Annotated in this window: 57 protein-coding genes and 2 tRNA genes (2 of these 59 cut by a window edge); 25 read left to right on the plus strand and 34 right to left on the minus strand. The window is 62.3% G+C overall.

Annotated features, from left to right (window positions below; translation table 11 throughout):
- The 7 genes from BVG79_RS02770 to secG form a co-directional block, all read right to left on the minus strand.
- A protein-coding gene (locus BVG79_RS02770; RefSeq protein ID WP_085785535.1) for an ABC transporter permease crosses the window boundary here: on the minus strand, nt 1-571 show its 5' portion. The gene continues 236 nt to the left of window position 1, outside the view; only the first 571 of its 807 coding nucleotides appear in the window; the start codon lies at nt 569-571; its stop codon lies beyond the left edge, outside the window.
- Nucleotides 568-1452, minus strand: coding sequence for an ABC transporter permease (locus BVG79_RS02775; RefSeq protein WP_085785536.1), 885 nt, complete (start codon nt 1450-1452; stop codon nt 568-570). The genes BVG79_RS02770 and BVG79_RS02775 overlap by 4 nt, the downstream gene beginning before the upstream one ends.
- 60 nt (nt 1453-1512) lie before the next feature.
- Entirely contained in the window at nt 1513-2241 is a 729-nt protein-coding gene (locus BVG79_RS02780; RefSeq protein ID WP_085785537.1) for a transporter substrate-binding domain-containing protein, read from the minus strand.
- A gap of 4 nt (nt 2242-2245) precedes the next feature.
- Nucleotides 2246-3043 (minus strand): ABC transporter ATP-binding protein, encoded by a 798-nt coding sequence (locus BVG79_RS02785; RefSeq protein ID WP_085785538.1) that lies wholly within the window; start codon nt 3041-3043, stop codon nt 2246-2248.
- 117 nt (nt 3044-3160) lie between these two features.
- The gene (rlmJ, locus tag BVG79_RS02790; RefSeq protein WP_085785539.1) at nt 3161-3937 is read right to left on the minus strand and encodes a 23S rRNA (adenine(2030)-N(6))-methyltransferase RlmJ; all 777 of its coding nucleotides are present in this window, start codon (nt 3935-3937) and stop codon (nt 3161-3163) included.
- Nucleotides 3937-5580 (minus strand): CTP synthase, encoded by a 1644-nt coding sequence (locus tag BVG79_RS02795; protein ID WP_085785540.1) that lies wholly within the window; start codon nt 5578-5580, stop codon nt 3937-3939. The genes rlmJ and BVG79_RS02795 overlap by 1 nt, the downstream gene beginning before the upstream one ends.
- Nucleotides 5581-5762: 182 nt before the next feature.
- Entirely contained in the window at nt 5763-6131 is a 369-nt protein-coding gene (gene secG / locus BVG79_RS02800; protein ID WP_085785541.1) for a preprotein translocase subunit SecG, read from the minus strand.
- Between the two features lie 211 nt (nt 6132-6342).
- Between secG and BVG79_RS02805 the strand changes: the two genes are divergently transcribed.
- The gene (locus BVG79_RS02805) at nt 6343-7635 is read left to right on the plus strand and encodes an adenylosuccinate synthase (protein ID WP_085785542.1); all 1293 of its coding nucleotides are present in this window, start codon (nt 6343-6345) and stop codon (nt 7633-7635) included.
- 21 nt (nt 7636-7656) lie between these two features.
- Here BVG79_RS02805 and BVG79_RS02810 read toward each other — a convergent pair whose 3' ends face one another.
- Complete coding sequence (locus BVG79_RS02810) at nt 7657-7860, minus strand: hypothetical protein (RefSeq protein ID WP_085785543.1); 204 nt, start codon at nt 7858-7860, stop codon at nt 7657-7659.
- Nucleotides 7861-8045: 185 nt separating this feature from the next.
- Between BVG79_RS02810 and BVG79_RS02815 the strand changes: the two genes are divergently transcribed.
- On the plus strand, nt 8046-8663 hold the full coding sequence (locus BVG79_RS02815; RefSeq protein ID WP_236951398.1) for a thiamine pyrophosphokinase: 618 nt from the start codon (nt 8046-8048) through the stop codon (nt 8661-8663).
- Here the strand turns inward: BVG79_RS02815 and purD are convergent.
- Complete coding sequence (gene purD / locus BVG79_RS02820; protein WP_085785545.1) at nt 8660-9913, minus strand: phosphoribosylamine--glycine ligase; 1254 nt, start codon at nt 9911-9913, stop codon at nt 8660-8662. The genes BVG79_RS02815 and purD overlap by 4 nt on opposite strands.
- Before the next feature lie 76 nt (nt 9914-9989).
- On the opposite strand from purD, the gene xseA reads away from it, so the two are divergent.
- The gene (gene xseA / locus BVG79_RS02825; protein ID WP_085785546.1) at nt 9990-11333 is read left to right on the plus strand and encodes an exodeoxyribonuclease VII large subunit; all 1344 of its coding nucleotides are present in this window, start codon (nt 9990-9992) and stop codon (nt 11331-11333) included.
- Here the strand turns inward: xseA and tldD are convergent, their stop codons facing one another.
- Nucleotides 11334-12755, minus strand: a complete 1422-nt coding sequence (tldD, locus tag BVG79_RS02830; RefSeq protein WP_085787208.1) for a metalloprotease TldD — start codon at nt 12753-12755, stop codon at nt 11334-11336.
- Nucleotides 12756-12974: 219 nt separating this feature from the next.
- Between tldD and coxB the strand changes: the two genes are divergently transcribed.
- The 10 genes from coxB (at nt 12975) to BVG79_RS02880 (ending at nt 22072) form a co-directional block, all read left to right on the plus strand.
- Complete coding sequence (gene coxB / locus BVG79_RS02835) at nt 12975-13841, plus strand: cytochrome c oxidase subunit II (RefSeq protein WP_085785547.1); 867 nt, start codon at nt 12975-12977, stop codon at nt 13839-13841.
- 126 nt (nt 13842-13967) lie between these two features.
- The gene (locus BVG79_RS02840; RefSeq protein WP_085785548.1) at nt 13968-14933 is read left to right on the plus strand and encodes a heme o synthase; all 966 of its coding nucleotides are present in this window, start codon (nt 13968-13970) and stop codon (nt 14931-14933) included.
- Entirely contained in the window at nt 14933-15142 is a 210-nt protein-coding gene (locus BVG79_RS02845; protein WP_085785549.1) for a hypothetical protein, read from the plus strand. Before BVG79_RS02840 ends, BVG79_RS02845 begins: the two co-directional genes overlap by 1 nt.
- Nucleotides 15139-15759 carry a cytochrome c oxidase assembly protein gene (locus BVG79_RS02850; RefSeq protein WP_085785550.1) on the plus strand — a complete coding sequence of 207 codons (621 nt, stop codon included), beginning with the start codon at nt 15139-15141 and terminating at the stop codon, nt 15757-15759. Before BVG79_RS02845 ends, BVG79_RS02850 begins: the two co-directional genes overlap by 4 nt.
- 25 nt (nt 15760-15784) lie before the next feature.
- Entirely contained in the window at nt 15785-16654 is an 870-nt protein-coding gene (locus BVG79_RS02855) for a cytochrome c oxidase subunit 3 (RefSeq protein ID WP_085785551.1), read from the plus strand.
- 94 nt (nt 16655-16748) lie between these two features.
- Complete coding sequence (locus BVG79_RS02860) at nt 16749-17426, plus strand: SURF1 family protein (protein ID WP_085785552.1); 678 nt, start codon at nt 16749-16751, stop codon at nt 17424-17426.
- Between the two features lies 1 nt (nt 17427).
- Nucleotides 17428-18816, plus strand: coding sequence for a threonine synthase (gene thrC, locus BVG79_RS02865; RefSeq protein ID WP_085785553.1), 1389 nt, complete (start codon nt 17428-17430; stop codon nt 18814-18816).
- Nucleotides 18813-20075: a M16 family metallopeptidase gene (locus tag BVG79_RS02870; protein ID WP_085785554.1), complete on the plus strand. Its 1263-nt coding sequence runs from the start codon at nt 18813-18815 to the stop codon at nt 20073-20075. The genes thrC and BVG79_RS02870 overlap by 4 nt, the downstream gene beginning before the upstream one ends.
- 1 nt (nt 20076) lies before the next feature.
- Nucleotides 20077-20667: a GNAT family N-acetyltransferase gene (locus BVG79_RS02875; protein ID WP_085785555.1), complete on the plus strand. Its 591-nt coding sequence runs from the start codon at nt 20077-20079 to the stop codon at nt 20665-20667.
- Entirely contained in the window at nt 20657-22072 is a 1416-nt protein-coding gene (locus BVG79_RS02880; RefSeq protein WP_085785556.1) for an FAD-binding oxidoreductase, read from the plus strand. The genes BVG79_RS02875 and BVG79_RS02880 overlap by 11 nt, the downstream gene beginning before the upstream one ends.
- Here the strand turns inward: BVG79_RS02880 and BVG79_RS02885 are convergent.
- The 3 genes from BVG79_RS02885 to BVG79_RS02895 form a co-directional block, all read right to left on the minus strand.
- Nucleotides 22069-22599 (minus strand): adenine phosphoribosyltransferase, encoded by a 531-nt coding sequence (locus BVG79_RS02885; protein ID WP_085787209.1) that lies wholly within the window; start codon nt 22597-22599, stop codon nt 22069-22071. The genes BVG79_RS02880 and BVG79_RS02885 overlap by 4 nt on opposite strands.
- Before the next feature lie 20 nt (nt 22600-22619).
- Nucleotides 22620-23483 (minus strand): S-methyl-5'-thioadenosine phosphorylase, encoded by an 864-nt coding sequence (locus tag BVG79_RS02890; RefSeq protein WP_085785557.1) that lies wholly within the window; start codon nt 23481-23483, stop codon nt 22620-22622.
- 108 nt (nt 23484-23591) lie between these two features.
- Complete coding sequence (locus BVG79_RS02895) at nt 23592-23798, minus strand: cold-shock protein (protein ID WP_085785558.1); 207 nt, start codon at nt 23796-23798, stop codon at nt 23592-23594.
- Nucleotides 23799-23987: 189 nt separating this feature from the next.
- Here BVG79_RS02895 and BVG79_RS02900 point away from each other — a divergent pair, with 189 nt between their 5' ends.
- Nucleotides 23988-24314 (plus strand): arsenate reductase family protein, encoded by a 327-nt coding sequence (locus tag BVG79_RS02900; RefSeq protein WP_085785559.1) that lies wholly within the window; start codon nt 23988-23990, stop codon nt 24312-24314.
- A 31-nt stretch (nt 24315-24345) separates the two neighbouring features.
- Here the strand turns inward: BVG79_RS02900 and thrS are convergent, their stop codons facing one another.
- Nucleotides 24346-26292 carry a threonine--tRNA ligase gene (gene thrS / locus BVG79_RS02905; RefSeq protein ID WP_085785560.1) on the minus strand — a complete coding sequence of 649 codons (1947 nt, stop codon included), beginning with the start codon at nt 26290-26292 and terminating at the stop codon, nt 24346-24348.
- A 153-nt stretch (nt 26293-26445) separates the two neighbouring features.
- On the opposite strand from thrS, the gene BVG79_RS02910 reads away from it, so the two are divergent.
- The 4 genes from BVG79_RS02910 to BVG79_RS02925 all read left to right on the plus strand — a co-directional run bounded on the left by BVG79_RS02910 (nt 26446) and on the right by BVG79_RS02925 (nt 30962).
- Nucleotides 26446-27183, plus strand: coding sequence for an alpha/beta hydrolase (locus BVG79_RS02910; RefSeq protein ID WP_085785561.1), 738 nt, complete (start codon nt 26446-26448; stop codon nt 27181-27183).
- A complete protein-coding gene (locus BVG79_RS02915) occupies nt 27183-29363 on the plus strand; it encodes a primosomal protein N' (protein ID WP_085785562.1) in 2181 nt (726 codons plus the stop codon). Before BVG79_RS02910 ends, BVG79_RS02915 begins: the two co-directional genes overlap by 1 nt.
- Nucleotides 29364-29435: 72 nt before the next feature.
- Nucleotides 29436-30083: a peptide-methionine (S)-S-oxide reductase MsrA gene (msrA, locus tag BVG79_RS02920; protein WP_085785563.1), complete on the plus strand. Its 648-nt coding sequence runs from the start codon at nt 29436-29438 to the stop codon at nt 30081-30083.
- Nucleotides 30084-30098: 15 nt separating this feature from the next.
- Complete coding sequence (locus tag BVG79_RS02925) at nt 30099-30962, plus strand: 50S ribosomal protein L11 methyltransferase (RefSeq protein ID WP_085785564.1); 864 nt, start codon at nt 30099-30101, stop codon at nt 30960-30962.
- Between the two features lie 32 nt (nt 30963-30994).
- Here the strand turns inward: BVG79_RS02925 and rodA are convergent, their stop codons facing one another.
- From rodA to BVG79_RS03005, 16 genes are all read right to left on the minus strand, one after another.
- A complete protein-coding gene (gene rodA, locus BVG79_RS02930) occupies nt 30995-32134 on the minus strand; it encodes a rod shape-determining protein RodA (RefSeq protein WP_085785565.1) in 1140 nt (379 codons plus the stop codon).
- On the minus strand, nt 32131-34071 hold the full coding sequence (mrdA, locus tag BVG79_RS02935) for a penicillin-binding protein 2 (protein ID WP_085785566.1): 1941 nt from the start codon (nt 34069-34071) through the stop codon (nt 32131-32133). The genes rodA and mrdA overlap by 4 nt, the downstream gene beginning before the upstream one ends.
- Before the next feature lie 20 nt (nt 34072-34091).
- A complete protein-coding gene (locus BVG79_RS02940) occupies nt 34092-34634 on the minus strand; it encodes a hypothetical protein (protein WP_085785567.1) in 543 nt (180 codons plus the stop codon).
- Nucleotides 34627-35574 carry a rod shape-determining protein MreC gene (gene mreC, locus BVG79_RS02945; protein ID WP_085785568.1) on the minus strand — a complete coding sequence of 316 codons (948 nt, stop codon included), beginning with the start codon at nt 35572-35574 and terminating at the stop codon, nt 34627-34629. The genes BVG79_RS02940 and mreC overlap by 8 nt, the downstream gene beginning before the upstream one ends.
- Nucleotides 35575-35605: 31 nt before the next feature.
- Complete coding sequence (locus tag BVG79_RS02950) at nt 35606-36646, minus strand: rod shape-determining protein (RefSeq protein WP_085785569.1); 1041 nt, start codon at nt 36644-36646, stop codon at nt 35606-35608.
- Nucleotides 36647-36894: 248 nt separating this feature from the next.
- Nucleotides 36895-37866, minus strand: coding sequence for an Lnb N-terminal periplasmic domain-containing protein (locus BVG79_RS02955; protein ID WP_085785570.1), 972 nt, complete (start codon nt 37864-37866; stop codon nt 36895-36897).
- A complete protein-coding gene (locus BVG79_RS02960; protein ID WP_085785571.1) occupies nt 37863-38951 on the minus strand; it encodes an alpha/beta hydrolase in 1089 nt (362 codons plus the stop codon). The genes BVG79_RS02955 and BVG79_RS02960 overlap by 4 nt, the downstream gene beginning before the upstream one ends.
- A gap of 140 nt (nt 38952-39091) precedes the next feature.
- Nucleotides 39092-39165 (minus strand) — tRNA-Cys (locus tag BVG79_RS02965).
- Between the two features lie 82 nt (nt 39166-39247).
- The gene (locus tag BVG79_RS02970; protein WP_085785572.1) at nt 39248-39706 is read right to left on the minus strand and encodes a DUF4394 domain-containing protein; all 459 of its coding nucleotides are present in this window, start codon (nt 39704-39706) and stop codon (nt 39248-39250) included.
- 211 nt (nt 39707-39917) lie between these two features.
- Entirely contained in the window at nt 39918-40403 is a 486-nt protein-coding gene (locus tag BVG79_RS02975; protein ID WP_085785573.1) for a sigma factor, read from the minus strand.
- Between the two features lie 60 nt (nt 40404-40463).
- Nucleotides 40464-41486: an ABC transporter ATP-binding protein gene (locus tag BVG79_RS02980; protein ID WP_085785574.1), complete on the minus strand. Its 1023-nt coding sequence runs from the start codon at nt 41484-41486 to the stop codon at nt 40464-40466.
- Nucleotides 41483-42217, minus strand: a complete 735-nt coding sequence (locus BVG79_RS02985) for a glycerophosphodiester phosphodiesterase family protein (protein WP_085787210.1) — start codon at nt 42215-42217, stop codon at nt 41483-41485. The genes BVG79_RS02980 and BVG79_RS02985 overlap by 4 nt, the downstream gene beginning before the upstream one ends.
- Nucleotides 42218-42234: 17 nt before the next feature.
- The gene (locus BVG79_RS02990) at nt 42235-43041 is read right to left on the minus strand and encodes a carbohydrate ABC transporter permease (RefSeq protein WP_085785575.1); all 807 of its coding nucleotides are present in this window, start codon (nt 43039-43041) and stop codon (nt 42235-42237) included.
- A complete protein-coding gene (locus BVG79_RS02995) occupies nt 43031-43900 on the minus strand; it encodes a carbohydrate ABC transporter permease (RefSeq protein ID WP_085785576.1) in 870 nt (289 codons plus the stop codon). Before BVG79_RS02995 ends, BVG79_RS02990 begins: the two co-directional genes overlap by 11 nt.
- Before the next feature lie 65 nt (nt 43901-43965).
- On the minus strand, nt 43966-45225 hold the full coding sequence (locus BVG79_RS03000; RefSeq protein ID WP_085785577.1) for an ABC transporter substrate-binding protein: 1260 nt from the start codon (nt 45223-45225) through the stop codon (nt 43966-43968).
- Nucleotides 45226-45442: 217 nt separating this feature from the next.
- Nucleotides 45443-45518: transfer RNA gene (locus BVG79_RS03005), tRNA-Thr, on the minus strand.
- 112 nt (nt 45519-45630) lie between these two features.
- Between BVG79_RS03005 and BVG79_RS03010 the strand changes: the two genes are divergently transcribed.
- A complete protein-coding gene (locus BVG79_RS03010; RefSeq protein WP_085785578.1) occupies nt 45631-46509 on the plus strand; it encodes a hypothetical protein in 879 nt (292 codons plus the stop codon).
- Here BVG79_RS03010 and BVG79_RS03015 read toward each other — a convergent pair.
- Nucleotides 46506-46814: a DUF6476 family protein gene (locus BVG79_RS03015; RefSeq protein ID WP_085785579.1), complete on the minus strand. Its 309-nt coding sequence runs from the start codon at nt 46812-46814 to the stop codon at nt 46506-46508. The two genes, BVG79_RS03010 and BVG79_RS03015, sit on opposite strands and share 4 nt — an antisense overlap.
- On the opposite strand from BVG79_RS03015, the gene BVG79_RS03020 reads away from it, so the two are divergent.
- Nucleotides 46813-47832 (plus strand): RluA family pseudouridine synthase, encoded by a 1020-nt coding sequence (locus BVG79_RS03020; RefSeq protein ID WP_085785580.1) that lies wholly within the window; start codon nt 46813-46815, stop codon nt 47830-47832. The two genes, BVG79_RS03015 and BVG79_RS03020, sit on opposite strands and share 2 nt — an antisense overlap.
- A 178-nt stretch (nt 47833-48010) precedes the next feature.
- Nucleotides 48011-48907, plus strand: coding sequence for an RNA polymerase sigma factor RpoH (gene rpoH / locus BVG79_RS03025; protein ID WP_085785581.1), 897 nt, complete (start codon nt 48011-48013; stop codon nt 48905-48907).
- A 30-nt stretch (nt 48908-48937) separates the two neighbouring features.
- Here the strand turns inward: rpoH and coaA are convergent, their stop codons facing one another.
- The 3 genes from coaA to BVG79_RS03040 all read right to left on the minus strand — a co-directional run bounded on the left by coaA (nt 48938) and on the right by BVG79_RS03040 (nt 52095).
- Entirely contained in the window at nt 48938-49846 is a 909-nt protein-coding gene (coaA, locus tag BVG79_RS03030; protein WP_236951400.1) for a type I pantothenate kinase, read from the minus strand.
- 63 nt (nt 49847-49909) lie between these two features.
- On the minus strand, nt 49910-51733 hold the full coding sequence (locus BVG79_RS03035) for a M3 family oligoendopeptidase (RefSeq protein ID WP_085785583.1): 1824 nt from the start codon (nt 51731-51733) through the stop codon (nt 49910-49912).
- Nucleotides 51734-51804: 71 nt separating this feature from the next.
- Entirely contained in the window at nt 51805-52095 is a 291-nt protein-coding gene (locus BVG79_RS03040; RefSeq protein WP_085785584.1) for an SCP2 sterol-binding domain-containing protein, read from the minus strand.
- 133 nt (nt 52096-52228) lie between these two features.
- Between BVG79_RS03040 and BVG79_RS03045 the strand changes: the two genes are divergently transcribed.
- From BVG79_RS03045 to fdxA, 4 genes are all read left to right on the plus strand, one after another.
- Complete coding sequence (locus BVG79_RS03045) at nt 52229-52765, plus strand: tetratricopeptide repeat protein (protein ID WP_236951401.1); 537 nt, start codon at nt 52229-52231, stop codon at nt 52763-52765.
- 30 nt (nt 52766-52795) lie between these two features.
- Nucleotides 52796-55636 (plus strand): helicase-related protein, encoded by a 2841-nt coding sequence (locus BVG79_RS03050; protein WP_085785586.1) that lies wholly within the window; start codon nt 52796-52798, stop codon nt 55634-55636.
- Nucleotides 55633-55947: an RNA-binding S4 domain-containing protein gene (locus BVG79_RS03055; RefSeq protein ID WP_085785587.1), complete on the plus strand. Its 315-nt coding sequence runs from the start codon at nt 55633-55635 to the stop codon at nt 55945-55947. Before BVG79_RS03050 ends, BVG79_RS03055 begins: the two co-directional genes overlap by 4 nt.
- A gap of 151 nt (nt 55948-56098) precedes the next feature.
- Nucleotides 56099-56124, plus strand: partial view of a ferredoxin FdxA gene (gene fdxA, locus BVG79_RS03060; RefSeq protein WP_085785588.1) — the start only. It continues 310 nt past the right edge of the window; only the first 26 of its 336 coding nucleotides appear in the window; it begins with the start codon at nt 56099-56101; its stop codon lies off the right edge, out of view.

Here is a 56124-nt window from a genome sequence, read left to right on the forward strand (position 1 = left end):
CAAGCACCGTGGCATGGAACAAAAAGATCGCTTCGTTCGTGTAGGACGGCCATGCAAGGCGCAGCATGTTTGGCAGGGTGATGTTGCGAAACTTGGCCCAGCCGGTGAAGCCATAGGCGTCTGCCGCCTCCATCTCGCCGCGCGGGATTGCGCGCAGTGCGCCAAGGAAGATTTCGGCCGAATAGGCGGCCGTGTTCAGGAACAGCACCACCAGCGCGCCGTATACGGCGGATGTCAGGAACCCCAGCGCTGGTATCCATCCCTTCAGCGACAGGAACAGGAAGTAGGCGAAGAAGAATTGGATGAACAGCGGCGAGCCGCGAAAGATGAAGACCAGCCAATCGGCAGGTTTGCGCAGCCACGGATTGGCCTGCGTCTTGGCAACCGCCAGCAAGATGGCGAACAGGAACCCGAAGATGACCGCGATCGTGCCGAAATAGACGTTCCAGATCATGCCCGACCCGATCAGAACGACCTGATCGCAAAAGTTGATGTCTGCGCTGGGCAATGCGCGCGGCCCGACGCCGATGCTGCGCAGGCCATAGGTTGTCAGCGTGTCCCAGCAGCTCATGCGGCGGCCTTTCGTAGGGCTTCGCCGCCCGTGGTGGCCTGCCCGCGGTTCAGGCGGCGTTGCAGGCGGTCAAATCCGATTTCGGACAAGCGGGTCAGGCCCAGATAGAACACCAGCAAGAACAGGAAGTACCACATCCGCCAGTCGCCGTGGGGGTAGGCGGTGAACTGCGGCGGGCGCGATGCGCCCAGCTCGCGCGCCCAGTAGACGACGTCTTGAATGCCCAGCAGGAATAGCAGCGGTGTCGCCTTGACCAGAACCATCCACAGGTTCGACAGGCCCGGAAGCGCATAAAGCCACATCTGCGGCATGATGATCCGCCGGAAGGTTTGCCCGCGCGACATGCCATAACTTTCGGCGGCCTCGATCTGCCCACGCGGAACGGTTCTCATCGCGCCGAACAGGATGTTGGCGGCGAATGCGCCGAAAACGATGGAAAAGGTCAGCACAGCCAGCAAAAAGCCATAGGTGTCGTGCACCCATGCAGGCGCGCTGGCTTGCGGCAGCTTGGCTGCGGCGCAGACGACAAAATCGTTGCCCTGCCGGATGGGCTGGTCCCAGTCGGGGCATTTGATCTTGTGGCGGATGTATTCGAACCCTTGGTCCAACGCGATCACGAAGAACATGAAGAAAGCGATGTCAGGCACACCGCGCACGATGGCGATATAGCCTTTGCCGAACCAACGCAGCGGCGCCACGCGCGACCGGGCTGCCATCGCTCCGCCGAAACCGAAGCACAGCGCAACCGTGGCGGTGATTGCCAGCAGCGCAATGACGGTGCCGAAGGATGCATAGAAAGCCAAATGACGCGCATTGGTCAGATAGCACAACATCCAAGCTGGCCCGCCAAGGGTGGCGGGATCTGCGCAGAAATTTCCCATGCCGCTCTTTCGTTGGTGTCGTGCTGCACCGGCGATGATTGCCGGTGCAGCAGTCGTGTTTTAGAACTGCTCGGCTTCGTCGCCGAACCACTTGGTCATCAGCGCGTTGATCGTGCCGTCAGCCTTCATCGATTCGATCGCGGTGTTGAAAGTGGTTTGCAGCGCGGTGTCGGATTGGCGCAGGCCGACACCGATCCCGCCGCCGATCTGCACGGCATCCACAGCGACCAGTGCGCCGCCCGAGGCCTCGATCGCGGGCTTCAGCGAATCGCCATCGGCCAGAACCGCGTCGGTTTCGCCGCTGACAGCGGCAGCCAGCGCGTCGTCAAAGGTGGGGAATTCGACCAGCGTGGCACCGCTGGCGGCGACGTAGTCGGCCTGAATGGTGCCAGCCTGCGCCGAAATCACGGCCGAGGTCAGGTCCACATCGCCGTTCGGCGACGCGTAGATCGAGCTTTGAACCGGCACGTATTCGTCCGAGAAAGCGATGACTTGCTTACGCTCGTCCGTGATCGACATGCCGGCCATGATCGCGTCGTAGTTGCCCGAGACGAGGTTCGGGATGATCGAATCCCAGTCGTTCTGCACCCATTCGCAGGTCAGCTCGGCGCGCTTGCACAGCTCGTTGCCCAGCTCGATCTCGTAACCGTCCAGCTGGTTGGAATCGTTGACGAAGTTATAGGGTGCATAGGCGCCCTCGGTGCCGATGCGGACGATGTCTTGGGCCATTGCGCCGTGGGCCAGCAGCCCCAGCGACAGAATTGCGGTGGAACGCAGCAGGATCTTCATGGGGTCACTCCTTGTGGGTAAAGAAAGTGTCGGCTTGGCTGGCCGACAGGAATTGTTGCAGGCGCTGGCTTTTGGGGGCACCGAAAAGGGCTTGCGGCGTGCCTTCTTCCTCGATCACCCCTTGGTGGAGGAAAATCACATGATCGCTGATATCGGCGGCCATACGCATGTCGTGGGTCACGATGATCATGGTGCGCCCCTCGGCGGCCAGATCTTTGATGACCTTGATGACTTCCTGTTCCAGTTCGGGGTCGAGGGCGCTGGTCGGCTCGTCGAATAGCAGGGCCTGCGGCTCCATACACAGGGCGCGGGCGATGGCGGCGCGCTGTTGCTGGCCGCCCGAAAGTTGCGATGGCCACGCATCGGCCTTGTCGCCGATCCCGACTTTGGCCAGATAGGCACGGGCTTTCGCCTCGACCTCGGCACGGTCGCGCTTTTGTACGACCAGCGGGGCCTCCATCACGTTTTGCAGGACGGTCAGATGGGCCCACAGGTTGAATTGCTGGAAGACCATCGAGAGGTTCGTGCGGATCTGGCGCACTTGCGTGGCGCTGGCGGGGCGGCGATCAGGGCCGCTGCCTGCCCACAGCACAGGATTGCCATCAAACAGGATTTCGCCTTCTTGGCTGTCTTCCAGCAGGTTGCAGCATCGCAGCAGCGTCGACTTGCCCGAGCCGGACGACCCGATCAGCGAAACGACATGGCCTTTGGGGGCCGTGATGTCGACACCCCGCAACACCTCCAGCTCGCCGTAGGATTTGTGCAGGTTGTGGATCGCGATAACGGGAACATTGGCTGTCACTAGTGGCTCGGAGCAGTTTTACCTTTCGGTCAGGTTGGCGGTTTTTGGGCGTCGATGCAATGTTTTCGCGCCAATTTTCGGCGCTTCGCAACGTCATTGCCCAAAGGCGCAGCAAATCTACAGCGTCTTGTACAGCGCGCCAAGGCGGTCCAATTCGGGTTGCAAGCCGAAGGGCGTGTTGATTATGAACAGACCCGAGCCAACCATCCGGTGCCCGTCGCGGGCAGGGGGGAAGTGCACTTCGTGGCGGGTTGCATCGGGGAAATCGCGCACAAGCGCGTCCAGCATGGGGGTATGTGGCCCGTCCGTCAGGATCGGATACCACAGCATAATGATGCCGACCGGCCACTTACGGGCGATCGCGGCGATCTTGCCGGGGATGGCCGCATAGTCGCTGCGCAATTCGTAGCTGGGGTCAATCAGCAGCAGGCCGCGGCGCGGGTCGGGCGGGGTCAGCGACAGCGCCATTTCCAGACCGTCCATCTGGTGAATGCGCGCGCCAAAGGGCGAGATCGCGTTTTGCAGCGCCACGTTTTCGCGCGGGTGCAGGTCGGCCAGATGCAGCGTATCCAGATCGCGCAGGATTTGCGCGGCGATCAGCGGTGATCCGGGGTAGGCGCGGGGGCCGTGGTCCCTACGCGTCGCGGCGATGGCGCGAGCGTAGGGATGATCGGGGGCGAACCAATGCGCCACTTTGTCGATGCCCTGCGCCGCCTCGCCGGTTTTCAGCGCCTCGGGGGCATCAAGCAGGTAGAGGCCCCGACCCGCATGGCTTTCCATGTAGGTCAGGGGTTTGTTCTTCTGCGTCAGATAGTCCAGCGCCACGGCAAGGGCCGCGTGCTTTTGCACGTCGGCCAAATTCCCGGCGTGATAGATGTGCTGGTACGAAAGCATCAGACCAGACGCGAGTTTTCCAGCGCGGCTTTAATAAAGCCGGAAAACAGCGGGTGCGGGGCGAAGGGTTTCGACTTCAGTTCAGGGTGGTATTGCACGCCGATGAACCACGGGTGGTCTTTCCATTCCACCGTTTCGGGCAGGCGGCCGTCGGGCGACATTCCTGCAAAGTCCAGACCGCAGGCTTCCAGTTGGTCCTTGTAACGGGTGTCAACTTCGTAGCGGTGGCGGTGGCGTTCCTCGATCTCGGTCGTGCCGTAGATTTCGGCGATCTTCGACCCAGCCTTCAGCGTGGCGTTATAGGCGCCAAGGCGCATGGTGCCGCCCTTGTCGTCGTTACGCTTACGCTCGATCACGTGGTTGCCTTGGATCCACTCTTTCAAGTGGTAGACGACAGGCTCGAAGCGCTGGCTGCCGGCCTCGTCGTCGAATTCCTCGGAACCGGCGCTGTTGATGCCGGCGACGTTGCGGGCGCCTTCAATGACGGCCATCTGCATGCCAAGGCAGATGCCAAGGTAGGGCACCTTGTGCTCGCGCGCGAATTGGGCGGCGCGGATCTTACCTTCGGTGCCGCGTTCGCCAAAGCCACCGGGCACCAGAATTGCGTCATAGGCATCCAAGGTCTTGGCAGGGTTGTCGTTTTCCAGCAGCTCGGCGTCGACCCAGTTGATGCGGACCTTGGTCCGGTTGGCCATGCCGCCGTGGGTCAAAGCCTCGGAAATCGACTTATAGGCGTCTTCCAGGCGGGTGTATTTGCCGACGATGGCAATGTTCACTTCGCCCTCGGGGTTGGTCATGCGGTCCATCACGTCTTCCCAAACCGCCATGTTGGGCTTGGGCGCGGGTTCGATGCCGAATGCCGACAGAACAGCGTCATCAAGGCCCGCAGCGTGATAGGCCAGCGGGGCTTCGTAAATCGACTTCAGGTCATAGGCGGGGATCACGGCGTCCTTGCGGACGTTGCAGAACAGGGCGATCTTCTCGCGCTCTTTTTCCGGGATCGGCTGTTCGCTGCGGCAGACCAGCACGTCGGGCGCAAGGCCGATGGACTGCAGTTCCTTGACCGAGTGCTGCGTCGGCTTCGTCTTCAATTCGCCCGAAGCGGCCAGATAGGGCAGCAGGGTCAGGTGCATCAGAATGCATTCGCCGCGCGGGCGTTCGTGAATGAACTGGCGGATCGCCTCGAAGAAGGGCAGGCCCTCGATGTCGCCGACAGTCCCGCCGATCTCGCACAGCATGAAGTCGACCTCGTCATCGCCGATCGAGAGGAAGTCTTTGATTTCATTCGTCACGTGCGGCACGACCTGAATGGTCTTGCCCAAGTAATCGCCGCGACGCTCTTTCTCGAGCACGTTGGAATAGATACGCCCCGAGGAGATCGAATCGGTCGTGCGCGCGGCAACACCGGTGAAGCGTTCGTAATGCCCCAGATCAAGGTCGGTCTCGGCGCCATCGTCGGTGACAAACACTTCACCGTGTTCAAAGGGCGACATCGTGCCGGGGTCGACGTTCAGATAGGGGTCAAGCTTGCGCAGGCGCACCGAAAAGCCGCGGGCCTGCAGCAGTGCACCCAGCGCCGCCGAGGCAAGCCCCTTGCCCAGCGAGGAGACCACACCGCCCGTAATGAAAATATAGCGCGCCATCTGTGGAAGCCCCCGTGTTTGCCAGATCATAGTGCATAGAATCATTCGGCCAGCGCACCGAAATGCGCTTACCACGGGATTTAACTATAGCCGAAATTGGCCGGCTTTTGCAACCCGCTGACCGCAAAATAATGTAGGAAGCGGCAAGACCGCTTCCATAAGTTGTGGATGGATGTGACGGCTTAGTTGCCGCTGGGCAGCAGCGAATCTGCCTCGGGCGAAGTTGCCGAGGGGGGCAGAAGGCTGGGCGCGCCCGTCGACTGCGATGCGCCGGGCGGCAGCAGCGAGTCGAGGTTGTCCATCAGCGAGCTGCCCGAGTTGCCCGAAGCGGCCAGAACGGTCAAAACCAGCGAGGTAACGATGAAGCCGCCTGCCAGCCACCATGTAGCCTTTGCCAGTGCGGTTGCAGCCGAACGACCGGTGGTCGGCATGGCGTTACCGCCGCCGCTGCTACCCAGGCCGATGCCGCCGCCTTCGGAACGCTGCAGCAGAACCACGCCGATCAGTGCCAAAGCCAAGATCAGGTGAACGATGGTAACGACTGTTTCCATTGGATGGTGGTCCTACTTCTGCGATGCGGGCCTGTCTAATGGCAACCGCTCCGCGCTGCAACCCCCGTCGGGCGCTAGAACCGGCATTGATGGCTGTGGTTCGTGCCTTTACCTTAGGCCAATTCGCCCCGAAAGGTAAAAAGAGGTTTCCCCTTGGCCGGTCAATGGCTATAGGGTGCGCGGTATTTTTGCCGGACGAGGAGTTCAGGGCATGGCAAACGTGGTCGTCGTCGGCGCCCAATGGGGCGATGAAGGCAAGGGAAAGATCGTTGACTGGCTGTCAGAGCGGGCAGATGTCATCGCGCGCTTTCAGGGCGGGCACAATGCTGGCCATACGCTGGTTATCGGTGGGCAGGTCTACAAGCTAAGCTTGCTGCCCTCGGGCATCGTGCGCGGCGGCAAGCTGAGCGTGATCGGCAACGGCGTGGTTCTGGACCCGTGGCACCTGCAAAACGAAATTGCAAAGCTGCAGGGCCAGGGCGTCGAGATCACGCCCGAGAACTTGATGATCGCCGAGAACACATCGCTGATTCTGCCGCTGCATGGCGAGCTGGACCGTGCCCGCGAAGGTGCTGTCGGTGTCGCCAAGATCGGCACCACCGGTCGCGGCATCGGGCCTGCATATGAAGATAAAGTCGGCCGCCGCGCGATCCGCGTTGCCGATCTGGCCGACAAGGCCACGCTGGAAACCCGTATCGACCGCCTGCTGGCCCACCATGATGCGCTGCGCAAAGGGTTGGGGCTGGAGCCTGTCGACCGTGTCGCGCTGCTGGCGCAACTGCTCGAAATCGCGCCGACCGTTCTGCCTTTTGCCGCCCCCGTGTGGAAAGTGCTGAACGACGCCCGCCGCAGCGGCAAGCGTATCTTGTTCGAAGGCGCCCAAGGCGCGCTGCTGGACGTCGATTTCGGCACCTACCCGTTTGTGACCTCGTCGAACACTTTGGCGGGTCAGGCGGCGACGGGCGTCGGCCTTGGCCCGACCGCGATCGATTTCGTGCTGGGCATCGTCAAAGCCTACACCACCCGCGTCGGCGAAGGCCCGTTCCCGGCCGAGCTGGAGGACGAAGACGGCCAGCGTTTGGGCGAGCGGGGCCATGAATTCGGCACCGTCACCGGCCGCAAGCGCCGTTGCGGTTGGTTCGATGCGGTGCTGGTGCGCCAAACCTGCGCGACCTCGGGCGTGTCGGGTATCTCGCTGACCAAGCTGGACGTGCTGGACGGTTTCAAGACGCTGAAGATTTGCGTTGGTTATGAACTGGACGGCGAAGTGATCGACTATCTGCCGACCGCTGCCGACCAACAGGCCCGCTGCAAACCCGTCTACGAGGAAATGGACGGCTGGTCGGAAACCACGGCCGGCGCGCGCAGCTGGGCTGAACTGCCGGCCCAAGCCATCAAATACGTGCGCCGTATCGAAGAACTGATCCAGTGCCCCGTCGCACTGCTGTCGACCTCGCCCGAGCGGGACGACACCATTCTGGTCACCGATCCCTTCGCGGATTGATCGACCCTTACAAGGCCGGGGTTACTCGGCCTTGTCCGCCTGCGCAGTTGCGTCGACGCGCTGTTCGGGGGACAGGCGCAGCGGCATCAATGGCCCGTCATCGGGGCGGGTGCCCGCCTTCAACGACGTGATGACCGCCGCGACGATGGTTTCGGGGGCGTCGTAGCCCTCGACAGATACGGTCAGATCCCCATAAGCGATAGTCACGATCTGGCGTGTGGTCATACTGTCCTCTGTTCCTCGCGCGCCTGCGCCGCCTTATCATTGAAGGTGCCGGGTGATCCAAGGCGGTTTGCAGATTTCCTTTCGCGGCGCGGGTTGTCACAATCCGGCCAATCGCAGGGTTCGGCAATACGTTAGCTTAGAAGGGGCGCAGACTGAAACCTATTCCTTTCGACAATCCGCTACTGTTGGTCGGCCCCGTGCCGTGCGCGGCCAGCGTGGTGCAGGCCGCGCGCGATTTTACGGCTGCGCTTGTCGCGGTTGATGGCGGTGCCGATGCCTGTTTGCGAATGGGTCTGACCCCCGACGCGGTCGTGGGCGACCTTGATTCGCTGAGTGATAACGCTGCGGCGCGTTTTACGGGCCGCCTGCACCGGATCGAGGAACAGATCACCACCGATTTCGAGAAAGCCCTGCGCTGGACCGAGGCCCCCTTGCGGCTGGCGGTCGGTTTTTGGGGCGGGCGCGCCGATCACACGCTGGCGGTGCTCGGGGCACTGGGCGGAAATCCTGCGCAGCGCTGCATCGTTCTGACGGATGAAAGCATCATCTTCCACTGCCCGCCGACGCTGGATTTTGATCTGCCGGCAGGCACGCCGGTTTCGCTGTTTCCGCTGGCCGTGATGGGGTGCGATAGCACGGGGCTGGTGTGGCCCACGGCGGGGCTGGTATTCGATTCGCTGGGTCGCACGGGGGTGTCGAACAGCGCGGCGGGGGGGCGCATTACGCTGCGCCCCGCGCGGGCCGGGATGTTGGTCATCCTGCCGCTGTCTTGCTTGCCCGCCGCTGTCCGCGCGCTTCGCTAAAGCGCGCGCCAGCCGATGTCGCGGCGGCAGAATCCCTCGGGCCAATCGATAGCGTCGATCATGTGATAAGCCGCGATTTGCGCAACTTTCAGGCTGCTGCCGCGCGCGGTTGCGGCCAAAACACGGCCCCCGTTGGCCAGAATACCGCCATCGGCCCCCAGCGTGGTGCCCGCATGAAAGACCTTGTGGTCGGGGTCGTCGGGCAGGGTCGCAAGCCCGCGAATCGCGGTGCCTTTCACATAATCCCCGGGGTAGCCCTGCGCGGCCATGACAACGCTGATCGCGTGGTCGTCCGCCCAACTTAGCTGCACGTTCTGCAACTGCCCTGTGGCGCAGGCCAGCAAGGCATCCAGAATCTGCGGCCCAAGGCGCATCATCAGCGCCTGACATTCGGGGTCGCCGAAGCGGACGTTGTATTCCACCAAACGGGCGCGCCCGTCTTTGATCATCAGCCCCGCAAAAAGCACCCCTTGAAAGGGGGCGCCGCGACGCGCCATTTCCGCCATCGTCGGGCGGATGATCTCGTCCATCACCTGTCGTTCGATTGCGGGGGTGAAGACGGGGGCGGGCGAATAGGCGCCCATACCGCCGGTGTTCGGGCCTTTGTCGCCGTCAAACACCCGCTTGTGGTCTTGGGCCGAACCTACGGGCAGGGCAGTGTGGCCATCGAACAGAACGAAGAAGCTGGCTTCTTCGCCGTCCATGAATTCTTCGATGACGACCTCGGCCCCGTTTTCCGCGAACAGGGATTCGATGGCCTCATGCGCCTCGGTCGCCGTCATAGCGACGGTAACGCCCTTGCCTGCGGCCAAACCGTCGGCCTTGATGACAATCGGCGCGCCCTCGCGGTCGACATGGGCATGCGCCTCGGCGGCGGTATCAAACCGCGCCCATGCGGCGGTCGGGGCGCCTGCGGCGTCGCAGACTTCCTTGGTGAACCCCTTGGAGGCCTCGAGCATCGCCGCAGCTTGGCTGGGGCCGAAGGTCAAAATGCCCGCAGCGCGCAGCGCATCGGACACGCCGGCGGCCAGCGGGGCCTCGGGGCCGATGATGACGAAGTCGACCGCGTTAGCCTGCGCCAGCGCCACAACGGCGGTGGGGTTCAGCGGATCGACGGGCTGGCATTCGGTGTCTTGCGCGATGCCTGCGTTGCCGGGGGCGACGATCAGCCCGCTGCATGCCGCGTTTTGTTTGACCGCCCAAGCCAGCGCATGTTCGCGCCCGCCCGACCCGAGGATAAGAATCTTCACGTCAGCCCCCTTTGCCTGCCTGCCTTGGGGTCTTAAAGTCGCCCCGACACCGAGGCAAGACGACAAAGGACGCGCGATGGATCTGTTCGAGGATGACACACCCCAAGGAAACGCGCCTGAATTCAGCGTCTCGGAGCTGTCGGGCGCGGTAAAGCGCATGGTCGAGGGCGAATTTTCGCACGTGCGGGTGCGGGGCGAGTTGGGGCGAATCTCGCGCCCTGCGTCGGGCCACATCTATCTGGACCTGAAGGACGACAAGTCGGTTCTGGCCGCCGTTGTCTGGAAAGGACAGGCCTCGCGCCTGTCGGCCCGCCCCGAGGAGGGGTTGGAAGTCATCGCCACCGGCCGCCTGACAACTTTCCCCGGGCAGTCGAAATACCAGATGATCATCGAAGACATCGCCCCCGCCGGTGCCGGTGCCCTGATGGCCCGGCTAGAGAAGCTGAAGGCGCAGCTGGGCGAGGAAGGCCTGTTCGACCCCGCCCGCAAAAAACCGATTCCCTTCCTGCCCGAGGTGATCGGCGTGGTCACATCGCCATCGGGGGCGGTGATCCGCGATATTTTGCACCGCTTGCGCGACCGTTTTCCGCGCAAGGTCATCGTCTGGCCAGTCGCAGTGCAGGGCCAAGCTGCCGCAGGCGAGGTGGCGCGGGCGATTGCGGGTTTCAACACATGGACACCGGGCGGCGCGATGCCCCGCCCCGATTTGCTGATCGTCGCACGTGGTGGCGGTTCGGTCGAAGATCTGTGGGCGTTCAACGAAGAGGTTGTCGTCCGCGCGGCGGCGGCCTCGCAGATCCCGCTGATTTCCGCTGTGGGGCATGAAACCGACACGACGCTGATCGATTACGCCGCCGACCGCCGCGCGCCGACCCCGACCGCCGCTGCCGAAATGGCTGTGCCGGTGCGAATGGATTTGTTGAGCCAGTTGCAAAGCCTTGAGGCGCGGCAAGCCCGCGCGATCACGCTGGCGATGACGCGGCGCGGCCAGCGCCTGACCGACCTGTCGCGCGCCTTACCGCGCCCCGATGCGATTGTCGCCGCGCAGGCCCAACGCCTTGATTTTGTCTCGCAGCGACTGGATGCCGCGTTGCAGAACGGTGTCGAGGCGCGGGCCGCCAAGCTGCGCGGCATGGCGCTGACCCCCAGCGTGCTGCGCGCGCGCATCAACAGTGATTCCCGCACCATCGCGACGCTGGATACTCGCGCGACTGCGGCTGCTGCCCGCTTGCTGGCGCAAAAACAACAGGCGGTCGAAAACCTCGACCGCCTACGCGAAACTTTGGGGTATGAGGCCACGTTGAAGCGCGGCTTTGCCGTGGTGCGGGCCGACGGCCACGTCGCGACCAGCACCAAGGCATTGGAAGCGGCCAAGACGGTCGAGGTCGAACTCGCCGATGGCCGCGTCACGCTGCGCTGATTATTTGCCAGCGCCCCCCACGGTCAGCCCGCCAATCAACAGGCTGGGCTGGCCGACGCCCACAGGCACCCATTGGCCCTCTTTGCCGCAGTTGCCGATGCCGGGGTCTAGCTGCAGGTCGTTGCCGATGCCGCGAATGTGCTGCAGGGCCGTTGCACCATCGCCGATCAGCGTTGCGCCTTTCACAGGCTCGCCGATAACGCCATTGCGGACACGGTAGGCCTCGGTACACGAGAAGACGAATTTGCCGCTGGTAATGTCGACTTGCCCGCCGCCAAACCCGACGGCGTAGATGCCGTCTTTCAGTTCAGCCACAAGCGAGGCCGGATCCGCGTTTCCGGCCAGCATATAGGTGTTGGTCATGCGGGGCATGGGCGTGTGGGCAAAGCTTTCGCGCCGCCCGTTACCGGTGGGCTTTACGCCCATCAGACGCGCGTTTTGACGATCTTGCATGTAACCGACCAGAATACCGTCTTCGATCAGCACGTTTTTCCCCGAAGGCGTGCCTTCGTCATCAAAGGTGATCGACCCGCGCCGGTCGGGAATCGTGCCGTCATCCAGCACCGTCACGCCTGGGGCAGCGATGCGCTGCCCCATCAGCCCTGCGAAGGCCGAGGCGCCCTTGCGGTTAAAGTCGCCCTCCAGCCCGTGGCCAATGGCCTCGTGCAGCAAGATGCCGGGCCAGCCCGGCCCCAGAACCACATCCATCACCCCGGCAGGGGCAGGGACGGCGTCCAGATTCACCGTCGCGATCCGCAGCGCCTCGCGGGCGGCGTTTTGCCAGTGGGCCGGCTCCATCAGCCCGTCGAGGCCAAAGCGGCCGCCTGCGCCGGTGCTGCCGGTTTCGCGCCGCCCATCCCGTTCGATGGTGATCGAGATGTTCATCCGCGAGAGGGGGCGGAAGTCGGTGTATTCGCCGCCTTCGGGGCGCAGGATGACAACCTGTTGCAGGCCCGCCGAAACGCTGGCCGAGACTTGCACGACGCGCGGGTCGAGCGCGCGGGCGAAAGCGTCGATCTGCCGCAGCATTTCCACCTTCGCGGGGAAGGTCGCCGATTCCAGCGGGTCGGCGTCGGTATAAAGCAGCCGGTTGGTGTGGGCAGGGGCCTCGGCCAAAGTGCCGCCGCCTGCGCCAACAGCCAGGCGTGCGGTCGCGACAGCGCGTTTTACCGCGGCTTCGGAAATCTCGGTCGAGTGGGAATAGCCCGTGGTCTCGCCGCGCACGGCGCGCAGACCAAAACCTTCGCCCGCGTCGTAACTTGCTGTTTTCAGGGTGCCGTCATCAATCGCCAGCGCCTCGGAATGGCGCCGTTCCAGAAACAACTCGCCATCATCGGCCCCCGCAACAGCGTCACGCAGCTGCGCTAGCGCAACATCGCGGTCGAGCGACTCATCAAAAGGGCGGAAAGTGGTATTGTTCATCGTCATGCCTTGTTCTGATTGTCGCACCCCGATCAGATAAAGCCTGCCGCCGTAGAAAAACAGGGATGGCGGGACGAATTCGCACTTTGCGTGTCAAGGGATGCTCGCTTTCGCTTGCCCTATCGCGAGGTTTGTGTGAAAGACACAAAAAAAGGATGAGCGAAAGCTGGCCCTTTCCCGGGGCGGTGGCGCGCAATTTGCACGAGACAAGGGATAGAGATGAATATCGCAAAAACCTTTGGAAAACTGTGGTTGGGCGGCATTACCGCTGCGGCTGGTACGCTGACCGCAGCTGCGGCCTTCGCACAGAACATGTCGGACGAGGTTCTGCCCACCGACCTACCGGTGATTGGCCGTCCAATTCCCAACGGTATCGCGCTGCAACCCGCAGCGACCGAACTGGCCCATGATATCCACTTCCTGGATAACATGCTGCTGGTTATCATTTTCGGCATCAGCATTTTCGTTCTGGCGCTGCTGGCGATCATTGTGTTCCGCTTCAATGAAAAGCGTAACCCGAAGGCTTCGCAGTTCACCCACAACACCCCGCTGGAAATCGTTTGGACCATCGTTCCGATCGTGATCCTGGTGTTCATCGGTGCGTTCTCGCTGCCGGTTCTGTTCAAGCAGCAAGAATTCCCCGAAGGTGACGTTGTCATCAACATCGAGGGTCGTAGCTGGTACTGGAACTACACCTACCCGAACGACAACATCATGCTCGACGGCTACATGCTGGACGCAAGCGATCTGGAATACTACGGCTACACCGAAGACGACTACCTGCTGGCGACCGATACTGCCATGGTCATCCCGTCGGGCCGCAAGATCCTGCTGCAAATCACTGGCGGCGACGTCATCCACTCGTGGACGATCCCTGCCTTTGGCGTGAAGCAAGATGCGATCCCCGGCCGTATTGGTCTGGCGTGGTTCGAGGTCGAGCCCGGCATGGAAGGCATCTACTTCGGTCAGTGTTCGGAACTGTGCGGCAAAGACCACGCCTACATGCCGATCACCGTCAAAGTTGTGACCCCGGAAGTTTACGACGAGTGGCTGCAAGAAGCTGCTGACGAATTCCCGGCTTACTAATCCGGTAGCCCACCCGGGCCTGCCACTGTACACATCCCGGCCAGCGATGGCCGGGATAATTTACAAATCCGGACCCGTTCTGGATTTTAGCGGATGTGGCGATCTGCTAAAGCAAGAGGAAGCGCCATGACTGATAGCAGCATCCAACCAGACGTCGGCGTAAAAACTGGCGAGGCAGGGTTCGGCGATTACTTCGCTCTGCTCAAGCCGCGTGTCATGCCGCTCTCGATCTTTACTGCGTTTGTGGGCATGGTGGTGGCCCCGGGCGGGGTTCATCCCTTCATCGGTTTTGTCGCGGTTCTTTGCATCGCTGTTGGCGCTGGTGCTGCCGGTGCGTTGAACATGTGGTGGGATTCCGACATCGACGCCATCATGCGTCGAACGCGTAACCGCCCGATCCCCGCAGGCCGCGTCCAGCGTGGCGAGGCTTTGGGTCTTGGGCTGACGCTTGCCTCGTTCGCCGTCGTGATGCTGTATCTGGCGACTAACTGGGTCGCGGCTGCGCTACTGGCATTTACCATTTTCTTCTACGTTGTGATCTATTCGATCTGGATCAAACGTCGCACCCCCCAGAATATCGTCATCGGCGGCGCCGCAGGGGCTTTCCCGCCCATGGTCGGCTGGGCCGTGGTGACGGGTGGCGTGTCACTGGAAAGCATGCTGCTGTTCATGCTGATCTTCATGTGGACGCCGCCGCACTTCTGGGCGCTCGATCTGTTCGTCAAGGGTGACTACGCCAACGCGCGTGTGCCGATGATGACTGCGACACGGGGCCAACGCGCGACGCGCAACCACATTCTGGCCTATGCCATCCTGCTGGTGCCGTTCGCTTTGGCCGTCGCATTCACGTCTATCGGTGGCCCCGCATACCTACTGGTCTCGCTGTGGCTGAACGTCCGCTTTGTGCTCGCCGCCCGCACTGTCTGGCTACGGAACGAGGCCGACTCGGTCGCCGACAACTACGCTGGCGAGCGTAAACTTTTCCGCCTTTCGCTAAGCTATCTTTTCCTCCATTTCGGTGTCCTCCTCCTCGAGGCGGTGCTGCGGGGATTCGGTATCGACAGCTGGGCTTTTGTTATAGGGTGGTTCTGATGGCCATTCGCGTAGAACATGAATTGCACCAACGCCGGAAGGGTCGGAACTACGGCCTGTTCGGGGTGCTTTTTGCCTTTGTCATCATCGTCTTCGGGTTGACCATCGTAAAGGTCAGCACGCTGGACGACATCAGCCAGTTTGAGGCCTACGATCACGTCGCAAGACCCCAGATCGTGCCCGGCCAAATTACCGGAGGTGCGCAGTGAAAAAGCTGAAAGATCTTTCCCCCGTCACGCGGACAGCCTTGTCGGCTGGTGGTGTGGTCATCCTAATGGGCTCGTTGGCTTGGGCGGCAGTGCCGTTCTACAACTGGTTCTGTTCGGTCACGGGATACGGCGGAACGACGATGCTATCGGACAAAGAATCCGATGTTGTGCTGGATCGCGAAATTTTGGTGCGTTTCACAGCCGCTGTCGCCGACGACATGCCGTGGCGCTTCCGTCCGGTCGAAACCGAAATGCGCATGCGCATCGGCGAGACAGGCCTTGCTTTCTACGAGGCGACGAACCTTGCGGACCATCCGGTCGCGGGGCAGGCAGCTTACAACGTCGCCCCCTATTCGGCGGGCGAGTTCTTCGACAAGATTGAATGCTTCTGCTTTACCCAGCAGGTCCTGCAGCCAGGCGAGACGGTTTTGATGCCGGTCAGCTTCTACGTCGACCCCGAAATAGTGAATCACCGCGAGGCGAAGTTCGTCAACGCGATTACCTTGAACTACACTTTCTATGAAAACGCCGTTCCTGCGGATTTCTTGCAAGCTGGTCTTGCATCACAGGGCGGTGAACCTTTGACAAGCGGCGCTCCTGCCGCCATACAGAACTGAAAGAAAATCCCGAGGGACTCCGCCGATGGCAAGCGTCAAAAATCACGATTACCAAATTCTTCCCCCCTCGATTTGGCCGCTTGCGACGGCCGTTTCGCTCTTTACCATGCTGTTCAGCGCAGCGCATTGGTTTGAAAGCATGCGTGCAAACGCCACGCTTTCGGCTGGTGCTGGTCATACCTTCATGATCGTCGCTTTTGTCGGCTTTGCCGTGCTGATCTTCTCGCTCTACTCGTGGTGGGCCAGCATCAGCCGCGAAGCTAACGCAGGCGAGCATACCCCGGTCGTCCGTATCGGCGTGCGCTATTCGTTCATGCTGTTCATCACTTCGGAAGTGATGGTTTTCGGTGCGTTTTTCTGGGCATTCTTCAAATACGCGCTGCACCCGATGGCGGCTGACGGCAGCTTCCCGCTGAACTACGGCGTTTGGCCGCCCGAAGGCGTCAGCACGCTGAACCCGTGGCACCTGCCGCTGGTCAACACGATCCTGCTGGTCACCTCGGGCGCGTTCTGTACATGGGCACACCACGCCATCGTGCATAACGAGCGTCGCAAGGCCGCCATTGGTCTGGCTGTCGCGATCGGCCTCGGCTGGATCTTCACGATGTGCCAAGCCTATGAATACTATGAAATCGTCCACGGCGGTGAATTCAGCTTCTCGGGCAACGTTTACGGCGCCGTCTTCTTCATGGCGACCGGCCTGCACGGCGCGCACGTCCTGATCGGCTCGATCTTCCTGTTGGTCTGCTTGATCCGCCTGCTGCGCGGCGCTTTCACGCCCAAGCAACACCTCGGGTTCGAAATGGCCGCTTGGTACTGGCACTTCGTTGACGTCGTCTGGCTGTTCCTGTTCGTCGCCGTCTACATCTGGGGTGCTGGCGGTAGCGCACACTGATCCTTTAGCTGCGCCCTTGGCGCAGCTTCAGCTTTAGGTTAAGGCGAACGCGCGGGCTCTGGCCTGCGCGTTTTCTCATGAAACGGGGTGGCATGTGGGCTCGTTCTCGCGCAAGTTTTGGTTCTCGCTGATCTTCGGGCTTGGCGGTTTTTCGATCCTGATCGGCCTTGGCGTTTGGCAGATGGAGCGCTTGATTTGGAAAGAGGCGATCCTTGACGAAATCGGCGCGCGCATCGCAGCCCCCCCCGTGGCGCTGCCCGAAAATCCCGACCCCAGCACAGACACGCGGCTGTCTGTCCATGTCGAGGGGGAACTGCCCGGCCAGCAGCTTTTCGTTTTCGCACCGCTGGATGGCGCGGGCTATCGCATCATCGCGGTGATGGTGACCGATGACCAACGTCGTATCATGGTCGATCTGGGATTCGTTCCGCAGGATAGGAAAACCGCGCCCTACGTGGCCGATGAAGTCACCGTGACAGGTAATGTGCACTGGCCGGTCGAGGTTGACGGCTTCACCCCCGCGCCCGAAGGGGATGTGTGGTACGCGCGCGATGTGCCCGCGATGGCCGAGGCACTGAAAACCGAGCCCGTTCTGGTGATCGCCCGCAGCGTATCGCCCGCACTGCCGCCGATTCCCGCGCCGATTACTGTCGAAGGTATTGCAAACAACCACTTCGGCTATGCTATGACTTGGTTCACGCTGGCGATTATCTGGGTCGTCATGACAGGTGGTTTCATCTGGCGCGGCGTACATACTGTGAAGAAGGACTGATATGCGCTACATCTCGACCCGCGGGGCGGCACCTGTTCTGACTTTCGAACAGGCGATGATGACCGGCCTTGCCCGCGACGGCGGGCTCTATATCCCCGAAACCGTTCCGACCTTCACAGCGGATGAAATTGCAGACTTCGCGGGCCTCAGCTACGAGGAAGTCGCCCTGCGCGTGCTGACGCCATTCGTCGGCGATAGCTTCGCACCTGATGAGCTGCGCGCGCTGATCGAAGCTGCCTACGCTAACTTCAACCACGTCGCGCGCGCCCCGCTTTCCCAATTGGCACCGAACCACTTCTTGCTGGAACTGTTCCACGGCCCGACACTGGCGTTCAAAGATTTCGCCATGCAGGTAATCGGCCAGCTGATGCAGGCCGCCTTGGCCCGTTCGGGTCAGCGGATCACGATTGTCGGCGCGACATCGGGCGATACTGGTTCTGCTGCGATCGAGGCGTTTCGCGGTTTGGCGAACGTCGATGTCTTCATCCTATTCCCGCACGGTCGCGTGTCGGAAGTGCAGCGCCGCCAGATGACGACGCCCGCAGAAAGCAACGTGCGCGCCATCGCGCTGGACGGCGATTTCGACGATTGCCAAGCGCGCCTGAAGGATATGTTCAACGATTTCGAATTCCGCGACGCTGTCAGTCTGGCGGGGGTCAACTCTATCAACTGGGCGCGGGTGCTGTCGCAAGTCGTTTATTACTTCACCGCCGCCGTCAGCCTTGGCGGCCCCCTGCGGCCCGTCAGCTTTACCGTGCCGACCGGCAATTTCGGCGATATTTTTGCCGGTTACATTGCGCGCAAAATGGGCTTGCCGATTGAGAAGTTGGTCATCGCGACCAACCAGAACGACATTCTGCACCGCACCCTGCAAACAGGCGCGCATATGAAGAACGGCGTGGCACCGTCGATCAGCCCGTCGATGGATATTCAGGTGTCGTCGAACTTCGAACGGCTGCTTTACGATGCCTATGGCCGCGACCCGAAGGTTGTGACCGATCAGATGCAGGCGTTGCAGCTTGATGGCGGCTTCACCGTCGGGCAGGGCGCGCTGGCGTTTTTGCGCGACGGTTTCGCCTCGGGCCGCGCGTCCGAAGACGAGACACTGGCCGAAATTGCGCGCACACTGGCCGAGACTGGCGAGCTGATTTGCCCGCATACCGCCGTTGCAGTGAAGGTTGCGCGTGACTATCTCTCTGGCGTGCCGATGATCACACTGGCCACCGCGCATCCCGCCAAATTCCCCGACGCTGTCGAACGCGCCACCGGCATCCGCCCCGCGCTGCCGCCCCATTTGGCCGACCTGTTCGACCGTCCCGAACGCCAGACCCGCTTGCCCAACGATCTTGCGGCGCTGGAAACCTTTATCAAGGAGCAACTGAACCCTTGACCGTTCAGATTCATACCCTGTCCAACGGCTTTCGCATCGCAACCGAGGTGATGCCCGGACTGCAATCGGCGACCATCGGCATTTGGGTAAATGCAGGCGGCCGTCACGAGGCTGAAGCCGAAAATGGCATCGCGCACTTCTTGGAACACATGGCGTTCAAGGGCACGAAAACCCGCAGCGCGCTGCAAATCGCCGAGGCGATCGAGGACGTGGGCGGCTATATCAACGCCTACACCTCGCGCGAGACGACGGCCTATTACGCCCGCGTCCTGTCGGGCGACGTGCCCTTGGCGATGGATATCGTTTCCGACATTTTGCTGAACCCGACCTTCGACCTGAACGAGATCGAGGTCGAGCGCGGCGTGATCTTGCAGGAAATCGGGCAGGCGTTTGATACGCCGGACGATATCATTTTCGACTGGCTGCAAGAGGTTTGCTATCAGGATCAGGCCATTGGCCGTAGCATTCTGGGCCCAGCCGAACGCGTGTCCAGCTTCCAGCAAGACGACCTGCGCCGCTTTGTGAACGCGCATTACACGCCCGACCAGATGATCCTCTGCGCGGCGGGCGGCGTCGATCACGACCAGATCGTGCGGCAGGCCGAAACGCTGTTCGGGCACATGACCAAACGCGGCAGCCTGTCGGGGATTGAACCCGCGCGCTTTACCATTGGCGAGCGGCGCGAGATTCGCGCGCTGGAACAAGTGCACTTCGCCCTCGCCATCGAAGGGCCGGGCGTGCGCGACAGCGACATCTACACCGCGCAACTGTGGTCCAGCGCGCTGGGTGGCGGTATGTCCTCGCGGCTGTTTCAGGAGATCCGTGAAAAGCGCGGGTTGTGCTACACGATCTTCGCGCAGACCGGCGCATCGGAAGATACCGGCGCCACCACGATTTACGCCGGCACCTCGGCCGAGCAGATCGCCGATCTTTCCCGCCTGACCATGGTCGAGCTGGGCCGTGCGGCCAGTGATCTGTCGCAGGCCGAGCTGGACCGAGCACGAGCCCAGATGAAAGCTGGCCTGTTGATGGGGCAAGAAAGCTCGTCGAACAGGGCCGAGCGTTTGGCACGTATGCTGGCGCTGTGGGGCCGCGTGCCCGATCTGTCGGAAGCCGTCGCCAAAATCGACGCAGTGACCCTGCCGCAGTTGCGCGGCTTTGCTGCCAACATGGCGGACGCGCGCATGTCGCTGGCACTGTATGGACCCGCGGATGCAGCGCCCGATCTGGCGGCGCTGAAGGCGCAACTGGCGGCGTGACATGATCCTGTTCCGGCGCTCACCCTTGGTGCAAATCGAGACCGAGCGTCTGATCTTGCGCCCGCCGGAGCAGGACGATTTCATCGCGTGGCGCGACCTGCGCCGTGCGTCTATCGACTTCCTACAACCGTGGGAGCCATCCTGGGCCCATGACCACCTGACCCTACGGGCCTTCACCAATCGCGTCTACTGGTCTCGGCGGGCGATCAAACAGGAACAGGCGATCCCTGTCATGCTGTTTCGCAAGGCCGACGGGGTGTTGCTGGGCGGTGTGACGTTGGACAATATCCGGCGGGGGCCTGCGCAAACGGCGACGACGGGCTACTGGATGGGCGCGCCCTACGCGCGCCACGGCTACATGCGCGAGGCGTTGAACGGCATCGTCGCCTACGCCTTCAATACGATGGATCTGTCGCGGATCGAGGCGGGCTGTTTGCCCGAAAACACACCGTCGCGGCGGCTGCTGGAAACATGCGGTTATAAATACGAGGGCGTGGCCCAAAGCTATCTGCAGATCAGCGGGCGTTGGCGCAACCACGTCCTCTATGCGAATCTGCGCAGCGACAGGCGGGGGAAAACAGATGTCGGTTGAACTGAACGACGCGGACGAATCTTTCATCACCGGCCTGCGGGATATCCTGCCCGCAGCCGCGTTTTTGGAGGCGAGCGACACCTTTCTAACCGAGCCGCGCGGGCGCTATAAGGGCAAAGGCGTGGTGGTTGCGCCGGACACGACCGAACAGGTCGCAGCGCTGGTCAAGGCATGCTACGACGCGCGTGTCGGGATCGTGCCGCACGGCGGGGGCACGGGGCTGGTCGGCGCGCAGGTGCTGACCGAGGGCCGCATTCCCGTGATCCTGTCGCTGTCGCGTATGACGAAAGTGCGGGAAATCTACCCCGAAGAAGGCGTGATGATTGCAGATGCAGGTGCCGTTCTGGCCGATCTGCAACAAGCCGCGCGCGATGCGGGCAAGATGTTCGCCCTGTCGCTGGGGTCCGAGGGGACGGCGCGCATCGGCGGGTTGCTGTCCACCAATGCGGGCGGCCTGAACGTGCTGCGCTATGGCACGGCGCGCGCGCAATGCCTGGGATTGGAGGTCGTCACCCCCGAGGGCGAGATCTGGCACGGGCTGACGCGCTTGCACAAAGATAATACCGGCTACGACCTGCGCGATATATTCATCGGGGCCGAAGGCACGCTGGGCGTGATCACCGGCGCCGCGCTGAAGCTGGCCACGATTCCCGCCGTCGAGGCCACGGCGCTGCTGGCTGTCGAAAGTCCTGCTGCTGCGCTATCGCTGCTGTCGCTGTCGCGCGATATCGTGGGCGAGGGTGTTTCGGGGTTCGAACTCATGTCGCGCGTCGGTTTCGAATTCCTAATGGAGACTGGCCTTCTGCAAGCCTCACCCTTGCAGCCCTTGCCCGATTGGCAGGTTCTGCTGCGTATTGGTTTGCCCGCGGGGGCGGACGTCGAAGCGGTGCTGGAACACATCTTTACCGCCGCCAGCGAACGCGGGTTGGTGTACGACGGTCTGATCGCCACCACTTTGGCCGAGGCCGAGCGGCTGTGGACGATCCGCGAGACGATCCCCGAGGGGAATCGCCTGATCGGGTCGGTCGCCTCGCACGACATTTCGCTGCCGCTGTCGCGCATTCCGGATTTCATCCCCGAAGCCGCGCGGCGCATCCATGACGTCGCCCCGCTACGGATCAACTGTTTCGGGCATCTTGGCGACGGCAACTTGCACTACAACGCCTTCCCGCGGGCGGGCGAAAACCGCGCGATCTACGAGGGGATCCGTAGCCAGATTTCCCGCATCGTGCATGATCTGGCCGTTGAAATGGGCGGATCGTTTAGCGCCGAACACGGCGTTGGCCGCTTGAAGGTTGGCGATGTGGAGCGTTATTCCGACCCGGTTCGACTGAACATGATGCGCCGGATCAAGGCGGTGCTTGACCCGAACGGCATCATGAACCCGGGTGCGATGCTGCGTTAGTGGCCGTCAAAAGTGCACAGGGCATGCACCGTCATGCCCATATTTTCCAATAGCTTGCGCCCGCCCAGATCGGGCAGGTCGATCACGAAGGAACAGGCGACAACCTCGCCTTGCAGGCGCTGGATCAGCTTAATGCCGGCCTCGGCGGTGCCTCCGGTGGCGATCAGGTCGTCGATCAGCAGCACACGCTCGCCGGGGGCGATGGCGTCTTCGTGGACTTCAACAGTGGCGGTGCCATATTCCAGCGCATAGTCCTGCTCGATCGTTTTCCACGGCAGCTTGCCTTTTTTGCGGATGGGCACGAACCCGACGCCCAGTTGGTGCGCTACCGCCCCGCCCAAGATGAACCCGCGCGCCTCTAGCCCCGCGACTTTGTCGATGCGCTGCCCCGTGAACGGGTGCAGCATCTGGTCGACGGCCATGCGAAACCCGCGCGGGTCGCCGAACAGGGTCGTCACATCGCGGAACAAAATGCCTGCGTGCGGGAAGTCGGGGATGGTGCGGATGTAGTCTTGAACCGTTTTCAACAGGGTCACCTTTGGTCTAGTCACAAGATGCGGCCTGCGACTGCGTCCAGTTTGGCCAGCAGTGCAGGGTCGCGTTTATCGGGGGCGGTCATGATGGCGTTGTCCAGCGCGCGGTCGCAGCCGCAAGGGCAGGAGCCCGCAGGGCCAAGCGCCGCAGGCAGCGCGCCAACCAGTGCCTTTCCCCCCGCAGAATTCGCGCCGAGGGTGGCGATAACGGCGGCGACATCCACGCTGTCGTGGTCGGGATGCCAGCTGTCATAATCGGTCACCATCGCGACGGTAGCGTAGCACATTTCGGCCTCGCGGGCCAACTTTGCCTCGGGCATGGCAGTCATGCCGACGACGCTACAGCCCCAGTTTTTGTACAGCAGGCTTTCGGCGTGGGTGGAAAACTGCGGCCCCTCCATCGCCAGATAGGTGCCGCCTCGGTGCAGCGTCAGGCCGGCTGCCGCGCCAGCGGCCGCAACAGCATCGCCCAGACGCGTGCAGGTGGGGTGGCCAAAGCCTACATGCGCCACGCACCCCGTGCCGAAGAACGACTTTTCCCGCGCAAATGTACGGTCGATGAACTGGTCGACGATCACGAAGTGCCCGGGGGCCAGCGCTTGCCGGAACGACCCGACGGCGGAAATCGAAACTACATCCGTCACGCCCAGCCGCTTTAGCGCGTCGATATTGGCGCGATAGGGGATAGCACTGGGGCTGTGGACGTGGCCGCGACCGTGGCGGGGCAAGAAAACAATGCGGGTTTCGCCGATATGGCCCGTCAGCAGCGCATCTGACGGGGCGCCCCATGGCGTTTCGACCTGTTCCCAGCGCGCCCCTGTTAGGCCCGCGATGTCATAAAGACCCGAGCCGCCGATAATTCCCAGAGTGCGCTGCATCTATTCCGCCTTGCTGTGTCTGCCGCAGAATGTCCCCGCGACAGTCGTGATGCAAGCGCACGTGAGCACTTTGTACAATAGCTGTTTGCGCCGTGGCGTCGTGGTGTTTCAGTCCGCCTTCAGGTTCCCTGCCATTTCGCGCCCGTCGCGCCCTTCGATCAGGTCAAATGTTACTTTCTGATCGTCGCTCAAACCGGTCAAACCTGCTTGCTCGACTGCCGAGATATGCACGAAAATATCTTTGCCGCCGCCGTCGGGGGCGATAAAACCGTAGCCTTTGGTGGCGTTGAACCATTTAACGGTGCCATTGGGCATCGCGTCTCTCCCCTTACATTCGAACCCGCTTATGCGGCCTTACTGTGGCTGATGGCGCAGATTTCGGCGGAAAGCTGCCAGCCGTGACTTGTCCAGCTTTGGGCTTTCAGCGAAAAAATCAAACATGAACCGCGCGCGACAGCACGAAATAGCGCGCAGGTCCGCGATTTGCACAACGAGAGGGCAGTAATGAAATTCATCGGTTTGTCGACATGCGATACCGCACGCAAAGCGCGGGTGGCGCTGGAAGGCGCGGGAATCACACTAGAGGTCACGGACGTGCGCAAAGATGGCCTGCGCGACGATGACATCGCCGCCATTGTGGCCGCGCATGGCGACAAGGCGATTAACCGCGCCTCGACCACATGGCGCGGCCTGAGCGAGGCCGAGCGCGCCCGCCCGGCTGCCGAACTGCTGCGCGACCACCCCACACTGATGAAGCGCCCCGCGATTTTCAAAGATGGTCAATGGTATCTGGGCTGGAAGCCGGACGTTCAGGCGGCAGTCCTGAAATGAAAAAGGGGGGCCGAAGCCCCCCTTTTTTGCTTTAGCGCAGATCCGGCGGCAGGGCCGCTGCTTCGGTTTCTGCGATGATCTCGTCCAGCGTCATTGTGGCGGTCTGCGTCTCGCCCAGACGGCGTACGGTTACGGTCCGCTCCTCGACCTCGCGGGCACCGATGGCCAAGATCAACGGCACTTTGCCCAAGCTGTGCTCGCGCACTTTGTAGTTGATCTTCTCGTTGCGGGTGTCGGCTTCGGCGCGCACGCCGGCCTCGGCCAATTTGGCGACAACTTCGGCCACGTAATCATCAGCGTCCGATACGATCGAGGCGACAACGACTTGGCGCGGGGCCAGCCAGAACGGCAGCTTACCCGCGAAGTTTTCGATCAGGATACCCACGAACCGCTCGAACGAGCCGAGGCAGGCACGGTGCAGCATGATCGGGCGGTGCTTCGCGCCGTCTTGGCCGATGTAGTTGGCGTCCAGACGCTCGGGCAGGTTGGGGTCGACTTGCAACGTGCCGCACTGCCAGTCACGGCCGATGGCGTCGGTCAGCACGAATTCCAGCTTGGGGCCATAGAAGGCGCCTTCGCCTTCCTGCACCTCGAAATCGTAACCGGCTTTGCGGCAGGCGTTGCCCAAGCTTTGTTCGGCGTGATCCCAGCTTTCCTCGGAGCCGATCCGCTTTTCGGGGCGGGTCGACAGCTTTACGCGCCAGCTGTCAAAGCCCAGATCCGCATAGACGCTGGCCAGAAATTCGATGAATTTCTTGGTCTCGGATTCGATCTGGTCTTCCATGCAGAAGATGTGGCCATCGTCTTGCGTAAACCCGCGCACGCGCATGATGCCGTGCAGCGCCCCCGAGGGTTCGTACCGCGCGCAAGACCCGAATTCGGCCATCCGCAGCGGCAGTTCTCGGTAGGATCGCAGGCCGTGGTTAAAGATCTGCACGTGGCACGGGCAGTTCATCGGCTTCAGCGCGTTGACGACTTTTTCCTTGGCGCCTTCCTCGTCCACTTCCACGATGAACATATTCTCGCGGTAGTTTTCCCAGTGGCCCGACTTTTCCCACAGCAGGCGGTTGACGACTTGCGGGGTGTTCACTTCGACATAGCCGTCTTTGCGCTGGCGGCGGCGCATGTAGTCTTGCAGTGCAGTGTAGATCGTCCATCCGTTCGGGTGCCAGAAGACTTGGCCGGGGGCCTCCTCTTGCATGTGGAACAGGTCCATCTCCTTGCCCAGCTTGCGGTGGTCGCGCTTGGCGGCTTCCTCCAGCCGGTGCAGGTAAGCCTTCAAATCCTCGCGGTTCAAGAAGGCCGCGCCGTAGATGCGCTGCAACTGCGCACGGTTCGAATCGCCGCGCCAGTAAGCGCCGGCAATCGACATCAGCTTGAACCCGTCGGCGGGAACTTGGCCGGTGTTTTGCAGGTGCGGGCCGCGGCACAGGTCTTGCCAATAGCCGTGCCAGTACATCCGCAGCGGCTCGTTCCCCGGAATGGCTTCGATCAGCTCGACCTTATAGGGCTCGCCGCGGTCTTGGTAATAGGCGATGGCGCGCGCGCGATCCCAGACCTCGGTTTTCACCGGATCACGGGCGTTGATGATCTCTTTCATCTTCTTTTCGATCAGCCCCAGATCGTCGGGGGTGAACGGCTCGGCGCGGTCAAAGTCGTAGTACCAGCCGTTTTCGATGACGGGACCGATGGTCACTTGCGTGTCGGGCCACAGCTCTTGCACGGCGCGGGCCATGATGTGGGCCAGATCGTGGCGCACCAGTTCCAGCGCGGGAGCTTCGTCCTTCAGGGTATTGAGGGCGATCGTCGCATCGGCCGTGATCGGCCATTGCAGATCCCAATGCTTGCCGTCGACATAGGCCGAGACGGCCTTTTTCGCCAGCGAGGTCGAGATGCTGGCCGCAACTTCGGCAGGCGTGACGCCTGCGTCATATTCACGGCTGTTGCCATCGGGGAATGTCAGGGAAATCTTGGCCATTAGCCTAGCTCCTCGTCGGTTTGGCGCCCACAGAACGCCCGGTTGCGGGTTATGTTACGGGCGGCTTTGTGATCCTGTGGCGCGGCGGCGTCAAGTCTTGTCTTTGGGGGGCGAAGGGGCCACTTTCACACCAACATCAGAGGGGGCCATGCCATGATCGAACGTTTCATCACACCCGAAGGGCGCGACATTGCGTTTGAGCATCTGCGGGGGCAGGGGCCGACGGTCATGTTCTGCGGCGGCTACCGTTCGGATATGGAAGGGAACAAGGCGCTGGCCCTGCGCGAATGGGCGCAGGCGCGGGGCCTTGGCTTCATGCGGTTCGACTATTCCGGCCACGGTATTTCGGGCGGGGAATTTACCGACGGCTGCATTGGCGATTGGGCGGCGGATGCGCGCGCGGTGCTGGCGCGTATCGATGGGCCGGTCGTCTTGGTGGGCTCGTCCATGGGCGGGTGGATCTCGCTGCTGCTGGCACGCGCCTTTCCCGAACGGTTGGCCGGTCTGGTCACTATTGCAGCAGCGCCCGATTTTACCGAAGATCTGGTCTGGGCCAGCCTGAACGATGCGCAAAAGCAAGAAATGCAGACTCATGGCCGCATCTTGCAGCCGTCCGAATATGGCGCGCCTTACCCCTACACGCTGAAACTGGTCGAGGATGGCCGCAGCAATCTGGTTCTGCGCACCCCGTTGCATCTGCCGTTCCCCGTGCGCCTGTTGCAAGGCACCGCCGATGTCGACGTGCCGCCGCAGGTTGCCTATCGCCTGCTGGATCACGTCACGGGCGAGGATATTCGCCTGACGCTGGTCAAGGGGGCAGACCACCGCTTCTCGACCCCTGCTTGCCTGCGCATCATCGAAACTGCCGTGGCCGAGGTTGCCGCCCTGTGATGCAACCCGACTTCTCCGAAGGCGCGCTGGTATCGGTTCTAACGACCCAGCCCATCGACCGCATGCTGGATTACCGCGCCCCCGAAGGCGGTTGCGATCTGGGTGCGTTGGTCGAGGTGCCTTTGGGGCCGCGTAAAGTGTTGGGCGTGGTCTGGGGGGCGGGGCAGGGCAACTACGACCTTGCCAAGGTGCGCGCCATCACGCGCCTGCACGATGCGCCCCCCCTGCGGGATGAGATGCGGCGGTTCTTGGAAAAGGTAGCTGATTACACGCTGTCGCCGCTGCACCAAATGCTGCGGATGACCGTGCGCGCCCCGCAATTGGACGAGGCGACGCGGCTGATTTACCGCGCGACCGGCCAAACGCCCGACCGCATGACCCCTGCACGGCAGGCCGTGCTGTCGGTGATGGCCGATTTCAGCGGGTTGGCGTTTACATTGGGCGAGTTGGCCGAGGCTGCTGGCGTGACGCCTTCGGTCATCAAGGGGATGGTCAAGGCCGGGGCCTTGGCCGAGGAAGTCGCCCCGCGCGATTTGCCGTTTCCCCGTCTTGATCCCGCCCATCCCAGCAAGACCTTGACCGAGGATCAGGCCGACGCGGCTGCCAAGCTGCGCCAATCCGTCGCCAGCGGCCAATATGGCACCACGCTGCTGAAGGGGGTGACAGGCTCGGGCAAGACCGAGGTCTATCTGGAGGCCGTCGCCGAGGCCCTCCGCCAAGGCCGCCAAGCCTTGGTGCTGCTGCCCGAAATCGCTCTGTCTGGCGAATTTCTGCGGCGTGTCGAGGAACGCTTTGGGGCCCGCCCCGCCGAATGGCATTCGGGCATCACGATGACCGAGCGGCGCCGTGTCTGGAAGATGATCGGCACAGGTGACGCGCAAGTGGTGGTTGGCGCGCGCTCGGCGCTGTTTTTACCGTTCCAAGACCTCGGGTTGGTCGTAGTGGACGAGGAGCACGACGGGTCTTACAAGCAGGGTGACGGGGTGCTGTATAACGCCCGCGATATGGCGGTGCTGCGCGCCAGCCTGAACGGGGGACATGTTGTGCTGGCCTCGGCCACGCCCAGTTTGGAAACATGGGCGAATGCCGATAGCGGCAAATACGCCCGCATCGACCTGCATTCCCGCTTTGGCGTCGCCGTGATGCCCGACATGCACGCCATCGATATGCGGGCCGAAAAGCTGGCTGGGGGGCATTGGATATCGCCCACCCTGCAAGGCGCGGTGCTGCAGCGGCTGCAGCGGGGCGAACAGTCGTTGCTGTTTCTGAACCGGCGCGGCTTTGCGCCCGTCACCCTGTGCCGCGCCTGCGGCCAGCAGGTCGCCTGCGAGGAATGCGACGCCCGCATGGTCGAACACCGCTTCCTGAACCGCTTGGTCTGTCACCAATGCGGCGCGCAGCGCCCCGTGCCGGATGCCTGCCCCTCGTGCGGGGTCGAGGGCAAGATGGTGCCCGTCGGCCCCGGGGTCGAGCGGTTAGAGGAAGAAGCCAAGCGCACCTTCCCCGAGGCGCGTGTCGTCGTGCTGTCATCCGACCTGTTTGGCACCGCCCGCGCGCTGAAGGAAAGAATTGCCGAGATCGCCGATGGCGGGGCCGACATCATCATTGGCACCCAGATCGTCGCCAAGGGGCACAATTTTCCTAATCTGACGTTGGTCGGGGTGATTGACGCCGACCTAGGCCTGCAGGGCTCGGATCTGCGGGCGGCGGAAAAGACATTCCAACTGATGCGCCAAGTGGCCGGACGGGCAGGGCGGGCCGCTGCGAAAGGCGTGGCCTTGCTGCAAACCTATCAGCCCGAACACCCCGTTTTGCGGGCCATTTTGTCGGGCGATGACGAAGGTTTCTGGCAGGCCGAGGCCGACCAGCGCCGCGCCGCAGGCGTGCCGCCCTATGGCCGCATGGCGGGAATCATCATCTCCTCTCCCGATTTGCAGGCGGCGTTTGATATCGGCAACCGCCTGCAGCGCGCCGCTGACCCGCTGCGCGCGCGCGGGATTGAGGTTTACGGTCCCGCGCCAGCACCCATCGCGCGGGTGCGCGGGCGGCACCGCGTGCGGCTACTGGTGAAGGCCGCTAAATCGGTGCATTTGCAGGCGGCTTTGGCGCAGTGGTGCGCCCTGCCGTTACCACCTGAGATGCGGCTGACCATTGACATTGACCCGCAATCCTTCTTGTGAAGAACAAATAGTCGAAATGCGCGGCCTCGATGTTTATATTGGGGCCATCCAATCCATTGAAAGGCCGTTACCATGTTCTCGCTTTTTGGAACCAAGGACGTGATGGTCGCCCCGCAAGACGCATTGCCGGGCCGCGCCAACGCCATTCCCACCGCCACGACGCACTTCGTCAACGGCAGTGATCTGCACACCGTGCCCGCAGGCGCAGAAGTTGCCATGTTCGGCGCGGGCTGCTTTTGGGGGGTCGAGCGTGTGTTCTGGCAGTTGCCCGGCGTGATCTCGACGTCGGTCGGGTATGCGGGTGGCTACACCCCGAACCCAACTTACGAGGAGGTCTGCACCGGCCTGACCGGCCATACCGAGGTTGTGCGCGTGGTCTTCGACCCCGCTCAGATCAGCTATGACGACCTGCTGAAAGTGTTCTGGGAAAATCACGACCCGACCCAAGGCATGCGTCAGGGCAACGACCGCGGGACGCAATACCGCTCGGCGATCTACACCTATAGTGCGGCGCAAAAGCAAGCGGCGCTGGCCTCGCGCGATGCCTTTGGCGCGCGTTTGGGCGATGCGGGCTTTGGTGCGATCACCACCGAAATCGCGGACGTGCCAAACTATTTCTACGCCGAAGATTACCACCAGCAATATCTGGCCAAGAACCCCGACGGGTATTGCGGCATCGCCGGCACTGGCGTGACCTGCCCCATCGGCCTTGGCGTCTGAACGAAAGCGATCCATATGACGATGTATTCGGCCCACACGACCGCCCCCGACCAAGACAGCGCCGAGGCGCTGGGCGAAGCGCTGGAAGAGCTGGAGCCTTTTGGCGTCGGCGTTTTCGAGATCGAGGACGGCTCGGGCCTGTACGAGATCGGCGTGCATTTCGAGGAAAAACCCGACGAGATCATGCTGGATCTGATCGCCGTCAGCTATGGCGCGAAACCGTTCGTCGTGTCCGAGGTGCCCGATGTCGACTGGGTGGCCAAGGTCAAGCGCGAGCTATCGCCCGTCGAGGCGGGCCGGTTCTTCGTCTATGGCAGCCATGACGCCGACAAGGTGCCCGCGGGCCGCATGCCCCTGTTGATCGAGGCCGCCATGGCCTTTGGCACCGGCCACCACAGCACCACTTTGGGCTGCCTGCTGGCGCTTGACCGGCTGGCGGATGAAGGGTTCCATTCGGCCAACACCGCCGATATCGGCGCGGGCACAGCCGTTCTGGCCATGGCCGCAGCGCATCTGTGGCCCGAAACGGTGATCGCCAGCGATATCGACCCGGTGGCGGTGGATGTTGCGGCTGCCAACGTGGCGGCAAACGGCATGGATGGCCGCGTGATCTGCGTCGAGGCGGCAGGCTTTGACGCCGCCCCGCTGCGCGCGCGTGCGCCGTATCAGCTGGTGTTTGCGAACATCCTGAAAGGCCCGCTGGTTGCCCTTGCCCCTGAAATGGGCGGCAATGTCGTGCCCGGCGGGTATATCATCTTGTCGGGCATTTTGAACGAACAAGCCGATAGCGTCATCGCTGTCTATGAAGAAGCTGGTTTTGCCCTAAAGGCGCGTGATCAGATCACAGACTGGACCATCCTGACGATGGTGCGCACCTAAAACAAAAGGCGGGGCATATTTGCCCCGCCTTTTTATCTGGGGCGGTGGACATGGGCGCTTTGCAGCAGTCCGAACGCCGCCAGCATCACCATCAGCTGCGATCCGCCATAAGATACCAGCGGCAGCGGCACGCCCACCACCGGTGCCAGTCCCATCACCATCATCATATTCACGGCAAATAGCGCAAAGAAGCTGGTCGAAATGCCCATGATCACCAGCGACGAATAGCGGTCGCGGTTCGACAGGGCCGATGACAGGCAGAAGAACATCACCAGCCCGTAGAGCACCAGTAATGTCATCGATCCAATGAAGCCGAATTCCTCGGCCAAGGTGTTAAAGATGAAGTCGGTTTGCTTTTCGGGCAGAAAGTTCAGCCGCGACTGTGTTCCCTGCATGAACCCGCGCCCCGTCAGCCCGCCAGAGCCCAATGCAATCGTCGCTTGGTTGATATTGTAGCCCGCGCCCAAGGGGTCATGCGAGGGGTTGAGGAACGTGTCGATCCGCCGGTACTGGTAGTCGTGTAGAAACTGCCACGACGTCCCGCGCGAGGCGAAAATAGCCCAAATTCCTGCCGCGCCGCTGCCGACCACCGTCGCGAAATAGGCCCAGTGCACGCCTGCCACCCACATCATCACCCCGCCGGTCATGATGATCAGCATGGCAGTGCCTAGGTTGGGCTGCAGGAAGACAAGGCCCGCAGGCAGCAAAATCAGGACAAGCGGCACCAAAACCCAGAACGGGTGCGAGACCTTTTTGGGCGGCAACCAGTCGTAATAGGCGGCCAGCATCATCACCATCGCGATCTTGGCGGGCTCTGATGGTTGGATGCGGATCGGCCCTAATTCCAGCCAGCGCTGCGCGCCCATGCCGATGTGCCCGAACAGTTCCACCCCCAGCAGCAACGCCAGCGCGGCTAGATAGGCGATAACGGTCAGGTTCTTCCAGATCCAGATCGGCACCATCGCGATGACGAACATCAGCACCATGCCGATGGCAAAGCGCTTCATCTGCGGCTCGGCCCATGTCTCGATATTGCCGCCAGCGATGGAGTAGAGCATCAAAAAGCCCGCGCAGCACAGCGCCACAACCAGCAAGATGATCGGCCAGTTCAGATACAGTAGCTTGCGGATGCCCGTGGGCACGCTTTTCAAATTGTAGTTCAGATAGGTCATGCGCCAGCCTCGATCCGGCCGCGCTCTTGCAAAAGGTTGCGGACGCGGTCTTGGATTTCGGTGGCGCGCCCGCGCGTGGCGGCGGGGTAGGCCTCGGGGGCGGGGAAGCCGCCTGCCAACGCTTGCATCGTCACATCGCGCCCGATGGGGCCCGCGACGCTGCCACCGCCGCCGCCGTGTTCGACCACAACCGCAACCGCGTATTTTGGCGCGTCAAAAGGCGCAAAGTCGATCCACAGCGCGTGGTCGCGGCGTTCCCATGGCAGCTGGTCGTTCGACGTCACCCCGCGGGCGCGTTCCTCGGGGGTGATGCGACGGACTTGGCTGGTGCCGGTTTTGCCCGCCATCTTGACCCCGTCGATGTCGAACCGCGTGCCATAGGCCGTGCCGCGCTGGTGGTTGACCACATCGAACATCGACTGCCGCGTGCGGCGCAGGAAGTTTTCGTTCAGGCCCAGACTCTCGCCGCCGATGATGGGCTGCACCACGCCATCGACGGCGTGGATCAGGCGCGGTTCCACATTGCGACCGGTGGCCAGACGCGCGGTCATCACGGCCAGCTGCAGTGGCGAGGCCAGCACATAGCCTTGGCCGATCGAGGCGTTGACGGTGTCGCCGATCCGCCATTCCTCGCCGCGCACCTCGCGCTTCCATTGGCGGTCGGGGGCAAGGCCGCTGGCGACGGCGGACAGCGGCAGGTCATGGCGCACACCGATGCCCATTTTGCGCGCCATTGCGGCCATCGCGTCGATACCCACCCGCTGCGATACTTCGTAGTAATAGCAGTCGCAGCTGAATTTCAGGCTGTCGTTGAAATTGACATTGCCATGCCCGCCGGCGCGCCAGCAGTGGAAGCGGGTGCCCGACACCTCGACGAAGCCGCGGCAGTAGATTGTTTCCTCGGGGGTCAGAACGCCAGCTTCCATCGCGGCCAGCGCAGTGACGGCCTTGAACGTCGACCCCGGCGGGTAGGTGCCCTGAAAGGCCTTGGCGGCCAGCGGGCGATACATGTTTTCGTTCAGCCCCGTCCAGTCGGGCACCGAAATGCCGCGCACGAACAGGTTCGGGTCAAACGAGGGCGCGCTGCCGATGGCGCGCAGATCGCCGGTTTCACAATCCATCACCACGCAGGCGGCGCTTTCGCCATCCAGACGGGCCTCGACATAGGCCTGCAGCTTTGAATCCAGCGTCAGCTGGATATCGGCGCCGCTGTCGCCTTCTTGCCGGTCAAGCTCGCGCATGACGCGGCCTAGGGCGTTCACCTCGATCCGGCGCGTGCCGGCAGTGCCGCGCATGGCGTTTTCCAGCTTGTTCTCGACACCGGTTTTGCCGATCTGAAAGCGCGGAATTTGCAAGATGGGGTCAGGTTCGGAAATTAGCGACAGGTCGTATTCGCTGACAGGCCCGACGTAACCCACCACATGTGCGGTGTCCTGCCCGTGGGGGTAGACGCGCGACAGGCCAACCTCGGCCGAGATGCCGGGCAGGGCAGGGGCGTTGACGTGGACGCGCGCAACCTCGTCCCATGTGATGCGTTCAATAACGGTCACGGGCAAGAAGGCGGGGCGGCGGGCGACTTCCTCGCGGGTGCGGGCGATGTCTTCGGGGGTGAGGGTGATGATACGGGCCAGACGGTTCAGAACGTCTTCGACATCGCCCGCATTTTCGCGCACGATCACAATACGATAGACGGGTTCGTTGGTTGCAAGCGCGACGCCGTTGATGTCAAAAATCAGCCCGCGCGCGGGGGGGATCAGCTGCACAGAGATGCGGTTTTCTTCGGCCAGCAGCCGGAACTGGTCGGCTTTGTCGACCTGCAACTGGTGCATCCGCCAGCCCAGCAGCCCCATCACGCCGACCTGCGCCGCCGACAACAGCAGGGCCCGCCGCGTAAAACGGGGGCCCCGTTCGGTGGTGTCGCGCTGTCCTTGTATCATCTTCTGTGTGCCATCCGTTATTACAACCTTTGCCCCATGGCGTTCACCTCGCCCGCGGCGGGGCGGCGCAAGCCGAAGACAAGATACATGATCCCGACCGCCAAAGGATAACACAGAATCGTCATGACCATCTGCGAAAGCTGCGCCGGTAGCCCTGCTTGTGGCACGGCAAACAGCACAAGCACCGCGCGGCGGGCGAAAACCAGCAGCACGATGCCGAAGGTGACCGTCATCCATTCAATCCAGAAAGGCGCCTCGCGCAGGCGGGCGGCGCGGCGGCGCAGCGCCTCGGTCAGGGCGATAACCAGCGCAACCTCCAGCCCCGGCGGGTTCTGGAACAGCAGGTCCGCCAGCAGGAACAGCACCGCAATCGTCCAAACCGGCGTATAATCGGGCCGCCGTGTCACCCAAACCAGCGTGATCAGCAGCAGCAAATCGGGCGGCACCACCGGCCCCGGCGGGATGGTGTTCAGCGGCAACAAACGCAGCAGAATAATCGCCAGCGCCAGCACCAAATAGGTCAGGCGGCCCTGCCAGCCGCGCAGGGCGCTGGGTTCAGCCATCGCTGTCGTCACCCGCAACGGCCGGCATTTGCCCGTCGTCTAGTGCCGGGGGGAAGGTCGGTTCCGGCCCGACCAGCAGGCCCCCGGGGTCGTTGATCGCCTCGGTGCGCGGGGCGCGCAGCACGCGCAAGAATTCAAGTCGTTCGTAATCGGCCGACAGGCGCACGCGCAACCGCCGGTCGGTGCCGAGGGCCACTTGCCCCACCAGCAGATCGGGCGGGAAAATGCCGCCGTCGCCCGAGGATACAACCCGATCGCCCGGCCGGATTTGATCTGCGTTTTCAATGAATTCCAGCACAGGATAGATGGTGTTGTCACCCGACAGGATCGCGCGCTGACCCGAGGGTTGGATCAGTACCGGGACTTTGCTGGAGCTATCGGTCAGCAGCAGGACGCGCGATGTATGGCTGCCGACACCCGAAATGCGCCCGACCAGACCGATGCCATCCATCGCGGGCCAGCCGTCGATAATACCGTCGCGTGCACCGACGTTAAGCAGCACCGACTGGCGGAACGGCGATCCGCTATCGGCCAGCACCTCACCCGTCAGATAGGTGAGGGTCGGGTCGATGCGGACATTGTTCAGGTCCAGTAGCTTGGCGTTTTCCTGCTCCAGTTGCAGGGCAGCCTCGCGCCAAGCCCGCATCTGCTGCAACTCCAGCCGTAGCTCTCGGTTCTGGTCGTAAATGCGACGGTAGCTTTGGAAGTCGGCGACCAGCTTGGCGGTGCCGGTCAGCGGTGCGGTCACCCACTGCACGCGCGGCACGATAGTGTCGATGACGGCGGTGCGCATCCGTTCGACCCGCGGGCTATCGATACGCCAGACCAGAAACAGCAGCACCATGACCAGCACTAGCGTGCCCACCACAAGGCGGCGCACCGGACGGACGTAGTCGTCCCCCGTTGCCTTGCCGCCCGAAGATTTATGGTCGCGTGCCAAATCCAGCCCTTACACCTGACGGCTGACGGGATCAGCTGTCGTAATCAATCACGTGACGCAGTTGCTTTTCGTATTCCAGCGCACGGCCCGTACCCAGTGCAACGCAGTTCAGCGATTCGTCTGCAACCGAAATGGCAAGGCCGGTCTGCTCGCGCAGGGCTTGGTCCAGATCGCCCAGCAGCGCGCCGCCGCCGGTCATCATCACGCCGCGATCGACAATGTCGGCGGCCAGATCGGGCGGGGTTGCTTCCAGCGCGGTGATCACGGCTTCGCAGATTTGGCTGACGGGTTCCGCCAGCGCTTCGGCGATCTGCGCTTGGGTGATTTCGGTTTCTTTCGGCACGCCGTTGATCAAGTCCCGGCCGCGGATCAGCATCGACTGGCCGCGGCCGTCGTCGGGCATGCGGGCGGTGCCGATGGTGGTCTTGATCCGCTCGGCAGTCGCTTCCCCGACCAGCAGGTTTTGCTGGCGGCGCAAATAGTTGATGATCGCCTCGTCCATACGGTCGCCGCCCACACGGACCGAGCGCGCGTAAACGATGTCGCCCAGCGACAGAACGGCCACCTCGGTGGTGCCACCGCCGATATCGACCACCATGCTGCCGGTGGGGTCGGTAATGGGCATGCCCGCACCGATGGCCGCGGCGATAGGTTCGACGATCAGACCAGCACGGCGGGCGCCTGCCGACAGAACCGACTGGCGGATCGCGCGTTTTTCAACGGGCGTCGCGCCGTGGGGCACGCAGACGATAATATTGGGTTTGGGCGCAAAGGGGGTGCGGCGGTGCACTTTGCGGATGAAATATTTGATCATTTCCTCCGCCGACGCGAAATCGGCGATAACCCCTTCGCGCATCGGGCGGATCGCCTCGATCGTGCCGGGGGTGCGGCCCAGCATCAGCTTGGCTTCCTCGCCGACGGCCAGCACCTTCTTGACGCCATCCTTGACGTGATAGGCCACGACGGACGGTTCCGACAACACGATGCCGCGGCCTTTGATGTAGACCAGCGTGTTTGCCGTACCAAGGTCGATCGCCATATCTGACGAGAACAAGCCCCCAAAAATTGCCATGTCGCGTTCTTCCCGCTGATCCTGTTTGCGCGTTGGCCAAAAGAAGACGGGCCCCGATTCGGGGTCGCTGGCGTCCCTCTGCCCAAACTCATTTTGGCCTTATAGGTCGTGATCTGCGGCTGTGAAAGGGCACGATAGGGGCAGCGCGCGCGCAACTGGCGGTGATTGGGCCGGATTACGCCGGAAATCCGCATTTCAACGCCTACGTTGACGGGCTTGTGTACAGAACATCGGCGATTGGTGCGCGGCTAGGGCGCGCTTGCACGGATCGCTTGCGAAAAACCGGCGCGCGGGTGGTCGGCCCCCAGACGTGCCGCTGCCCGCATATGTGCGTAATCGTCGCCCAACGCAATTCGCCCGATGTCGTGCAGAAAATCGGCCACATAGCCCGAGGCGAGGATCCGCCAGTCGAACCGCGCCGTCGGGTCGATCTGATGCACCAACTGGTAGATGATGGTCGTGCAGTTGCCAAAGATCGTGTGATAAAACGCGGGCGTCGTCTCTAGCTGGTTGCCAAGGTGGGTGAACGCCTCGAACAGGGCGCGCGCCTCGGCAGGGGTGGCGACGATGGGATAGAGCGAGACCTCCTCGCGCCGCGCGTTGGTGCGCAGGTAGATGATGTCGGCTTCGTCCGCCGCGATCAGAACCAGTTCGAATTGTTTGAACAGCCCCCCCAGCGAGGAAAAACTCTCGCCCGCCTCTTTGCGGATCTCGGCCGAAAAGGCGACGCGCTGGCCGTCGGAAAACCCAAAGCTCAGCAACGTGTGCGCGATGGCCTCGCTGCTCCAGACCGATGTGATCAGGTCGATGGATGTGATCTTGTCGAGGTCGTAGGTCCGGTCTTCCCAGCGGGGTGTAAAGTCGGTGATCGTTTGCCAGTCGAAGTCGCGCACGTTGTGCAACGTGACGATGGCGCCGGTCTGGGTGGCGGTCACGCCGCGGCTGACCTCGGGGGCCCAAACCTTGTCGTTGGATGGGGTGATCGACACCCACCATAGGGCAAAGACCCCGATGCTCGTGCCCAGCGCAATCCACCCCAGCCGGCGCTTGCGCAGCACGATGCAGGTGCAGGCCATCGCCGCTGCCACCGTGAAAGCCCCGATCTGCAGCCCGCCTGACAGTTGGAACCAGATGGTGCCGCCCGCCCAAATCGCCAGTGTGATCAGTACGGCGAAGAATACGCCCGTGCGCATCTTGTTACACACAGCAGGGCGCATCATTCGACCAGAACGTTGCCGATGCTTTGCAGCGTCGAGCCGATCCCCTCGACCACGAAAGCGCCCGCTTGCCGCAGCGAATACAGCGGGTTTTCGGCATAGCTGGTGGCGCCGCTACTGATCAGCCCGACATAGCGGCTGTGCGCGGTGCTGTCGGATGGCACATCGGTGATGTCGACAATGCGCACGCCGGCGTCGGCTGCGATTTTCTGCACCTCGGGGTCGTAAACATCGACCAGCCCCAGCCGCGAATGGCCGCCCGATACACGCTGCGAGAACCGCAATATGCCGTCGTCGGACGAGGCGAGGATTGTAATCGGCTCGTGCATGGGGCCGATGACGCCGATCTGTTCGCGGAACAAATCTACATCCACGTCGGGCGCGGCCAGAATGACCTGCAGGCGGTCGAGGATGTTTTGCCGCCCCATCAGCTTCAGCTGCATCAACGCCTCGAGGGTGAGGCGCGCGCCCATGCTATGGGCAAGGATGGCGACTTTCTTGCTGGCGCCGGGGCGCTCGGCCAGTTGGATGATCAGGTTCACCAGCGCGGTGCGCGATTGGTCGGTCGCATCGCGATCGGCCAGATAGCCGCCAAGGCTGCCGGCGGACGGCCACGAAAACAGCACCGGCGTGCCTTCCATGTGCACATCGGCGCGCATCTGCGCCATGCGGTACACGGCCTCTTGGAAGCTGGTGTTGTAGCCATGCACATAAAGGCCAACCGCTTCGCTATTGGCGATATCATGCGTGAGAGCGGCGCTGTTCAGAATGTGGTGCGATGTGGTGATGAAGTCGGTCGCGGGATTGGGTTGGCGCACGGGCCATTCGATGTGCCCCGCCGTGTGGTTTGGCGGGATCGACACCTCGTACGAGAGGAACTGCGCGGCGGGCATGCGGTCGGCGCCAAAGGCATAGGGGTGCCCGTCCAATGGTGCGCGGTTGGTGACGGCGTAGACCTTGACCGTTGTGGCGTTTGCGGGGGTTTCGATGGCCAAGGGCTGCAAAACTTGCGGCCCCGGGCGCGAGGAGCATGCGGCCAGCGTCATCAACAGACCAACCGTCAGGCATTTCATCGCGTTAGATGTCATTTTCGCAACCCCGGCCACGCATGGCGCATCACAACTGTCGCGCCGTTGTTAGCGACGGTGCACGTGAAAATCTAGCGTAATGCTGCAGATTTGGTTTGTCGGGGATGTTCGCACCGGCCCAGCCAACTTGCTGGGAATATTGGAGGCGAGTACCGGAATCGAACCGGTCTCCACGGATTTGCAATCCGCTGCATAGCCAGCCTGCCCACTCGCCTTTTTGGGTGCTACGGCGCGGATTTACGGGCAAACGGGCGGATGCGCAAGGGGAAGATCGCAGGGAACTGCCTGCTCTTGGGTCACTTTGGTCGGGGCGGGGGTGCAGCCGCGCTATGGCGGGCGCGGCTGCAGGTTTTAAGGGGGCGGGCGTTACTGACCCGGCAAGATCCAATGTCGCGCACGTTCGCGCCTTCGATCATACCTGCCTCGGTCTTGCTGCCGTTCGTCAGGTCGAGGCTGTAGAAGGTGCCGTCGACGACCAGCCATGCGGAATTGACGCCCTCGCTATCGGTCGCGATGTCAAAGCCGACCTCGGTCGGAGTCATGCCGATGCTGCCGATCTGGTTCAAGATGCCGTCGTTTGGCGGGTCCTGCAGCACCAGCCAGCCCGCTGCGCCATTAATGTCGAACGGCTGGGTGTCGGCTGTGCCAGGGACCGAATTGGTGTAGGTCCCCGCGATGATGTTGGGCGTCGTGCCGTCGGCATAGACGTGGCGTCCGTCGGCAGTCACCTCGCCGGTTTCGACGTTCACGCGCAGGCGGTCTCCGTGGTTTTTCTCGTGATCTTTGCGGGACTAATCAATGCAAACATGGTCGCCTCCTTCTTTGTTTTGCTGTGCCGCGATGCGGCGTCTCATGCGTCCCGCGCGGGAGGGACGAAAGACCGCGCAGGGGCACGTGTGGGCGTCGTATGGTGGAATGCGGCGCTGGGCGCGCACCCCCCCCCCGATGTTGCCCCCTCGGGCGGGGCTACACAGGAAGATACGGGGCGCGGCGCGATAAAGTTTCACTGCGCGCGAAAAAAAACATTCGTGCGTCGCCCTGAAGACTGGCCAAACCGGGGGGCAGATGTCGAGGAGGTCGCCGCCAGTCAGAACGGGGCCGGTGGTTGATCCGCCCGGCGGTTCGAGGCTGATTGCCATGTGGGCGGCGCTGGTCATCAGGTCGCGCGCGGCGCAGGCACAGTCGGTCGATGGCGTGGTGACGGGCAATCGCGGTCAGCCACGACATCGGGCATTGACCCATCAGAGCAAAGCGGTCGGCCTTTAGACAGATTTTAACATAGACTTCCTGCAAGGCTTCCTCGGCATCGGATCTGTTCTTTAAGACACGCAGGCAGGTTCCGAAAAGTTTCGCCGATGTTGCCGCATACAAGTTATTGAAGGCACCGCGATCATGCAGGGCGACTTTCACAATCAAAGCCGTGAAGTCGTCCTGCGTGTACGGGCGTAGCATGCGACCTCTGCATTCGTTGGTCGCAGCATGCGTCGGCGCGCTACGTCATACAAGCACTGCTTAGTGCCGGTCGATCGCGCGTCCATCCGCGTCGAACCACAGCGCGCGCTGCATATCGAGGCTGACCCAGACATCGACAGCATCATGCGCGATGGCCTGCCGCGGGCTGACCGCGATCAGTTTGCCAAGATCGGTGTCGATATGCAGGATGACCTCGGCCCCCGACATTTCGGATAGCACGATGCGGCCTGCGACTGCGTAGCCATCGGGCTGTGCTGCGTGGACGGACAGCATTTCCGGGCGCAGCCCTGCGGTTGCACCGCGCACAAACGCCTCGGGTAGTTTTGCGGCAGGAACGAAGTTTATCCCCGGCGCGCCGAGGAACGCGGCCACGAACATGTTGGCGGGGGTGTCGTAGATCTCGTCCGGCGTGGCGAACTGTTGCAAGTGGCCGCCTTGCATCACCGCGATGCGGTCGGCCAGCGACAGCGCCTCGGTCTGGTCGTGGGTGACATAGATGATCGTGGCGCCAAGCTGGCGGTGCAGTTGCTTGATCTCGGTCCGCATGGCGACGCGCAGTGCGTTGTCGAGGTTCGACAGCGGCTCGTCCATCAGAAAGACCGAGGTGTCGCGCGCCATCGCGCGGCCCATCGCCACGCGCTGGCGTTGTCCCCCCGACAGCGCGCCGGGTTTGCGATCCAGATAGGGCGTCAGTTGCAAAATCTCGGCGACTTCGGCGGCTTTCGCGTTGCGCGCGGCCTTGGGCATTTTGCGCAGTTCCAGCCCGAAAGCGATATTTTCGCGCACCGTCATATGCGGATAAAGCGCGTAGTTCTGGAAGATCATGGCGATGTCGCGATCTTGCGGTGCTTTGTCGTTCACGCGCGTGCCGTTGATAATGATGTCGCCCTCGGCCGTGTTTTCCAGCCCTGCGATCAGGCGCAGCATCGTCGATTTACCACAGCCGGAAGGCCCGACGATCACCACGAATTCGCCCGCCTGAATATCAAGCGAGACGCCGTGCAGGATTTGCGGGCCGTTGGGGTAGGATTTGCGGATGTCGCGCAAGGTGATGCCGGTCATGGGCGGTTCTTTCGAATGGCGATGGCAAGCGAGGGGCGGTCGGTCGTAAAGACCTTGAGCCCCAGATCGAGCGCTTTGGTGATTTGGGTGGGGGTGTGGGCGGCCCACGCGCCGATGGCGAGGCCCGCGTCTTGGGTGCGGGCTGCGATGTCGGCGGTAACGGCATCAATGTGTAGGCCGATTTCGGGCAGCCCGTGGTCTTTGGCCACCTTCAGCAGCGCGGGCAGGCCAAGCTGTTCCAGAACCGGCGTGCTGACCAGCCACAGGCGCGGCTGGCTGCTGGCCGCGCCGATTTCATCCAGACTTTCCAGCAAGAAGGACGAAAACGTCGTCGTGGCCAAGCGCCCCTGCGCGGTCAGCATAGCGACGACGCGGGGGACAAAATCGGGGTAGGGACGCGCGTCGACCCCCGGTTTGATTTCGCAGCGAAAGGCGACGGGGCTGTTCTGGAAAATCGCGCAAAGCTGTTCCAGCGTGATCGGCCCCGTGCCGTGGCCATAGCTGATGCGGGCGGCCTGCACGTCGGCCAGCGTCATCTGTGCGATGGCGCCAGTGCGGTCGGTTGTGCGGTCCAGCGTGGCGTCGTGATGCACGATGATCGCGCCGTCGCGTGTCGGGTGCAGGTCGAATTCGACCTCGTCCAGCGGCATTTGCGCGGTGGCGGTGAAACCTGCGTGCGTGCTGTCGCCGAATTCCAGCGTGCCGCCGCGGTGCGAGGCGATGCGGGTCATGTTCAGTCCTTTTGGTGTCATTTGACGGCGCCCATGGTGATGCCGCGCACGAAGTGGCGCTCGACAAGCAGGAAGCCGATCAGAACGGGAAGTAGTGTGATGGTGGATGCGGCCATGATGAGGGGCCAGTCCAGAAACCCCTCGCCGGGGTTGGTCTGATAGAGGCGCGCAAGCCCGACCTGCAGGGTATACATGTCGCGTTTGCCGGTCGCGATCAGCGGCCAGATATAGTTGTTCCATTCGCTGATGAAGATGAACAAGCCCATCGACAACACGGCAGGCCGCGCAACGGGAACAATGACGCGCCAGAAGACCTGCATGTGGCTAGCACCATCCATATAGGCGGCCTCGTCCAGCGCACGGGGGATGCCGCGGATGTATTGGCGCAGGAAAAACGCGGCAAAGCCATTGGCCATGGCGGGCAGGATCAGCCCCGCATAGCTGTCCAGCAGCCCCACCTTGGCCAGCGACAGGTAGTTCGGAATGAGGCTGATATGGCTGGGGATCATCAGCGTTGTCACTACCGCGCCAAACAGCAGATTGTTACCGCGAAAGGTGAATCGCGCAAAGGCAAACGCCGCGATCGTGGCGATGAACAGCCCGCCGACGGTCACGACGCCAGACACGATCAGGCTATTCAGCAAATAGCGTGCAAAGCCGAAATCGCCGATGGCCTTGGTGTAGTTGTTAAACGTGAATTCCAGCCCGTGGGTGTAGTAGGCGTTTGCTGTCTGGAACGAGATCCAGATCGAATAGAGCACCGGCGACAGGAAGATGACGCCGCCCAGCAAGGCCAGCGTAGTCAAGATACGATCACGATTCATAGTGCACCTTGCGCCCGATGACATACGATTTGACGAAGGCCAGAACGACCAGCAGCACAAACAAGATCACGGCCAGCGCCGATCCTTGCCCGATGTCGAACAGCGAAAAACCGATCTTATAAAGCTCGACCACCAGCATGTTTGTGGCCCCAGCCGGGCCGCCGTGGGTCATCACATCGACAATGGTAAATATCTGAAAGGCCTCGATCACCGAGATAACCAGCAGGAAGTAGGTGGTCGGCATGACCAACGGCACGGTGATGCGGCGGAACACATGGGCCTTGCGCCCGCCATCTACTGCGGCAGCGTCGTAAAGTTCGACCGGAATGGCCTGCAGGCCCGCGATATAGATGATAATGTCGTAGCCCAGCTGTTTCCATGTGTTCACGATAATGATGACCCACAGCGCCAGCATCGGGTCTTGCAGCCAGCTGGGGCGGGGCAACCCGAGTGCACCTAGCACTCCGTTCACCAGACCGAAGTCGGTCGAGAACACCCATGAAAAGACCACCGCAATCGACACGGTCGAGGTGACATACGGCAGAAACAGCGCCCCGCGCAGAATGCGGCTGGCCATGGTTTCGCGCAGCAGAAAGCTGGCAATTGCCAGCGCCAGCCCCAGTCGCAACGGCACCGAGATGACCACGAACAACGTTGTCACCCACAGCGCCTGCCAGAACGAATGCGAGGCGAACAGCCGCTGGTAGTTTTCAAACCCCACCCAAGGCCGGTCGGGCGACAGGAAGTCCCACGCGCGGAAGCTGAGGTCGAGGCTGGTGAGAATGGGGATGTAGGTGAACAACGCGATGAACAACATCAGCGGTGCTACCATCAGGTAGGGGGGTAGCTTTCGAAGCATGAAACGATCCGGAAAAAGCCGCGCCGGGCCACCCGTGACGGGGGCCCGGCGCCATGCTTTGGGGTTTAGCGCGACAGACGGTCGGCTTGCTCGCGGGTGCGGGCGGCAAAGTCGGTCATCGCCTCGGTGACGTCGCGCTGGCCCAAGGCCATCGCTTGCCAGATGTCGTATTCGCTTGTGCGCATCCAGGTGACGACCGGCGGGCGGGCGCGGCCGTAGGCGTAGTCCAGTTGCTTGATGGCGACATCAATCCCCGGCTGGCTGGCCATGGCTTGCTGGGCGACAGGCTCGTCCGCGGTCAGGCGGTTGATGGGCATGTAGCCGGTGCTGGCAAACCACAGCGCATTCGACTGCGGGTTGGCGGCGAAGCTGATGAATTTATACGCCGCGTCTTTCACGTCCTGCGGGGCGCTATCCAGAATACCAATGCCGGCCCCGCCGATCGGCACCGCGCAGCCGTCGTTGCAGGGCATCGGCAGAACAACCAGATTGTCGCCCAGCGCACGGTAATTGTCGCCGAAATTGCCGGTCGATTGGAATGTCATGCCGATTTTGCCGGCCACAAACGCATCGTCGCCCGATTGTTCGGATGTGACGGTGTCCAGCGGGGCGACCTTCAGGTCGTTCACAAGGCCGGCCATCCACTGATACGCCGCGATGGTGGCGGGGCTATCCAGCAGAACCTCGTGGGTGGTGCGGTCGATCATCTCGCTGCCATTGCCCATGACAAGGCCCCAGCGGGTAAACTGGCCTGGGGCAGCGGCGCCCCAAATGCCCTCGGCGCCAAGGCTGTCCTGAATTTGCACGGCAGCGGCTTGCAATTCGTCGAACGTGGTCAGGGGCGGCATGTCCGCAAAGCCCGCGCGGGCGAAAATATCGCGGTTGGCATAAACCACCGGCGTCGAGGAGTTGAACGGCACGATATACGTCTTGCCGTTATAGACCCCGATTTCCTGTGCGAAGGGGTAGAGGTCATCCTTCAGAGGGTCGGCATCGATATAGGGCGACAGATCGGTCAGAACGCCACGCTCGGCGAACAGGCCATAGCGCGTCACTTCCATCACCACGGCATCAGGCGCGCGCCCAGCGGGGATGGCGGCTTGCAGCTGGGTGACGATTTCTTCGTAGTTCCCGACGCGCTGCGCCTCGATTTTGATGTCGGGGTTTTCGGCTTCGAAGGCGGCGATGATTTCGTTCAGGGCTTCGCCAGATTTTCCGTTAAAGCTGTGCCAGAATTCGACGGTGACATCGGCATGTGCGACGGCGGTCGTCATCATCAGCGCGGCTGCTCCGGCCAGAGCGGCCTTGTAGGCGTGGGCTTGCATTATGCGTTCCTATGCAACGTGGTTCACGGGGCCGCTACGCCCGTTGCACGACGGATTTCTGATCCTTCGATGAAGGTTAGATGAAACACATGCTTTGGAATGAGAAATATTGCGTCGCTGACGCGGGGTTCAGAATACAGCCAATCACCCCGCCTGATGGCGAGCGCGTGAACCCAGATTTTTTCTGAAACATATGCTGCAAGCCATACGGCGTGCGTGGTGCCCCCAGAGAGACTCGAACTCCCGACCCTCTGATTACAAATCAGACGCTCTACCAGCTGAGCTATAGGGGCGCAGCGCCCCTTTAGCGGGGCGCGGTGGGGGATGCAAGAGCGTCGGGGCTTTACTCTTGTCGCGGAACGCTATTCCTTATCAAAAGGTAAGCAGTCCATCAGGGTCCAGTATATGCAGATCGCTTTTTTCGCGGGTTTGAACGCAACCGATGACGAAAAGGTGCTGCGGTCGCTGATGCGCAACGACGAAGGGCTGGCCAAACACGGTATTCGTGCGCCCGCGATGCGTCACTATCGTCGTTCGCTACGCGAAATCGTCGAATCGCGGCTGTCGGGGCAGGATGTAACCACCCTCGGTTATCTGGTGACGAACCAGTTTGCCAAAGAAACGCCCAATCTGCAGCGAATCGCGCTGTCGAATCCCGCTTTTCTGGCGGCCCCGCGCCATATGTTTGCCGACGGCATTGCGTTGCCCGAGGCGGGGGCGCGCTTGCAAGTGTTGCAGGCCATCTTTCCCGATGACGAAATCGAGGTCTTTGTCGCGCTGCGCAACCCCGCTTCGTTCGTCAACACCATGATGCAGGCGCTGGGCGATACCGATGTGCGCGGTTACCTGGGCGGTTACGACATTATGGGCCTGCGGTGGTCGCAGGTGCTGCGGCGGTTGAAGGATTCAGTGCCCAGCATCAAGCTGACAGTCTGGGCGAACGAGGATTCGGCGCTGGTCTGGGGCACGATCATCCGTGCGATTCTGGGTATCGCCGATAATGACCCTATTTTCGGCGATTTCGACCTGCTGTCCGATCTGTTGTTGCCGGAAGGGCAGGGGTTGCTGCGTCAGCGCCTGCGGCAGGATGTGCCGGTCGGTCATGCCGCGCGTGTCGCGCTGGCCGCCGATTTGCTGCCCCAATACGAGGACCCCACCCTGACGTGGGATTCGATCGACCTGACAGGGTGGAGCGAGCGCGCCGTCGAAGGTATGACCCTGACCTACGAGGAAGATCTCGACGTGATCGCCGAGATGGAGGACATCACGTTCATTCGCCCTTAATCGGCAGGCGCGATGGTGATGTCTTGGATCACCGCGCCTGTTTCGCGCTCGAATACCAGCGCGCGCCCCGATTGCGTCACGACCAAATACCAGCCTTCGGCCATCGTCAGGCTGAGGGCGGTTTCGCCCGTTGGCAGCACGATTTCGGGGGGCAGCAGGGCAGGGGCGCGGCCCAGACGGGTGACAAGCACCGCGATCAGCACTAGGAAGCCCAGAATCATCACGACCAACAACGTGGTCACCAACCTGCGCAGCCAGCGTAGCTGCGGGGGAAAGGTGTCGTTGCTGTCAGGGGAATCGGCCATGGATCACCAACTGCTGTCATTTCACATTGCGGACGATCCGCCGTCGCGTCTTGATAAAGCGCTGGCGCGCGACGTGCCAGAGGAAGCCGCGCTTTCACGTTCTCGCCTTGCAAAATTGCTGGACGAAGGGGCCGTGCGCATTAATGGCGTGGTCGCGCGCGACGCCAAAGCGCGCGTTGCCGCTGGCGCGTTGGTCGAGGTGACGGTCGGGGTCGCCGATGAAAGCCACATCCGCGGCCAAGACATTCCCCTGAACGTCGTGTTCGAGGATGACGATCTAATCGTGATCGACAAGCCTGCCGGCATGGTCGTCCACCCCGCCCCCGGCACGCCCGATGGCACGGTGGTAAACGCGCTGATCCATTATTGCGGCGATCGCTTGTCAGGCGTTGGGGGCATGAAGCGCCCCGGTATCGTGCACCGGATCGACAAGGATACCTCGGGGCTGTTGGTGGCGGCCAAGACTGACCGCGCCCACCACGGTCTTGCGGCGCTGTTCGAGGCCCACGACATCGAGCGCCATTATCTGGCCCTGACCCATGGCGTACCCAGCGCCGCCGACCCGCGTTTGCGGGGGCTGCGCGGGGTGAATTTTGAAAGCGGGGCGATCTTGAAGATCCAAACGCGTCTCGACCGCCACCGCATCGATCGGCAAAAACAAGCCGTCGTGCAAGAGGGCGGGCGTCATGCCGTGACCCGCGTGCGCGTGGTAGAAAGTTTTAACGGCGCGGCCGCCTTGGTGGATTGTTGGCTGGAAACCGGTCGCACCCACCAGATTCGTGTCCACATGGCATATGCGGGCCATGGGTTGCTGGGCGATCAGACCTATGGCGGGCGGAAAAAGCTGTCAACAAAGCAACTTGCACCGCAGGCTGTTGAAGCTGCCGAAAACTTCCCCCGGCAGGCGCTGCATGCCGCAACGCTGGGCTTTGTGCACCCCGTCACCGGCGAGGAGATGCGCTTCGAATCCCCGCTGCCCGACGACATGCTTACACTTGTTAACCTTTTGCGCGGTTAATTCACAAAATCCCATCTGTGTGATATATGTGAAACCTGCTATACATCGCATACGGACCGCGATCTGATCAGACGCAGATCGCCGGTAAAGCTGACGTGAACTGGGAAGGCGGGCCTTGAAACCGCGCGGTTTCAGCCCATATCGGATGTTAAACTCTTATACATAAGAAGGGGGACATATGTCGACATATACCAACCTTCCGGCACCTTCGCCCGAGCAAGGCTTGTCGCGTTATCTGCAGGAAATCCGCAAGTTCCCGATGCTGGAGCCTGAGGAAGAATACATGCTGGCCCGTCGCTATGCTGAACATGGCGATTCGGATGCCGCGCATAAAATGGTGACCAGCCACCTGCGGCTGGCCGCAAAGATTGCAATGGGTTACCGCGGTTACGGCTTGCCGCAGGCCGAGGTGATCTCGGAAGCGAACGTCGGTCTGATGCAGGCCGTCAAGCGGTTCGACCCTGAAAAGGGCTTCCGTCTGGCGACCTATGCCATGTGGTGGATCCGCGCGGCGATTCAGGAATATATCCTGCGGTCGTGGTCGCTGGTGAAGCTGGGGACAACCTCGGCGCAGAAGAAGCTGTTCTTCAACCTGCGCAAGGCTAAATCCCGCATCGGCGCGCTGGAGGAAGGCGATCTGCGCCCCGAACACGTTCAGCGAATCGCCCATGATCTGGGTGTGGCCGAGGAAGAAGTCGTCAATATGAACCGCCGTCTTTCGGGGGGCGATGCCTCGCTGAATGCGATGGTGGGGGGCGACGACGATTCCTCGACGCAATGGCAAGACTGGCTGGAAGACGAAGATTCCGACCAAGCTGCCGATTTCGAGGCCCGTGACGAACTGGATGCCCGCCGCAGCCTGTTGGAAGAGGCTATGCTTGATTTGAACGAGCGCGAGCGTGACGTGTTGGTGCAGCGCCGTCTGCAAGATCAGGTCGTCACCCTCGAGGAGCTGTCCGAGAAATACGGGGTCAGCCGCGAGCGTATCCGCCAGATCGAAGTGCGTGCCTTCGAGAAACTGCAAAAGCGCATGACCGAGCTTGCCCGTGAAAAGGGCATGCTGGAAGTGGCTTAAACCATTAGGGCGCCCCGCGGGGCGCCCTTTTTACATGCGGCGCAGGCGTAGCAAATCGGCGCGGTGATCGCGCCCCTTGTGCAAAATTAGGTCGGCCCGTTGGCGCGTCGGCAGAATGTTTTGCTTCAGGTTGGGCGCGTTGATGTCGTCCCAAATTTGATGGGCCAGGGCGACTGCTTCGGCGTCCGAAAGGCCTGCGAACTTGCTGAAATAGCTGGTGGGGTCGGTAAATGCGGTGTCGCGCAGCGTCAGGAACCGCTCGACATACCACGCCAGCAGATCGTCGTCGTCGGCATCGACGAAAATTGAAAAGTCGATGAAATCCGACACGAACGGCGCCACCAGCCCGGGCTGCAGGATGTTGATGCCTTCGATAATCAGAATGTCGGGGCGTTTGATTTCGACCCGCTGGCCCGGCACGATGTCATAGGTCAGGTGCGAATAGACGGGCGCTGTCACGACGGGCTTGCCGGATTTCACATCCAGCACGAAATCCAGCAGCAATTGGCGGCGGTAAGATTCCGGAAAACCCTTGCGGTTCAGCATGTTGCGGGCCTCCAGTTGCGCGTTGGGGCGCAAGAATCCGTCGGTGGTAATCAGCTGCACGTTCGGTCGGCTAGGCCAGTTTTCGATCAACCGGTGTAGAATGCGCGCGATGGTCGATTTGCCCGCCGCCACCGAACCCGCGATACCCACGATGAAAGGGGCAGGGCCATCGGTGCCCGGCAGAAAACCCGATACATTGCCGCGCAGTGCCGTGCGGGCGTCCACCTGCGCTGCGATGATGCGGCTGATCAAAGCGTGGACGCTGGCAACTTCCGCCTGATCCAAGTCGTCCCCTAGCGAGACGAGTTCTTTCAGTTTCGGCCAGTCTGCCAGCACGGCGGGGTCCTGCTGCAGGTTCAACTGCGCGAGGATGATGTCGATATAGGGGCTCATGACCATCCGTACTTGGGCGCGCCGCTAAAAAAATGGCCCGCATATTGCGGGCCATCTTATGCCTTAATCTTCCATGGCCTCAAGCTCGTCGATGAAGCCTTCGATCATCGAAAGGCCCTTGTCCCAGAATTTGGGGTCAGTCGCATCCAGACCAAAGGGTCTGAGCAGTTCCGAGTGGTGCTTCGACCCGCCCGCCGACAGCATGTCGAAGTACTTCTGTTGGAAGTTGGGGTCGCCCTCGGTGTAAACCGCATACAGCGCGTTCACCAACCCGTCGCCGAAGGCATAGGCGTAAACGTAGAACGGCGAATGGATGAAGTGCGAGATATAGGTCCAGAAGGTCTCGTACCCGTCGGCGAATTCAAAGGCATCGCCAAGGCTTTCGGCCTGCACCGACATCCACAAGATCGAAATGTCGTCCGGCGTCAGTTCGCCATCGGCGCGGGCGGCGTGCAGTTTGCATTCGAAATCATAAAAGGCGATCTGGCGGACCACCGTGTTGATCATATCTTCGACCTTGCTGGCCAGCAGCGCCTTGCGGGCGGCCTTGTCGGTCGTTTGGTCAAGGATCTTGCGGAATGTCAGCATCTCGCCAAAGACCGAAGCGGTCTCGGCCAGTGTCAACGGGGTGGACGACAGCAGCTCGCCCTGACCGGCAGCAAGGCGCTGGTGGACGCCGTGGCCCAACTCGTGCGCAAGGGTCATCACGTCGCGCGTTTTGCCCAGATAGTTCACCAGCACATAGGGGTGGACGGTGGTGACGGTCGGGTGCGCAAATGCGCCTTGGGCCTTGCCAGGCTTGACCGCGGCATCAATCCAGCCATCGGTAAAGAACGGCGCGGCCAGTTCCGCCATGCGCGGGTCGAAATCGCCATAGGCGCCCAGCACGGTTTCGCGCGCTTCTTCCCACGAAATCGGGCGCTGGGTATCGCGCGGCAGCGGGGCGTTGCGGTCCCAGACTTGCAGCGTATCAAGGCCCATCCACTTGGCCTTCAGCCGGTAATAGCGGTGCGACAGGCGCGGGTAGGCGGCGACCACCGCATCGCGCAGCGCCTCGACGACCTCAGGCTCGACATGGTTGGCCAAGTGGCGCGAGGTTTGCGGGGTGGGGAAGCCGCGCCAGCGGTCCTCGACCTCTTTTTCCTTGGCCAGCGTATTGTGGATGCGCGCGAACGTTTTCAGGTTTGCGCGGAACACCTTGGCCAGCGCGTGGTGCGCGGCCTCGCGCGTGGCGCGGTTGGTGTCGGTCAGCAGGTTCAGCGTCGCTTCGACGTTCAGATCCTCGCCGTTTACATCAAAAGATAGGCCGGCCATCGTTTCGTCGAACAGCCGGTTCCACGCCGAGGCGCCGACGACCGATTGATCGTGCAGGAACTTTTCCAGCTCGTCCGAAAGCTGGTAGGGGCGCATGGCGCGCATACGGTCGAAGATCGGGCGGTAACGGGCCAGATCGGCGTTTTCGGCCAACAGCTTGTCCAGATGCGCATCGTCCAGCCGGTTGAATTCCAGGCCCCAGAACACCAGCGCGGTGGTATCGTTGGTGATCTCGTCCTGCATGTCCGACAGGAACTTGGCCCGTTCGGAATCGGTGGTCATTTGGTAATAGCGCAGGCCCGCGAAGGACATCACGCGCCCAGCGATGACGTCGATTTCCTCGTAGCGCTGCACGGCTTTCAGCATACCCTCTGCGGACAGGTCGGCCAGCTTGCCCTCGTAATCGGCCTGAAAGCTGGTGCATTCGCCTGCCAGCCAGTCCAGATCGGCGATCAGTTCGGGGCTATCTTCGCCGGTGTACAGGTCGTCAAGGTTCCATTCGGGCAGCGGCCCGAGCGAGTTGCCGCCAATCGCATTGGCATCGAAAACGGGGGTCTTGGAACGGATCGTCATCGCATAAGCCTTTGTTGTTCAGGCCACAGATAGGGCGCGGGGGCCCGCAATGAAACCCCGCGCCACTGCCATCAGGCAAACAGGGTCGAGAGTTTCATCGCGAGGCCCATGTCGCCATCGACCTTCAGCTTGCCTGTCATAAAGGCGGTGACGGGGTTGGTTTGGCCGTCCAGCAGGGCCTTCAGCACGTCCTCGCTGGCGGACAAGGTGACATCGGCGGGCGCATCGCCCATCGTCACGCCATCTTTGCTGGCGACGACCGACCCGCGGCCGTCAATCGTTAGTTTGACCGATCCCGGCAGTTCTTGCCCCGCGATTTTTTCCTTCAGCAGGGCGGCCACTTTGTCGAGAAATTCGCTCATATCCCATCCGTCACATTCATCGCCGCATGATTTGAACGCGCCCCCACTGGCGCGACCGGCGAATTGCTTTACACTAGGCACTATGCGGAAGGTGTCGGAAATAGCAAAACAGATTCTCGTGGCGGCAGCTTTCATGGCTGCGGCGCCTGCGGCCTACGCGCAAGATGCGAGTACGGGCGCAGTTACGGAAGATGCTGAAAGCATGGAAAGCCTGCTGGCGCGCCTCAGCACCGCCGAAGACCCCGAGGCTGCCACCATCGCCAGCGACATCCGCGCGCGCTGGGCCGATTCTGGTTCGGCGACGCTGGATTTGCTGATGCGCCGCGCACAAGCCGCGTTGGATGCCGGCGAAAACGATCTGGCGGTTTGGCACCTTTCGACCGTGATCGACTATGACCCCGATTTCATGCTGGCCTACACGCGGCGCGCGCAGGCATTTTTGCGGTCGGGGCAGGCGGGGCAGGCGGCTGCCGACTTGGGCTATGTGCTGCAGCATATGCCCGAAAATTTTGATGCCCTGCGCCTGCTGGGCCTTACATTCGACATAATCGGTGATACCGAAGCCGCGCGTGTGGCCCTGCGCCGCGCGCTGGATGTGTACCCGGCCATGACCAACGCCCGCGAGGCGCTGGAGCGGCTGGAGCCTACGCTGGACGGCACTGCGATTTGACGACCGCCCCATTGGGGCCAAGGGGGAAACATGCCAACGCCATCGCGCGTGACCGCCGTTCTTGGCCCGACCAATACCGGAAAAACCCATTACGCCATTGAGCGGATGCTGGGCTATCGCACCGGCATCATCGGCCTGCCGCTGCGCCTGCTTGCGCGCGAGGTGTACGACCGTATCGTTGCGGCGCGCGGACCTTCGGTCGTCGCGCTGGTCACGGGCGAGGAGCGGATCATCCCCGACCGCGTCCAATACTGGGTCTGCACGGTCGAGGCGATGCCGGACGGGATGGGCTGCGATTTTCTGGCGATCGACGAAATCCAGCTGTGCGCCGACCCCGAACGGGGGCATATTTTCACCGATCGCCTGCTGCACGCGCGCGGCCTGCACGAGACACTGTTTCTGGGGTCGGAAACGATGCGTCCCGCGATTGCCGCACTGGTGCCCGGCGCGCAATTCGTGCGGCGCGAGCGGTTCTCCAAGCTGACCTATACCGGCGCGCAAAAGATCGCCCGTATGCCCGAGCGTGCTGCAATCGTCGCGTTCTCGACGGACGAGGTTTATGCGATCGCCGAATACATCCGCCGCACGCGGGGAGGGGCGGCCGTGGTGATGGGCGCGCTGTCGCCCCGCACGCGCAACGCGCAGGTCGCCATGTTCCAAAGTGGCGAGGTTGATTATCTGGTCGCCACCGACGCCATCGGCATGGGGCTGAACCTTGACATCAGCCACGTTGCTTTTTCGGCGCTACGCAAGTTCGATGGCCAGCGCATGCGCAACCTGCATGCCGACGAATTGGCGCAGATTGCAGGCCGCGCGGGGCGGCACCTCAGCCCCGGCACATTCGGCGTAACCGGCGATGTGACCGAGATGGACGAGGAGGACGTCGCCGCCATCGAGGCCCACATGTTCCGCCCCGTCAGCCGCCTGCAGTGGCGCAATGCGCGGCTGCAGTTCGGCAGTGTCAAACGGCTGATCCAGACGCTGGAAGAAAAAACGACCAACCCGTGGCTGGGCCGCGTACGCGAAAGCGACGATCTGGCCGCGCTGAAGGCGATGGCGGGTCATGTCGAGGTGATGGCACGTGCGACCGACGGCAAATCCGTGCAGCTTTTGTGGGACGTGTGCCGAATCCCCGATTTCCGCGGCATCGGGCGGGGCGAACATGCTGCAATGTTGGCCACTATTTTCAACTTCCTGCACCAACACGGCGCGGTTCCTGCCGAATATCTGTCGCAGCAGGTGCAACGCCTTGACCGCACCGACGGGAACATCGACACTCTTGCCAAACGTTTGGCCCATATTCGCACTTGGACCTATGTAAGTCAGCGGAAAGGCTGGGTGCGGGAAGAATCCCATTGGCGCGACGAAACCCGCGCGATAGAAGATCGTCTGTCGGATGCATTGCATAGTGCACTGACGCAAAGATTTGTGGACCGGCGGACCAGTGTCCTCGCCCGCCGGCTCAAGCAGAAGGAGGTCCTCGTGGCCGAAGTGAGCGACAAGGGTGAAGTAACAGTCGAAGGCGAATTCGTCGGCCGTCTGGAAGGCTTCCGTTTCCGTGCCGACAAGGCTGCCACCCCCGACGAGGCGAAGACCCTGCGTCAAGCGACCGCTGTCGCGCTGGCACCGCAGTTCCATCTGCGGGCGGACCGTTTTTATAACGCCCCCGATACCGAGATCGATTTTACCGAACAGGGTGGTTTGATGTGGGGCGAGCATGCCGTTGGCAAGCTGGTCGCAGGTTCCGAACCGCTTCGTCCGCAAGTGGTTGTTTTCGTTGATGAAGAAGCTGGAAGCGATGTCGCCCAAAAGGTGCAGCGCCGTCTGCAGCATTTCATCGACCGTAAAGTCGCCGCCACGATGGAGCCGCTGCTGGCCCTGACCCGCGACGAGGCCCTGACAGGTCTGGCGCGCGGTTTCGCCTATCGCATGGGCGAAAACTTCGGGATCATTCCGCGCGGCGAAGTTGCCGACGAGGTGAAGGCCCTTGATCAGGAAGCCCGTTCGGCCTTGCGCAAGCACGGGATTCGTTTCGGCCAGATGACGGTGTTCCAGCCGCTGCTGCTGAAACCAGCCCCGACGCGCTTGCGTCTGGTGCTGTGGTCGCTGTTCAAAGGCCTGAGCGAGTTCCCCGATGCGCCTCCGCCCGGTCTGGTGACCGTGCCCGCCATCGACGGCGCGCCGACCGGATACTACGCCATGGCCGGCTATCGTGCTGCAGGCCCGCGCGCGATTCGTATCGATATGCTGGAGCGTCTGGCCGATATGCTGCGCGATAAAGACAGCAAGGGTGGCTTTGAGGCCACAGCCGACATGCTGTCGATCACCGGCCTGTCGCTGGAGCAGTTCGCCGCGCTGATGGAAGGTATTGGTTATCGCGCCGAAAAAGCCGAGCGACCGAAAGTGCGTCCTGTTAAGGCGGCTGAGGCTTCGTCCGAAGCGCCGATCGCGGATGCAACGGAAGTTGTTGCCGATGTCGCTGCCGAGCCTGTGGTAGAGGCCACGGCTGAAATCACGCCCGAAGCGCCCGCCGAAGTTGAAGTGTTCTACACCTTTACGTGGGATTCGCGCCCCGCGCGTCGCGATCGTGCCGAAGGTCAGCGTCGCCGTGGCGGCAACCCCGCCGCTGCCCGCACCGACGCACGGGCCGATCAACCCGCACGCGACGGTAAGCCCGCAGGCGATCGTCCGCGCCGCGAAAATCGCGGTGAAGGCAAAGAAGGCGGTCGTCCGCCGCGTGGCAAGGGTAAGCCCCAGCGCGACAAGCAAGCTCCGCGCCAAACCTCGTTCGAGGCGCAGCCTGCCCGCGCGGCCAAGGTCGACCCCGACAACCCGTTCGCGATGGCTTTGGCAGGTTTCAAGCCCAAGTGACTCTGGCGCGGCAGACCATCCGCATCGACAAATGGCTATGGCACGCACGCTTTTGCAAAAGTCGTGCCATAGCCCAAACCCTCGTGACCGAGGGACGCTTGCGCATCAACGGCCAGCCCACCGATAAACCCGCACGGGCGGTGGGCGCGGCTGATGTGCTGACCTTTATGCAAGGCGGGCGTGTGCGCGTGGTGCGCGTGTTGGACATCGGCACGCGGCGCGGCCCTGCCGAAGAAGCCCGACTGCTGTACGAGGACCTGAGCGAGGGCAACCCCGCCGGTGACACCGCAACAGGGCAGCTGGTCGAGTAAACTTGCCGTTCTTGCCTGCGGTGCGACAGGCCGATGCCTTGACACCCGTTGCGCAAGGGCGCATCCCTCGCGCCACATGTTGCCAGCCGTTTCGGCCTTTTGTAGTAGCCGGCCCGTACGGGGCTTAGCCGTAGTCGTGGAAGATTAACCTATGACCTATGTCGTCACTGAAAACTG

Origin of the sequence: Ketogulonicigenium robustum (assembly GCF_002117445.1) — a bacterium.
In the GTDB taxonomy this organism is placed as follows: domain Bacteria; phylum Pseudomonadota; class Alphaproteobacteria; order Rhodobacterales; family Rhodobacteraceae; genus Ketogulonicigenium; species Ketogulonicigenium robustum.

Excerpts from the sequence above, each read along its gene's own strand:
- BVG79_RS03015 (WP_085785579.1), bottom strand. The coding sequence starts at position 46,814 with ATGGCCGATTCCCCTGACAGCAACGACACCTTTCCCCCGCAGCTACGC.
- BVG79_RS02925 (WP_085785564.1), top strand. The coding sequence starts at position 30,099 with ATGACGATGTATTCGGCCCACACGACCGCCCCCGACCAAGACAGCGCC.
- BVG79_RS02940 (WP_085785567.1), bottom strand. The coding sequence starts at position 34,634 with ATGGCTGAACCCAGCGCCCTGCGCGGCTGGCAGGGCCGCCTGACCTAT.
- BVG79_RS03040 (WP_085785584.1), bottom strand. The coding sequence starts at position 52,095 with ATGAGCGAATTTCTCGACAAAGTGGCCGCCCTGCTGAAGGAAAAAATC.
- BVG79_RS03050 (WP_085785586.1), top strand. The coding sequence starts at position 52,796 with ATGCCAACGCCATCGCGCGTGACCGCCGTTCTTGGCCCGACCAATACC.
- coxB (WP_085785547.1), top strand. The coding sequence starts at position 12,975 with ATGAATATCGCAAAAACCTTTGGAAAACTGTGGTTGGGCGGCATTACC.
- BVG79_RS02900 (WP_085785559.1), top strand. The coding sequence starts at position 23,988 with ATGAAATTCATCGGTTTGTCGACATGCGATACCGCACGCAAAGCGCGG.
- thrC (WP_085785553.1), top strand. The coding sequence starts at position 17,428 with ATGCGCTACATCTCGACCCGCGGGGCGGCACCTGTTCTGACTTTCGAA.
- BVG79_RS02845 (WP_085785549.1), top strand. The coding sequence starts at position 14,933 with ATGGCCATTCGCGTAGAACATGAATTGCACCAACGCCGGAAGGGTCGG.
- BVG79_RS02975 (WP_085785573.1), bottom strand. The coding sequence starts at position 40,403 with ATGCTACGCCCGTACACGCAGGACGACTTCACGGCTTTGATTGTGAAA.
- BVG79_RS03020 (WP_085785580.1), top strand. The coding sequence starts at position 46,813 with ATGGATCACCAACTGCTGTCATTTCACATTGCGGACGATCCGCCGTCG.
- secG (WP_085785541.1), bottom strand. The coding sequence starts at position 6,131 with ATGGAAACAGTCGTTACCATCGTTCACCTGATCTTGGCTTTGGCACTG.
- BVG79_RS02960 (WP_085785571.1), bottom strand. The coding sequence starts at position 38,951 with ATGACATCTAACGCGATGAAATGCCTGACGGTTGGTCTGTTGATGACG.
- BVG79_RS02915 (WP_085785562.1), top strand. The coding sequence starts at position 27,183 with ATGCAACCCGACTTCTCCGAAGGCGCGCTGGTATCGGTTCTAACGACC.
- BVG79_RS03045 (WP_236951401.1), top strand. The coding sequence starts at position 52,229 with ATGGCTGCGGCGCCTGCGGCCTACGCGCAAGATGCGAGTACGGGCGCA.
- BVG79_RS02895 (WP_085785558.1), bottom strand. The coding sequence starts at position 23,798 with ATGCCCAATGGCACCGTTAAATGGTTCAACGCCACCAAAGGCTACGGT.
- BVG79_RS02840 (WP_085785548.1), top strand. The coding sequence starts at position 13,968 with ATGACTGATAGCAGCATCCAACCAGACGTCGGCGTAAAAACTGGCGAG.
- BVG79_RS03010 (WP_085785578.1), top strand. The coding sequence starts at position 45,631 with ATGCAGATCGCTTTTTTCGCGGGTTTGAACGCAACCGATGACGAAAAG.
- BVG79_RS02980 (WP_085785574.1), bottom strand. The coding sequence starts at position 41,486 with ATGACCGGCATCACCTTGCGCGACATCCGCAAATCCTACCCCAACGGC.
- BVG79_RS02890 (WP_085785557.1), bottom strand. The coding sequence starts at position 23,483 with ATGCAGCGCACTCTGGGAATTATCGGCGGCTCGGGTCTTTATGACATC.
- BVG79_RS03000 (WP_085785577.1), bottom strand. The coding sequence starts at position 45,225 with ATGCAAGCCCACGCCTACAAGGCCGCTCTGGCCGGAGCAGCCGCGCTG.
- BVG79_RS02775 (WP_085785536.1), bottom strand. The coding sequence starts at position 1,452 with ATGGGAAATTTCTGCGCAGATCCCGCCACCCTTGGCGGGCCAGCTTGG.
- coaA (WP_236951400.1), bottom strand. The coding sequence starts at position 49,846 with ATGAGCCCCTATATCGACATCATCCTCGCGCAGTTGAACCTGCAGCAG.
- BVG79_RS02875 (WP_085785555.1), top strand. The coding sequence starts at position 20,077 with ATGATCCTGTTCCGGCGCTCACCCTTGGTGCAAATCGAGACCGAGCGT.
- BVG79_RS02985 (WP_085787210.1), bottom strand. The coding sequence starts at position 42,217 with ATGACCCGCATCGCCTCGCACCGCGGCGGCACGCTGGAATTCGGCGAC.
- BVG79_RS02810 (WP_085785543.1), bottom strand. The coding sequence starts at position 7,860 with ATGACCACACGCCAGATCGTGACTATCGCTTATGGGGATCTGACCGTA.
- rpoH (WP_085785581.1), top strand. The coding sequence starts at position 48,011 with ATGTCGACATATACCAACCTTCCGGCACCTTCGCCCGAGCAAGGCTTG.
- BVG79_RS03035 (WP_085785583.1), bottom strand. The coding sequence starts at position 51,733 with ATGACGATCCGTTCCAAGACCCCCGTTTTCGATGCCAATGCGATTGGC.
- xseA (WP_085785546.1), top strand. The coding sequence starts at position 9,990 with ATGGATCTGTTCGAGGATGACACACCCCAAGGAAACGCGCCTGAATTC.
- rlmJ (WP_085785539.1), bottom strand. The coding sequence starts at position 3,937 with ATGCTTTCGTACCAGCACATCTATCACGCCGGGAATTTGGCCGACGTG.
- BVG79_RS02950 (WP_085785569.1), bottom strand. The coding sequence starts at position 36,646 with ATGGCAATTTTTGGGGGCTTGTTCTCGTCAGATATGGCGATCGACCTT.
- BVG79_RS02995 (WP_085785576.1), bottom strand. The coding sequence starts at position 43,900 with ATGCTTCGAAAGCTACCCCCCTACCTGATGGTAGCACCGCTGATGTTG.
- BVG79_RS02990 (WP_085785575.1), bottom strand. The coding sequence starts at position 43,041 with ATGAATCGTGATCGTATCTTGACTACGCTGGCCTTGCTGGGCGGCGTC.
- tldD (WP_085787208.1), bottom strand. The coding sequence starts at position 12,755 with ATGAACAATACCACTTTCCGCCCTTTTGATGAGTCGCTCGACCGCGAT.
- BVG79_RS02780 (WP_085785537.1), bottom strand. The coding sequence starts at position 2,241 with ATGAAGATCCTGCTGCGTTCCACCGCAATTCTGTCGCTGGGGCTGCTG.
- BVG79_RS02795 (WP_085785540.1), bottom strand. The coding sequence starts at position 5,580 with ATGGCGCGCTATATTTTCATTACGGGCGGTGTGGTCTCCTCGCTGGGC.
- BVG79_RS02955 (WP_085785570.1), bottom strand. The coding sequence starts at position 37,866 with ATGATGCGCCCTGCTGTGTGTAACAAGATGCGCACGGGCGTATTCTTC.
- BVG79_RS02910 (WP_085785561.1), top strand. The coding sequence starts at position 26,446 with ATGATCGAACGTTTCATCACACCCGAAGGGCGCGACATTGCGTTTGAG.
- msrA (WP_085785563.1), top strand. The coding sequence starts at position 29,436 with ATGTTCTCGCTTTTTGGAACCAAGGACGTGATGGTCGCCCCGCAAGAC.
- thrS (WP_085785560.1), bottom strand. The coding sequence starts at position 26,292 with ATGGCCAAGATTTCCCTGACATTCCCCGATGGCAACAGCCGTGAATAT.
- BVG79_RS02880 (WP_085785556.1), top strand. The coding sequence starts at position 20,657 with ATGTCGGTTGAACTGAACGACGCGGACGAATCTTTCATCACCGGCCTG.
- BVG79_RS02855 (WP_085785551.1), top strand. The coding sequence starts at position 15,785 with ATGGCAAGCGTCAAAAATCACGATTACCAAATTCTTCCCCCCTCGATT.
- rodA (WP_085785565.1), bottom strand. The coding sequence starts at position 32,134 with ATGACCTATCTGAACTACAATTTGAAAAGCGTGCCCACGGGCATCCGC.
- mrdA (WP_085785566.1), bottom strand. The coding sequence starts at position 34,071 with ATGATACAAGGACAGCGCGACACCACCGAACGGGGCCCCCGTTTTACG.
- BVG79_RS02805 (WP_085785542.1), top strand. The coding sequence starts at position 6,343 with ATGGCAAACGTGGTCGTCGTCGGCGCCCAATGGGGCGATGAAGGCAAG.